Annotated in this window: 59 protein-coding genes, 1 other RNA gene and 1 riboswitch (1 of these 61 running past the window's edge); of the genes, 51 read left to right on the top strand and 9 right to left on the bottom strand. The window is 50.5% G+C overall.

The annotated features are described in order from the left end of the window. The 7 genes from RTV33_RS01765 to RTV33_RS01735 form a co-directional block, all read left to right on the top strand. Positions 1-309: the end of a serine hydrolase gene (locus RTV33_RS01765; RefSeq protein WP_312640902.1), read on the top strand. It extends 951 nt beyond the left edge of the window; only the last 309 of its 1,260 coding nucleotides appear in the window; the start codon falls outside the window, past its left edge; it ends in the stop codon at positions 307-309. Between the two features lie 16 nt (positions 310-325). After that, positions 326-1,510 (top strand): CapA family protein, encoded by a 1,185-nt coding sequence (locus RTV33_RS01760; protein ID WP_312640900.1) that lies wholly within the window; start codon positions 326-328, stop codon positions 1,508-1,510. Positions 1,511-1,526: 16 nt separating this feature from the next. Further along, the gene (locus RTV33_RS01755) at positions 1,527-2,894 is read left to right on the top strand and encodes a PIG-L family deacetylase (RefSeq protein ID WP_312640898.1); all 1,368 of its coding nucleotides are present in this window, start codon (positions 1,527-1,529) and stop codon (positions 2,892-2,894) included. 40 nt (positions 2,895-2,934) lie between these two features. Further along, positions 2,935-3,987: a bifunctional glycosyltransferase family 2/GtrA family protein gene (locus RTV33_RS01750; RefSeq protein WP_312640896.1), complete on the top strand. Its 1,053-nt coding sequence runs from the start codon at positions 2,935-2,937 to the stop codon at positions 3,985-3,987. 13 nt (positions 3,988-4,000) lie between these two features. Then, complete coding sequence (locus RTV33_RS01745; RefSeq protein ID WP_312640894.1) at positions 4,001-5,050, top strand: phosphodiester glycosidase family protein; 1,050 nt, start codon at positions 4,001-4,003, stop codon at positions 5,048-5,050. 11 nt (positions 5,051-5,061) lie between these two features. Then, positions 5,062-6,132 carry a hypothetical protein gene (locus RTV33_RS01740; protein WP_312640892.1) on the top strand — a complete coding sequence of 357 codons (1,071 nt, stop codon included), beginning with the start codon at positions 5,062-5,064 and terminating at the stop codon, positions 6,130-6,132. A 166-nt stretch (positions 6,133-6,298) separates the two neighbouring features. Continuing rightward, positions 6,299-7,333 (top strand): 2-hydroxyacid dehydrogenase, encoded by a 1,035-nt coding sequence (locus RTV33_RS01735; RefSeq protein ID WP_312640884.1) that lies wholly within the window; start codon positions 6,299-6,301, stop codon positions 7,331-7,333. 78 nt (positions 7,334-7,411) lie between these two features. Here the strand turns inward: RTV33_RS01735 and RTV33_RS01730 are convergent, their stop codons facing one another. Both RTV33_RS01730 and RTV33_RS01725 read right to left on the bottom strand, forming a co-directional pair. Further along, positions 7,412-7,759 carry a GIY-YIG nuclease family protein gene (locus RTV33_RS01730; RefSeq protein ID WP_312640882.1) on the bottom strand — a complete coding sequence of 116 codons (348 nt, stop codon included), beginning with the start codon at positions 7,757-7,759 and terminating at the stop codon, positions 7,412-7,414. 2 nt (positions 7,760-7,761) lie between these two features. Then, entirely contained in the window at positions 7,762-8,241 is a 480-nt protein-coding gene (locus RTV33_RS01725; RefSeq protein WP_312640880.1) for a DUF6530 family protein, read from the bottom strand. A gap of 169 nt (positions 8,242-8,410) precedes the next feature. On the opposite strand from RTV33_RS01725, the gene RTV33_RS01720 reads away from it, so the two are divergent. Together RTV33_RS01720 and RTV33_RS01715 are read left to right on the top strand one after the other, a co-directional pair. Further along, positions 8,411-8,728: a hypothetical protein gene (locus RTV33_RS01720; protein WP_312640878.1), complete on the top strand. Its 318-nt coding sequence runs from the start codon at positions 8,411-8,413 to the stop codon at positions 8,726-8,728. 112 nt (positions 8,729-8,840) lie between these two features. Next, positions 8,841-9,680: a phosphoenolpyruvate-utilizing N-terminal domain-containing protein gene (locus RTV33_RS01715; RefSeq protein WP_312640967.1), complete on the top strand. Its 840-nt coding sequence runs from the start codon at positions 8,841-8,843 to the stop codon at positions 9,678-9,680. 58 nt (positions 9,681-9,738) lie between these two features. Here the strand turns inward: RTV33_RS01715 and RTV33_RS01710 are convergent, their stop codons facing one another. Further along, complete coding sequence (locus tag RTV33_RS01710; protein ID WP_312640876.1) at positions 9,739-10,257, bottom strand: peptidylprolyl isomerase; 519 nt, start codon at positions 10,255-10,257, stop codon at positions 9,739-9,741. Positions 10,258-10,710: 453 nt separating this feature from the next. Between RTV33_RS01710 and RTV33_RS01705 the strand changes: the two genes are divergently transcribed. Then, a complete protein-coding gene (locus tag RTV33_RS01705) occupies positions 10,711-12,105 on the top strand; it encodes a serine hydrolase (RefSeq protein WP_312640853.1) in 1,395 nt (464 codons plus the stop codon). Positions 12,106-12,280: 175 nt separating this feature from the next. On the opposite strand, the gene RTV33_RS01700 is transcribed toward RTV33_RS01705, so the two are convergent. Next, positions 12,281-13,582 carry a patatin-like phospholipase family protein gene (locus RTV33_RS01700; RefSeq protein WP_312640852.1) on the bottom strand — a complete coding sequence of 434 codons (1,302 nt, stop codon included), beginning with the start codon at positions 13,580-13,582 and terminating at the stop codon, positions 12,281-12,283. A gap of 175 nt (positions 13,583-13,757) precedes the next feature. Continuing rightward, positions 13,758-13,953: riboswitch (cobalamin riboswitch) on the top strand. A gap of 139 nt (positions 13,954-14,092) precedes the next feature. On the opposite strand from RTV33_RS01700, the gene RTV33_RS01695 reads away from it, so the two are divergent. From RTV33_RS01695 to RTV33_RS01565, 27 genes are all read left to right on the top strand, one after another. Next, complete coding sequence (locus RTV33_RS01695; protein ID WP_396327197.1) at positions 14,093-14,839, top strand: energy-coupling factor ABC transporter permease; 747 nt, start codon at positions 14,093-14,095, stop codon at positions 14,837-14,839. A gap of 12 nt (positions 14,840-14,851) precedes the next feature. Beyond that, entirely contained in the window at positions 14,852-15,157 is a 306-nt protein-coding gene (locus RTV33_RS01690) for an energy-coupling factor ABC transporter substrate-binding protein (RefSeq protein ID WP_312640851.1), read from the top strand. A 3-nt stretch (positions 15,158-15,160) separates the two neighbouring features. Beyond that, positions 15,161-15,940, top strand: coding sequence for a cobalt ECF transporter T component CbiQ (gene cbiQ / locus RTV33_RS01685; RefSeq protein WP_312640850.1), 780 nt, complete (start codon positions 15,161-15,163; stop codon positions 15,938-15,940). 4 nt (positions 15,941-15,944) lie between these two features. Beyond that, positions 15,945-16,769 (top strand): ATP-binding cassette domain-containing protein, encoded by an 825-nt coding sequence (locus RTV33_RS01680; protein ID WP_312640849.1) that lies wholly within the window; start codon positions 15,945-15,947, stop codon positions 16,767-16,769. 54 nt (positions 16,770-16,823) lie between these two features. Next, positions 16,824-17,978 carry a cobalt-precorrin-5B (C(1))-methyltransferase CbiD gene (cbiD, locus tag RTV33_RS01675; protein WP_312640848.1) on the top strand — a complete coding sequence of 385 codons (1,155 nt, stop codon included), beginning with the start codon at positions 16,824-16,826 and terminating at the stop codon, positions 17,976-17,978. Continuing rightward, on the top strand, positions 17,975-18,679 hold the full coding sequence (gene cobI / locus RTV33_RS01670) for a precorrin-2 C(20)-methyltransferase (RefSeq protein WP_312640847.1): 705 nt from the start codon (positions 17,975-17,977) through the stop codon (positions 18,677-18,679). The genes cbiD and cobI overlap by 4 nt, the downstream gene beginning before the upstream one ends. Then, a complete protein-coding gene (gene cobM / locus RTV33_RS01665) occupies positions 18,676-19,431 on the top strand; it encodes a precorrin-4 C(11)-methyltransferase (protein ID WP_312640846.1) in 756 nt (251 codons plus the stop codon). Before cobI ends, cobM begins: the two co-directional genes overlap by 4 nt. A 48-nt stretch (positions 19,432-19,479) precedes the next feature. After that, entirely contained in the window at positions 19,480-20,514 is a 1,035-nt protein-coding gene (locus tag RTV33_RS01660) for a cobalt-precorrin 5A hydrolase (RefSeq protein WP_312640845.1), read from the top strand. Then, positions 20,511-21,743 (top strand): glutamyl-tRNA reductase, encoded by a 1,233-nt coding sequence (gene hemA / locus RTV33_RS01655; RefSeq protein ID WP_312640844.1) that lies wholly within the window; start codon positions 20,511-20,513, stop codon positions 21,741-21,743. Before RTV33_RS01660 ends, hemA begins: the two co-directional genes overlap by 4 nt. Next, the gene (gene cobJ, locus RTV33_RS01650; RefSeq protein ID WP_396327196.1) at positions 21,740-22,465 is read left to right on the top strand and encodes a precorrin-3B C(17)-methyltransferase; all 726 of its coding nucleotides are present in this window, start codon (positions 21,740-21,742) and stop codon (positions 22,463-22,465) included. Before hemA ends, cobJ begins: the two co-directional genes overlap by 4 nt. Positions 22,466-22,519: 54 nt before the next feature. Further along, on the top strand, positions 22,520-23,764 hold the full coding sequence (cobK, locus tag RTV33_RS01645) for a precorrin-6A reductase (protein ID WP_312640843.1): 1,245 nt from the start codon (positions 22,520-22,522) through the stop codon (positions 23,762-23,764). A 54-nt stretch (positions 23,765-23,818) separates the two neighbouring features. Beyond that, positions 23,819-24,709 (top strand): hydroxymethylbilane synthase, encoded by an 891-nt coding sequence (gene hemC, locus RTV33_RS01640; RefSeq protein ID WP_312640842.1) that lies wholly within the window; start codon positions 23,819-23,821, stop codon positions 24,707-24,709. After that, complete coding sequence (gene cobA / locus RTV33_RS01635) at positions 24,706-26,205, top strand: uroporphyrinogen-III C-methyltransferase (protein WP_312640841.1); 1,500 nt, start codon at positions 24,706-24,708, stop codon at positions 26,203-26,205. Before hemC ends, cobA begins: the two co-directional genes overlap by 4 nt. A 13-nt stretch (positions 26,206-26,218) precedes the next feature. Next, positions 26,219-27,202, top strand: coding sequence for a porphobilinogen synthase (hemB, locus tag RTV33_RS01630; protein ID WP_312640839.1), 984 nt, complete (start codon positions 26,219-26,221; stop codon positions 27,200-27,202). Continuing rightward, entirely contained in the window at positions 27,202-28,512 is a 1,311-nt protein-coding gene (gene hemL, locus RTV33_RS01625; RefSeq protein WP_312640961.1) for a glutamate-1-semialdehyde 2,1-aminomutase, read from the top strand. Before hemB ends, hemL begins: the two co-directional genes overlap by 1 nt. Positions 28,513-28,535: 23 nt before the next feature. Continuing rightward, positions 28,536-29,777, top strand: coding sequence for a precorrin-6y C5,15-methyltransferase (decarboxylating) subunit CbiE (gene cbiE, locus RTV33_RS01620; RefSeq protein ID WP_312640837.1), 1,242 nt, complete (start codon positions 28,536-28,538; stop codon positions 29,775-29,777). Beyond that, the gene (locus RTV33_RS01615) at positions 29,767-31,152 is read left to right on the top strand and encodes a cobyrinate a,c-diamide synthase (RefSeq protein WP_312640835.1); all 1,386 of its coding nucleotides are present in this window, start codon (positions 29,767-29,769) and stop codon (positions 31,150-31,152) included. The genes cbiE and RTV33_RS01615 overlap by 11 nt, the downstream gene beginning before the upstream one ends. Beyond that, the gene (gene cobT / locus RTV33_RS01610) at positions 31,149-32,207 is read left to right on the top strand and encodes a nicotinate-nucleotide--dimethylbenzimidazole phosphoribosyltransferase (protein ID WP_312640833.1); all 1,059 of its coding nucleotides are present in this window, start codon (positions 31,149-31,151) and stop codon (positions 32,205-32,207) included. The genes RTV33_RS01615 and cobT overlap by 4 nt, the downstream gene beginning before the upstream one ends. 13 nt (positions 32,208-32,220) lie before the next feature. Next, complete coding sequence (locus RTV33_RS01605; RefSeq protein WP_312640831.1) at positions 32,221-32,760, top strand: bifunctional adenosylcobinamide kinase/adenosylcobinamide-phosphate guanylyltransferase; 540 nt, start codon at positions 32,221-32,223, stop codon at positions 32,758-32,760. After that, the gene (locus RTV33_RS01600; RefSeq protein WP_312640829.1) at positions 32,757-33,527 is read left to right on the top strand and encodes an adenosylcobinamide-GDP ribazoletransferase; all 771 of its coding nucleotides are present in this window, start codon (positions 32,757-32,759) and stop codon (positions 33,525-33,527) included. The genes RTV33_RS01605 and RTV33_RS01600 overlap by 4 nt, the downstream gene beginning before the upstream one ends. Next, positions 33,524-33,916 carry a bifunctional adenosylcobinamide kinase/adenosylcobinamide-phosphate guanylyltransferase gene (locus tag RTV33_RS01595; protein WP_312640827.1) on the top strand — a complete coding sequence of 131 codons (393 nt, stop codon included), beginning with the start codon at positions 33,524-33,526 and terminating at the stop codon, positions 33,914-33,916. The genes RTV33_RS01600 and RTV33_RS01595 overlap by 4 nt, the downstream gene beginning before the upstream one ends. Further along, complete coding sequence (locus RTV33_RS01590) at positions 33,913-34,503, top strand: histidine phosphatase family protein (protein ID WP_312640825.1); 591 nt, start codon at positions 33,913-33,915, stop codon at positions 34,501-34,503. Before RTV33_RS01595 ends, RTV33_RS01590 begins: the two co-directional genes overlap by 4 nt. Before the next feature lie 132 nt (positions 34,504-34,635). Continuing rightward, positions 34,636-35,604, top strand: coding sequence for an adenosylcobinamide-phosphate synthase CbiB (gene cbiB / locus RTV33_RS01585; protein ID WP_312640823.1), 969 nt, complete (start codon positions 34,636-34,638; stop codon positions 35,602-35,604). 16 nt (positions 35,605-35,620) lie between these two features. Next, positions 35,621-36,685 carry a histidinol-phosphate transaminase gene (locus RTV33_RS01580; protein ID WP_312640821.1) on the top strand — a complete coding sequence of 355 codons (1,065 nt, stop codon included), beginning with the start codon at positions 35,621-35,623 and terminating at the stop codon, positions 36,683-36,685. Continuing rightward, positions 36,676-37,875 carry a phosphoglycerate mutase gene (locus RTV33_RS01575; RefSeq protein WP_312640819.1) on the top strand — a complete coding sequence of 400 codons (1,200 nt, stop codon included), beginning with the start codon at positions 36,676-36,678 and terminating at the stop codon, positions 37,873-37,875. Before RTV33_RS01580 ends, RTV33_RS01575 begins: the two co-directional genes overlap by 10 nt. After that, positions 37,793-39,310: a cobyric acid synthase gene (locus tag RTV33_RS01570; RefSeq protein ID WP_312640817.1), complete on the top strand. Its 1,518-nt coding sequence runs from the start codon at positions 37,793-37,795 to the stop codon at positions 39,308-39,310. The genes RTV33_RS01575 and RTV33_RS01570 overlap by 83 nt, the downstream gene beginning before the upstream one ends. 25 nt (positions 39,311-39,335) lie before the next feature. Beyond that, positions 39,336-39,968: a precorrin-8X methylmutase gene (locus tag RTV33_RS01565; RefSeq protein ID WP_312640815.1), complete on the top strand. Its 633-nt coding sequence runs from the start codon at positions 39,336-39,338 to the stop codon at positions 39,966-39,968. A 38-nt stretch (positions 39,969-40,006) separates the two neighbouring features. Here the strand turns inward: RTV33_RS01565 and RTV33_RS01560 are convergent, their stop codons facing one another. Then, on the bottom strand, positions 40,007-41,353 hold the full coding sequence (locus RTV33_RS01560) for an MATE family efflux transporter (RefSeq protein WP_312640813.1): 1,347 nt from the start codon (positions 41,351-41,353) through the stop codon (positions 40,007-40,009). A 184-nt stretch (positions 41,354-41,537) separates the two neighbouring features. On the opposite strand from RTV33_RS01560, the gene RTV33_RS01555 reads away from it, so the two are divergent. After that, on the top strand, positions 41,538-42,578 hold the full coding sequence (locus tag RTV33_RS01555; RefSeq protein ID WP_312640811.1) for a DNA adenine methylase: 1,041 nt from the start codon (positions 41,538-41,540) through the stop codon (positions 42,576-42,578). Positions 42,579-42,617: 39 nt separating this feature from the next. On the opposite strand, the gene RTV33_RS01550 is transcribed toward RTV33_RS01555, so the two are convergent. Next, a complete protein-coding gene (locus RTV33_RS01550) occupies positions 42,618-43,511 on the bottom strand; it encodes a radical SAM protein (RefSeq protein WP_312640809.1) in 894 nt (297 codons plus the stop codon). A 154-nt stretch (positions 43,512-43,665) separates the two neighbouring features. Here RTV33_RS01550 and ybaK point away from each other — a divergent pair, with 154 nt between their 5' ends. The 5 genes from ybaK (at position 43,666) to RTV33_RS01525 (ending at position 47,951) form a co-directional block, all read left to right on the top strand. Next, positions 43,666-44,142 (top strand): Cys-tRNA(Pro) deacylase, encoded by a 477-nt coding sequence (ybaK, locus tag RTV33_RS01545; protein ID WP_312640807.1) that lies wholly within the window; start codon positions 43,666-43,668, stop codon positions 44,140-44,142. A 185-nt stretch (positions 44,143-44,327) separates the two neighbouring features. Further along, positions 44,328-45,623 (top strand): hypothetical protein, encoded by a 1,296-nt coding sequence (locus RTV33_RS01540; protein ID WP_312640805.1) that lies wholly within the window; start codon positions 44,328-44,330, stop codon positions 45,621-45,623. Next, positions 45,610-46,272, top strand: a complete 663-nt coding sequence (locus tag RTV33_RS01535; RefSeq protein ID WP_312640803.1) for a DUF6320 domain-containing protein — start codon at positions 45,610-45,612, stop codon at positions 46,270-46,272. The genes RTV33_RS01540 and RTV33_RS01535 overlap by 14 nt, the downstream gene beginning before the upstream one ends. 49 nt (positions 46,273-46,321) lie before the next feature. Then, a complete protein-coding gene (nagA, locus tag RTV33_RS01530; RefSeq protein ID WP_312640801.1) occupies positions 46,322-47,473 on the top strand; it encodes an N-acetylglucosamine-6-phosphate deacetylase in 1,152 nt (383 codons plus the stop codon). Positions 47,474-47,501: 28 nt separating this feature from the next. Further along, positions 47,502-47,951, top strand: coding sequence for a PTS sugar transporter subunit IIA (locus RTV33_RS01525; RefSeq protein WP_312640799.1), 450 nt, complete (start codon positions 47,502-47,504; stop codon positions 47,949-47,951). A 50-nt stretch (positions 47,952-48,001) separates the two neighbouring features. On the opposite strand, the gene RTV33_RS01520 is transcribed toward RTV33_RS01525, so the two are convergent. Then, complete coding sequence (locus RTV33_RS01520) at positions 48,002-48,169, bottom strand: hypothetical protein (protein WP_312640797.1); 168 nt, start codon at positions 48,167-48,169, stop codon at positions 48,002-48,004. A gap of 168 nt (positions 48,170-48,337) precedes the next feature. Between RTV33_RS01520 and RTV33_RS01515 the strand changes: the two genes are divergently transcribed. From RTV33_RS01515 to RTV33_RS01505, 3 genes are all read left to right on the top strand, one after another. After that, a complete protein-coding gene (locus RTV33_RS01515; protein ID WP_312640795.1) occupies positions 48,338-48,595 on the top strand; it encodes a DUF2508 family protein in 258 nt (85 codons plus the stop codon). 91 nt (positions 48,596-48,686) lie between these two features. Beyond that, positions 48,687-48,953 (top strand): pro-sigmaK processing inhibitor BofA family protein, encoded by a 267-nt coding sequence (locus RTV33_RS01510; protein ID WP_312640793.1) that lies wholly within the window; start codon positions 48,687-48,689, stop codon positions 48,951-48,953. A gap of 142 nt (positions 48,954-49,095) precedes the next feature. Further along, positions 49,096-49,947 carry a YitT family protein gene (locus RTV33_RS01505; protein ID WP_312640792.1) on the top strand — a complete coding sequence of 284 codons (852 nt, stop codon included), beginning with the start codon at positions 49,096-49,098 and terminating at the stop codon, positions 49,945-49,947. A gap of 76 nt (positions 49,948-50,023) precedes the next feature. Here the strand turns inward: RTV33_RS01505 and rnpB are convergent. Continuing rightward, positions 50,024-50,370: RNase P RNA component class A (gene rnpB / locus RTV33_RS01500), an RNA gene on the bottom strand. Positions 50,371-50,395: 25 nt separating this feature from the next. Next, positions 50,396-50,833 (bottom strand): zinc ribbon domain-containing protein, encoded by a 438-nt coding sequence (locus RTV33_RS01495; protein ID WP_312640790.1) that lies wholly within the window; start codon positions 50,831-50,833, stop codon positions 50,396-50,398. Between the two features lie 283 nt (positions 50,834-51,116). Here RTV33_RS01495 and gdhA point away from each other — a divergent pair, with 283 nt between their 5' ends. The 5 genes from gdhA to RTV33_RS01470 all read left to right on the top strand — a co-directional run. After that, positions 51,117-52,469, top strand: a complete 1,353-nt coding sequence (gdhA, locus tag RTV33_RS01490) for an NADP-specific glutamate dehydrogenase (protein WP_312640788.1) — start codon at positions 51,117-51,119, stop codon at positions 52,467-52,469. Positions 52,470-52,625: 156 nt separating this feature from the next. Continuing rightward, positions 52,626-53,702, top strand: a complete 1,077-nt coding sequence (locus RTV33_RS01485; protein WP_312640786.1) for a branched-chain amino acid aminotransferase — start codon at positions 52,626-52,628, stop codon at positions 53,700-53,702. A gap of 97 nt (positions 53,703-53,799) precedes the next feature. Next, positions 53,800-54,693: an RluA family pseudouridine synthase gene (locus RTV33_RS01480; protein WP_312640784.1), complete on the top strand. Its 894-nt coding sequence runs from the start codon at positions 53,800-53,802 to the stop codon at positions 54,691-54,693. Positions 54,694-54,814: 121 nt separating this feature from the next. Beyond that, the gene (locus RTV33_RS01475; RefSeq protein ID WP_312640782.1) at positions 54,815-55,645 is read left to right on the top strand and encodes an ABC transporter substrate-binding protein; all 831 of its coding nucleotides are present in this window, start codon (positions 54,815-54,817) and stop codon (positions 55,643-55,645) included. 82 nt (positions 55,646-55,727) lie between these two features. Further along, a partial coding sequence (locus tag RTV33_RS01470; RefSeq protein ID WP_312640780.1) for an amino acid ABC transporter permease occupies positions 55,728-56,427 on the top strand: 700 nt, incomplete at its 3' end.

The following is a 56,427-nucleotide window of genomic DNA, read 5'->3' as shown; positions in this document are numbered from 1 at the left end:
GGCACCTATGAGGGAAAACGCTATCTAAAGCAAGAAACGCTTAAAAATATCCACACCCCCCGTGTTTACGATTCTGTAACCAATGTAACACGCGGGCTGGCTGTGCAAATATCCCCCGATATTATCGAGGGTGTAACTCTTTATGGGCACCAGGGCAATGCCTATGGTGCAATCTCATGCCTTTTTTACGACCCCGTCACCAAACGCGGCGCGGTGTTTCTTACCAACGGCGCCAGCGCAAAACGTGCAGAAAGCCAGATTTATGCGGTGAATGACGCAATTGTAAAACAGATATGGCAATACCTTTGATTGGAGAATTTAACCGATGAAACGACGGATATTGGCAATATTACTCGCCTGCATGCTGCTTTCGAGCTGTACCGGGGGAATGCTTACAGGCAGCTCGTCCCAGCAGGGATCCTCCGGAGCGGCTACCTCCGGCGATGCAGAGCTTGAGCTGCCCAAGGAGGATACGATACATACCGCAACCTTACTCGCTGTGGGTGATAACCTCATTCACGATGTAATCTATCAGCAGGCGGCACGCCGTACACAAAATAAAAGCTACGATTTTCTACCCGCATATGAAAATTTAAAAACGCAAATTGCCGCGGCAGATATTTCTTTTATCAATCAAGAGACACCCATTGCAAAAAGTTTTCCTCCATCGAGCTATCCGTTGTTTAACGCCCCCGAGCAGCTTGCGGGCGACCTAAAAACCCTTGGCTTTGATGTAGTGAACATCGCCAACAACCATATGCTCGACAAGGGCAAAAAAGGCCTGATTGAGACGATGGATGCGTTGGACGCCGAAGAAATGCTGACGATGATTGGGGCATACCGCTCAGAGAAGGAATACGACACGATACCGCTGGTAACAAAAAACAAGATAAAATTTGCGTTTGTAGGCTTTACCCAGCATACAAACGGGCTGCGCCTGCCCGATGAGGATGCCGGCATGATTGTATATACCGATGAGCTCGAGGCAATGGAGCGGCAGATTACGGCTGCGCGCAGGGTTGCCGACGTGGTGGTGGTTTCGGTTCACTGGGGCGAAGAGGGAACAACCAAAACGACGCTGTATCAGCAGAATATTGCAAAGCATCTGGCAAAATACGGTGCAGATATCGTGCTTGGTACTCACCCGCATGTGCTGCAGCCGGTCGAGTATGTCGACGGAGAAAACGGGCATAAGGCACTGGTGTTTTATTCCCTGGGCAATTTTGTTTCGGCTCAGGTAGAGCCTGAAAATTTGGTTGGCGGCATGGCGAATATTACGGTGCAGAAGAACGAAACCACCGGAAAAATAAGCATTGTTGACCCAAAGCTTTCGCTCGTAATCACTCATTTCGGCACGGGCTTTCGTGATTTAAGGCTCTATCCGCTTTCGGATTATACCGATAAACTTGCAGCAGAGCACGGAATTGTGTTAGAATATGGAAAACAGTTCAACCTAGAATTTATCAACCAATTTGCAGAAGAAGTGGTTGATGAGCAGTTTATGAATTAAATTAAGGAGCGATAGCTTGAAGCGAATTCGGTTACAGTTTTACATATTGCTGCTTGTGTTTGGCAGTTTGTTCAGCAGCACAGCATTTGCCGCTGAACAAGCCGCCGAGCTCACAGCCGATTGCGTTTTTACTCCGTCGCAAAACACGGGCGACGCATGGGCGCTGCAAGATGGCAACCGTACCACGCGGTATCGCAGCAGCGGTAAAACCAGTGTTGCAATCACGAGCGGGCAGCCGTTTTCATATCTTTATATCGTATGGGAGACCCCGCCAAAGCCATGGAAGATGACTACGGCACAAGGGGATGTTACATACGGCGCCCATGGCTTTATTCACGAAGCAGTAGAACTGCCCGCACCACAGGCCGAGGTTACACTTACATTGGAGAGCGACCAGAATACCATTTGCGATATTTATGTATTTGCCGCAGGTGAGCTGCCCCCATGGGTGCAGCGCTGGCAGACGCCTTACGATGATGCCGATATGCTGTTGCTGCCCACCCATGCAGATGATGAGCACCTGTTTTTTGGCGGTACAATGCCCTATTACGCGGGTGAGCGAGGGTTAAAAGTGCAGGTTGCCTACCTCACCAACCACTGGGCAGAGCCATACCGCCCGCACGAATTGTTGGATGGTTTGTGGCAGGTTGGTGTTAGTGCATACCCCGTCCTCTCCGATTTTGTGGATGTATACGCTAGCAGCCTGGAGCAGGCAAAGGGGTTGTACCCAGAAGAGGCTGTTACTGCCTTTCAGGTGGAACAGCTGCGCCGCTTTAAGCCCGAGGTGGTGGTTGGGCACGATGTAAACGGTGAGTATGGGCATGGGGTACATATCTACAACACCTACACGCTGCAAAAGGCAATCGAAATCAGTAACGATCCTGCACAATACCCTCAAAGTGCAGAGCAGTACGGAATCTGGGACGTACCCAAAACATACCTGCATCTTTTTAATGAGAATGCAGTACTTATGGATTGGAACATCCCCCTTGAACGCTTTGGCGGAAAAACTGCGATTGATATAGCGAAAGAGGGGTTTGCAAAGCATGTGTCGCAGCAGAAATATTTTCAGGTAGAGGATTACGGGCCATACGATTGCAGAAAATTCGGGCTTTACCGCAGCACGGTAGGCCCGGATGTGGTCGGAGGAGACTTTTGCGAGAACATTGATTTTTCACCGCCTGCACCACAGCAGCCGGCAGAGGAACCCCCAAAAGTCAGTGAGCACCAGCCAGCCCCCCAGCCGGAGGAGCAGCACCCGACGGCAGAGCAGGGAAACGGCAGGGCTGTTTTAGCAGCAATCATTGCCTGCGCGGTAGTAGCGGCACTAATGGCAGCAGCGGTAATTTTCACCCTAAAAAAGGGCAAAAAGGCAAAGCACTAGGGCTTTTGAAAGGGCCTTTTGTAAAAATGAGGAGTAAACAGTGAGAGTAAGTATCATCGTGCCGTCACTCAACCCCGATGAAAAATTCTTAGCGGTGGTGAGCGGGCTTGTGAAAGCCGGCTTTCAAAGAATTATTTTGGTTGACGACGGCAGCGCACAAGAAAATAAGCATTATTTCAGCACTGCTGTAGCAGAAAACAGTCAGTGTGTTTTGTTGCGTCATCATAAAAATCTTGGTAAAGGCACGGCGCTGAAGACGGCGTTCAATTATTTTCTCAACCACCAAAATGGTGATATCGGTGTAGTGACGGCGGATGGCGACAATCAGCACCGCATAGAAGACGTTCTTGCCTGTGCCGCTGCATTGGAGGAGCATCCAGACAGCCTTGTACTGGGCTGCCGCGATTTTTCTGCACCTGACGTACCCCCGCGCAATGCCTTTGGCAACAAAGCCACAGCATGGTGCTTTAAAAAGCTTTGCGGCATCGCCGTATCGGATACACAGACGGGACTTCGCGGGATTTCCGCCGCTTTTGTGCATGATATCCTTGACCTTACAGGCGAACGCTTTGAGTATGAAACCAATATGCTGTTAGAGACCAAGCGCCGCGGCATACCTATTTTGGAGGTGCCCATCAGCACGGTTTATATCGACGACAATGCTACCTCGCATTTTAACCCCTTGCGCGATTCCATCAGTATTTATCGTCTCATCTTCAAGTTTTTATGGTCGGGTATTGCATCCGCTGGGTGCGATTTCTTATTGTTTTTATTGCTGGAGCGGCTGTTTGCGTGGCTGCCGCTGCGAGATCAGCTTTTGATTGCAACGGTGGGGGCACGCTTATGCTCTTCCGCCGTAAACTATACACTCAATAAGAATTACGTATTTGGCAGCAAAGCACCGATTAAGTCGACAATGATCAAGTACTATACTTTATGTGCGCTGCAGATGGCGGCAAGCTACGGCGGAGTGTTTTTGCTGACGTCACTGCTGAAGCTGCCGGCTGCTTTGTCTAAGTTAATTGTAGATTCGATTTTGTTTCTCATCAGCTTTCAAATTCAGCGCGAATTAATTTTTAATAAAACGAATTAAGGGGCAAACGATTTTGACTACGGAAAAAATGCAGCGGAGAAATGAGCGGTTTATTGAAATCCGCGAAAAAAAGCAGGGCAGGGGCTCGCGTATAAAACGTATTGTCGGGCGCTGCTCCGCGGTATTTGGCACCTTGATTTTCTCATTGCTGCTTTTGCTGTTTGGTGCGGTCACAATCATCTGCCGCGGGCCTTCGCCCTCGGTACGTGACTTGTTTGTCACCACAGTAATGGAAACCAGTGCCGCTAAGTTTTTGGCACAGATGTATTTTTCCGATGCCGAAATTAAAGCAATTCAACGGAAAAACGCAGTGGTTGAAGTGCAGGAGGTAACCGACGCAAGTGCTGAGTTTGTTGAGGGCGATAAATCGATTCCGAAAGAGACCATTGAGCTTTTGGATGTGAGCGGCCCCACCTTTAAAGGCAAGATGCTCATTATCCATGACCCATCGCGTGTAAAGGTTGCGGTGGCGCCTGTTTTTGGTATGAATTTAGACGGTGTGCGCGTAGAGGATTTTGTAAAAAACACAGGTGCGGTTGCAGGCATCAATGGCGGAGGCTTTTTTGATGAAAACGGTGTTGGCAGGGGCGGCATGCCGCTCGGTGTTGTCATCAAAGATTCTAAACTGATCAACGGCTCGCTTACCTATGCAGATTTTGTCGTAGGTTTTGACCAAAACAACAAGCTGATTGTTGGTAAAATGACGGGGCAGCAGGCGCTCGACCTCGGCATGCGCGATGCAGTCAGTTTTGGGCCTGTATTTATCGTTAACGGCAAGCCGGTTGAGGTAGCCGGCTCAGGCGGCGGACTGAACCCACGCACGGTAATCGGCCAACGCGCCGACGGTGCAGTGCTGATGCTTGTGATTGACGGCAGGCAGACGCACAGTATCGGTGCATCTTATAAGGATTGCATTGACGTGATGATGCAGTTTGAAGCGATCAATGCCGCAAATCTTGATGGCGGTTCGTCCAGCCTGATGGTATACAATGGGGAAGTGGTTAATGTTTGCGCATCGCTGTATGGCTCGCGCAAGCTTCCGACAGCTTTTATAGTGAAGTAGGGAATAGTAATATGCAAGCAACTTACATACCAGTAAAAAAGAAAAAATATCGCTTTCTCATTGGGCTTGGAATATTCTTTGCGGTACTGCTGATCGCCATTGCCGGCGGGCTGTTTTATCTGTGGGGTTATCTGGAACGCTATGAGGCCAATACACCCAATGCAGCCCTGCAGCGCTATGTGGATTTGCTCAAAGCAGGGGATTACGAGACAATTTATGCCACGTCGGGCTTTGAAGAAACGCGATTTGCCGGCAAAGAGGAATACATCAACTACATCAAGACCTTATATAAAGGCAAGCTGGATAACGCTTCTTTTATTAAAAAAGCATCGAAAACACCCGATACGCAGCTTTATGATCTGTATCTTGATAAAAAGCGGGCGGGCAGCCTTGAAGTCGTTCCGTCCGCGGTGGGCAGTGCCCATCGGTGGGCAGCACGTGCACCGCTCAACTACTTCGGCAGCGTTACCATTGATGCGCCCTCGCATGTTAAGGTGTTGGTGAACGGAAAAGAGCTTACCGGAAGCGAAATTATCTCACGCGATAGGGCTGTGGAGTATTATAAGGGTGTGCACCAGCAGGAGCTTGCACCCAAGCAGATGCGCTATGAGGTGAAAGGGTTGTTGCTACCACCCACTGTTACCGCGCAGAAAAACAGCGGAGAACCCTGTATGGTTGCCGAAACCAGTAAAACAAATTATTATGTACTGGCGCCCGTGAACACAGCTAAGCAAAAACAACACCAAGAACTGCTCGAAAAGGCAGCAAAAACCTACGCCGCATTTATTACTCAGGATGCAAGCTTTTCGGAGCTTTGGCAATATCTCAACGTTCAAACAGAATTTTACAATGCCATTAAAGATTTCTACAACGGTTGGTACATTCCTCATGACTCGTATGAGTGCCGCAATATTAAGATTTCCGAGCTTACCGAGTTCTCTGAAAATGACTTTACGGGGAACATCTCTTTCGATTATGTTATAAAAAAAGGCACTCAAGAGTACGTTTACCCCTCTAGCTATCAGCTCTCTTTCATAAAGCTTGAGGAGCAGTGGAAGCTGGTCAATATTGTGACATTGTAAATACGATAACAGCAATGTGCAGAGTTACGAGGAATCTGTTTTTGCTGAAAACAGAGCAGGGTTTATTGAGTACACATAAAAATTTTTCTTTTCAGAATGATTGTAATCGGGTGCGGGAAACCTTATACTAAGTGTAAGAATTGCCTGAAGCGAGAGGATGAACAAAATGAAAAGAATCGCTTTTTTTGACACCAAGCCCTATGATAAGATTTGGTTCGACCGGCTAAAAGCGGAATACGATTTTGAACTTGTCTATTTTGAAGAGAAGCTCAGCAGCAACACCGCATCGATGACACGGGGCTGTGAGGGTGCAATCGCTTTTGTCAACGATACCATTGACCGATCCGTTATTGAAACAATGGGCAAAAATGGCGTTGGCGTGCTCGCCATGCGCTGTGCGGGCTACAACAATATCGATTTTAAAGCGGCTTTTCAAAAGCTGCATGTGGTTCGTGTGCCTGCTTATTCCCCCTACGCGGTTGCTGAGTACGCTATGTCGCTGCTGCTTTGCCTCAACCGCAAGCTGCACCGCGCGTTTAACCGCACCCGCGAATACAATTTTAGCCTCAATGGTCTGACCGGCTTTGACTTGCACGGTAAAACGGCAGGCGTGATTGGCACCGGTAAAATAGGCCGCGTATTTATCGATATCTGCCGCGGATTCGGTATGAACGTTATCGCGTACGACCCTTACCCGGTAAAGGACAGCGGCATCGAATATGTGGGGCTGGAGGAATTGTGCCGCCGCGCGGATGTGATTTCGCTGCACTGTCCGCTCACCAAGGAGACTCACCATATTATTTGCGAGCAAATGCTGGCACAGATGAAAGACGGCGTGTATATCATCAATACCTCCCGCGGTGCGCTCATTGACAGTGAGGCGCTGCTCGAAGCCATTAAGTCAGGCAAGGTGGGTGGCGCGGCACTTGATGTGTACGAAGAGGAATCTGATTTATTCTACGAAGACTTTTCCAACACCAACATCAGCGATGATGTACTGGCCCGCCTGATTTCGATGCACAATGTCCTTATCACCTCTCATCAGGCGTTCCTTACCGACGAGGCACTGCAAAATATTGCCGAAACCACACTGCAAAACCTAAAGGCATATTTTGAAGGAGCGCCATTGCAAAACGAAATTTGTTACCAATGCGACAAGCTGGGTAACTGTGAAAAGCAGCCCAACGGACGCTGCTTCTAACCATATCAACTATTTTAAATAAAATTGTAAAAAATGGCACCGCTGATCATATCCGATCGGCGGTGCCGTTTTTGTGGTTTAATATAGCTTATCTTCGCCCAATTTTTCACGCCACAGTTCTTCCAGTACTTTTAAATCCTCCTGAAATTCAGGCAAGGTCTGCGTTTCCTTCATTTCCAATTCTTCCAGTATGGTAAAGGTGAATGATTGCGGGCCAAACTCGTTCCAATCCTTTTGAAGTTTGCTGTTGATGCAGGTACCCATCATCGACATAAAATTGAAGCGGTTTTGAGAACCTTTCAGATCGGTTTCGCAAAGCAAGAGCATTTTTCCGTTTGCCTTATTGGTAATAACGTAGGCTCCCCCGGTTATCTTGCGTTCCTTATACTGCTGCAAAATTTCTTTTTTTCGGCTTTTTGCGTCCAAAATCAATACCCCATTTCCTTTAGGATACGCGACAAAACTGCCAGACGCTCACCCAGCATCTCGTCATCAGCCGCCAAAGCGTCTCGAAACAGGGCAATGTCCTCATCAATATGCTCGTTATCGGTGCATACGGCAACCGTCATAGCGTCCCCCTGAATACCCACACGGTCAATAACCGGCTGCTCATTATCGTACAGCTTGGGGTAGCGGTAAGCGTCGCGGAAGTGCTGTTTGGAGCGGCACACCAAAATTGCAAGGTCGATTACCCGGTGCAGCGGCAGCTCTTCCGATTGGCGCGACCATTTCTCACCGGTGTAGCGCCACACCTTTGCCGAAATATCCACCTTACCGCGGTCATTCCACTGTGCAAGCCCGAGCGACAGCCCCTTGGCATCCGAGTCGTAGGCGTATCTGCCATCAACATTCTCATAGTTTTCTGAAACAATCACGGGTTTATGTTTTAATGTGGTTGGAATTTTCATATCGATCACTCACTTTATATTTAGTAATTTAGTAAATTAGTAACCTAGTAAATTATAACGCTGATGTTGTAATTTGTCAATATCCTTTTAATACCTTAGTATTTTATAAATAAGCTTTTTTCGCAGGTATAAAGATGCTACAATAGCAATAAGAATAGGAGTGTTGGGTTTGACGGCAAAGCAGATGGAGAATAGCTATGTGGTGGTTGCAGACAGAGTTTATCAGCCTGAGGTAGTGCCCGTAGATTACGTGGGTTTGATGGTGTACAGCGTGGGTATTACGCTGCAGGACAGAACCTATCTGCAAAAATCGAGTTTAGAGTTTGACGATAGGCAAAATTTTACGCAGGAGCTTTGTGAGCGTGTTCTTACTTTGCTCACCGCGGCCTGTCAAGAGCATTACGAAAAAACAGGGGTGCTGCCATGCGAAAGCTACAACAGGCCCCAAATTACCGAGCGCTATCTGGGCTTAAAGTATTCGCAGTAAGATGAAAACTTTGTTGCTACCGCCTGATGCAAAGCTGCAAGCTGGTTAAATTGATATAAATGTATTCTACAGCAGCTTATAACAATCCATTAAGGAAGTGATGGCATTGAAGATGATTAGGGGAATCGGTTCAACAAGCGGCTGTGCTGTGGGCAAAGCAGTTGTGCGTGCACCTACGCGGCATGAAATCCGGCGCAGAATAATTACTGCCCCCTTGGTAGAGCTGGAGCGTCTGAAAAAAGCACGCGAGGAATACGGCGCTGAGCTTGCTGTCCTGTACAGTCAAACCCTTCAAGAAATAGATCAATCTTCTGCCGACATTTTCATGATGTACAGCATGATTGTGGAGGATTGCGAGATCTTTAATAATATTGAGCGGATGGTACGGGCAGAGCATGTCAATGCCGATTATGCTCTTGATTACGAGATGAAGCGGTTGTGCAAGGTTTTTTCTGAAATGGAAGATGAGTATATGCGGGAGCGCAGCTCGGACATTGCCAATGTTGCGGCCGAGTTGCTGCTACGTTTGGCGGGGATGCAAACCACAGCCATAACGGGAAGCTACGAAGGAACCGATGATTTGATATTGGTGGCAGAGTCGCTCAGCCCTGCCGATATCGTGAAGCTCGACCGAAAACTGGTCAAGGGTGTGGTGACCGAGCGTGGCAACATCCATTCGCATTCCGCCATTCTTTGCCGCGCAATGGGTCTGCCGCTGGTGGTGGAGGCAAAAGAGGCAATTGCCGAGATTACAGGCGGCGTGGTAGTTGCAATCAGCGGCGATACAGGTGAGGTTTTTATTGAACCGGATGAAGCAACGCTCAAACACTGCAGGGTACAGATTTGTACGCAAGATCGGGAGCGAAACCATTACGAAAAGGCAGTGCACCACCATGCGATCACGTTAGACGGGCAGGAGATGCAGGCAATTGTGGCATTGCCGGTGTCGTAAATCCAATAAAAAAAGACTTCTCAAAACGAGAAGTCTTTTTTTATTGGATTTTTCCAATTTATAGAGTTTCGGGCTCGTCAAAAGTTTCGCCAAATGTATCCACCGTTACCTTTTTCATGCCCTGATCCTCATAGGGCTTATCGCTGCGGTCACGCGAGACAGATACAATGCGGTCAGCCTCTTCAATGCCCTCGATCACCTTGCCGAAAGCAGCGTATTGTCCATCCAAAAACGGGGCATCATCTACCATAATAAAAAATTGCGACCCCGCACTGTTGGGGTTTTGTGCACGTGCCATTGAAAGCACACCCTTGGTGTGGGCAAGGTCGTTTTTAAATCCGTTTCCGCTGAATTCGCCTTTAATCGAATAACCGGGGCCGCCAATGCCGATTCCCTGCGGGTCGCCGCCCTGAATCATAAAGCCGGGAATGACACGGTGAAAGATAACGCCATCATAGAAGCCGCGGCTTACAAGCGAAACAAAATTTTTCACCGTATTGGGCGCAATTTCGGGGTAAAGCTCCGCCTTAATGACGCCGCCGCTCTCCATTTCAATTGTAACAATTGGGTTTTTCATAATAAAAGCCTCTTTTCACTGTAAAATAAATTATAGACGCTAGTTATTATACCACAAACGCGCTGCGTTTGCGGTATAATTGCCCCTCTTCAGCGGTTGCCGCGTAAGCGGCGAGCCGAAGGGGATTAGAACGGGTATAATAAACGCTTTTGCGTTTATTATACCATAAATCGGTCTTAAAACACAGTTTTACACTTGCGCATGGCGCAAGTTTGCATGCTAAGGCTCGCAAAGACCGTTTCCGATGTAATAGAACATATTTGCCAAAGGCAAATGTTGCAAGCCACCTTCTTTTCCCGTAGGCAAAATATTTATTTTATTATACCACAGGTATTAATATTTTAAAATCTTTAACTTTTTTTCTTTAGCTATTTTCTTTTGTGGTAAACATTGCTATAATAAAAATTGTTTGATTGTCGATTCGCGACGAATAAACTGTACAGGAGATTTAAAATGATCAAAAAAGTGATTGCTTTGTTGCTTTCTGCCGCAATTGCGGCATCTTATACAATAACCGCCTTTGCCGCCGAGGCATCGGTGCCACCGTCCGCTGCTTCCGATGCATACGTGGTAATGGACGCCGAAACGGGACAGGTTCTGATTGAGAAGAACATGGAGAAAAAGGAGTTTCCTGCAAGTATTACCAAGGTGCTTACGGTAGCCTTGGGGCTTGAGAACGGCAAGCTGGAGGACAGCGTAAACGTTACGCAGGATGCGGTGTTTGCCATTGAGCCGAACAGCTCGCACATTGCGCTGCAACCGGATGAAATTGTGACGCTCAAAGACCTTGTCTATGCTACGATGCTGCCCTCGGCAAACGATGCGGCAAATGTGATAGCCGAGCACATCGGTGGTACAATGAAGGACTTTGCGGAGCTGATGAACAAAAAGGCGGAGGAGCTCGGCTGTGCAGACACCCACTTTGTCAATGCCAGCGGGCTGCCCGACGATGACCACTACACCACAGCCTACGACATGGCGCTGATTACAAAATATGCCATTGGTGTACCCGGCTTTATGGATGTATTCGGCATGCAGGATACCTACACCCTCCAGCCTACGAATAAACAACCGAAACAGCGTAAATTCGCTACCGAGCATATGATGCTGGTACAGTCGAAATATTACTACGAGGGAACCCTTGGCGGCAAGCTGGGCTGGACGCAGGAAGCGAAGCACACTAGTGTAACGCTTGCCGAAAAAAACGGAATGAAGCTGATTTGCGTGGTGATGAAGGCCGCGCAGAAGTACGATAAATTTACCGATTCCATCGCTCTTTTTGACTACTGCTTTGATAATTTTAAGCGAATGACCATAACCAAAGATCAGCTTAAAACATTCAATGTGTCGCATTACCGCTCGGGCGGTTCGGCCGAAAACGTGAACATCTTCGGCGAGGATGAATACAGCTTTCTTGTACACAAAAACATGTCGCAGGGCGATATCAGCATCGACTACGATGTGCCGGAATATTTCTCAGATGAAAACATTAACCCGACTGTTATGTTTAAAACCAAGAGCAAAAGCATGTACGGTGAAATTGGCAGTTACCCAATGAGCTTCCGCACACTTGCGCTGGATACCGACATTGATTCCACAGACGCAGTGGTGCCTGCGAAAACGCCGCTTCGTACACAGCTGATGAACGTGCTGAAGATAATCGGGATTGTACTGCTCTCGATTCTCGGGCTGATTGTACTGCTGTTTCTGGTGATGCTGCTCATCCGTGGTTTCAACCGGTTCCGCAAATGGCGCCGCCGCCAAAACCGTATGAAACGTATCCGTGAGTATGATGACTCCGATATCATTACAAGGCCGCCGCCCCCGACTGTAAGGCGCAGAAAATAAAAGAAACGCCATCCGCTGTAACACGCAGCAGGTGGCGTTTGTTTTATACAATTTTATAATAATTAAGCGCGGCTTGGTAACATAGCTTCTGCGCTAATACCCTTCTTCGGCGGTTGCCGCGTAAGCAGCGAGCCGAAGGGGATTAGAACGAGTATAATAAACGCTTTTGCGTTTATTATACCAGATGATTGAGTGCCAAATAAGCGCCGCCCAAAAACGCATCGGGCATAATGGTAACGTTGGTAAGCAGCTTTTGAATATCCTGCAGCTCCAAAATTTCTTTGATGGCCAAGGCTGCATATTTGGTGCGCACACGTTTGTTCAGCAGTGTGGTGGTTTCGCGCAGTGTTTCCAGTATGCGGCGTTTCCCCTCGGTGCTGCTGCCTGTCAGAGCTTCGGGCACCTCCACGCTGTCAACCTCTGCCTTCAAGCGCCTCAGCCACACCTCTTTGGAGTAAATCTTTTCGTTGCTCAGCCCAAAGGTTTCGCCCGCAACCTCAGCACATACCAAGGCAATATCGCGCGGGGCAGGCTCGGTGATGCCGCGCTCCTCCAAGAATTTAGATATCCGCCCCCAGAACAACTTATCCAGCATCGAGGACTTATCTGCCACATCGCCCCTGAATAATCCATCCAGATACAATTGTTCGGTAAAGAGTGTGGCCAATTCATCAGCAAAGCCGGTGATAAACGTAAACGCATGCCCATCGTAAGCACCATATGCCTTAAGGGCATCCAGGTATCCCAGCCGAATGTTGCGCCGCATTGTAGTGCGGTCAAACACCAGCGTCGGGCCCAGGTCCCAATACGAACGGATATATTTCACCTGCCGCGCCAGACGCAGCTCTTCTTTTTTTACCACGCCGAATGCTTCCAGATCTACCGCGATGATGCTTGTTGCACCGCGTGCAAGTGCCATTTTTACCGGCAGATTGTCGTAATATGCACCGTCAACATAACGTACACCGTCGATTACATAGGGTTTGATGGCGGGGTAGATGGAGGCACTTGCAAGAATATAATCGATCATCTTGCCCTTCGGCATCTCATTTTTAAAAAGCTCGTGCGACTTGCGTGAATCCATCTCCATGGTCACCACGCCGAAATCAATAGGGGAGGAGCGGATACGGTCTTCATCAAAATAGGCGCTCAGTGTTTCTTTTAAAGGGTTGCTGTCGGTGCCACCACTTTTAATAAAGTTGCGCACAAAGGCTCGGTAGGTTTGCACTACTTTCTGCCGTACACTCTGCTGTTCGTCTACCTGCACATCGAATACATGGCTGGTTTCAATTTTATCCCACAGTGCAACCGCTGTTTCATAGTCACCCTGTGCAATCAGCGAACCGTTAATGGCGCCTATGGAGGTACCGGTTACAATGTCAATCGTAATGTCCATTTCGCGCAGTGCCTGCCATACGCCCAGCTCATACGACCCGCGCGAGCCTCCGCCGGCCAGGACCAGTGCGGTTTTTCCCATATCACATCACCCCTTTGCCGTTTATTTTAATTCCTTTTTAGTTTACCACATTTTTACAAAATACACAATGTGGTGATTTGGGTATTATCTTGTGAGAAATAGCAATATATTGTGGTTATTCGTAAGATATTCCCTTGACAGTTTGCACTTAATTGAGTACAATTTTAATGATAAAATATATAATATGACTGCAGGTCACAGATTGCTTTTGGGCAATTTGTTGAAATGGGAAGTCGGGTGAAAATCCCGCGCAGGGCCGCTGCTGTAAGTGTGGAGTACCGATCAAAATGTCACTGGAGAAACTCTCTGGGAAGGCGAATCGGTGTGTTGATGCACAAGCCAGAATATCTGCCTGCAGTTAGTAAACGCGTACAGTACTGCGGAAACCAGCGTACGTTTTGAGAATTCTTTTTTATTCTCACGACACCGCTTTGGCATTGATGCATGCTGGGGCGGTGTTTTATCATGTCTGCGACCGAATCCTCAAAAAACAAAAAGGAGAATGACGAAATGAACAAGTCGCAAAAAAACATTATGAAAGCATCTATCCTCGTGTCCATGATGATGCTGAGCGTTGTGCCTGCCTATGGTATGCACATTGCAGAGGGCATGCTGCCCGCAGGGTGGTGCCTCGTTTGGGGCGCACTTTTCTTGCCTTTTTTTGTGTGGGGCTTTCTTTCCATCAAAAAGCAGTGTGCGGGTAACAACCGCATTAAAATGCTGCTGGCAATGTCGGGTGCATACTGCTTTGTACTCTCTGCATTAAAAATGCCTTCCATGGTAACGGCAAGCTCGTCTCACCCCACCGGTACGGGGCTTGGAGCTATTCTGTTCGGCCCTGCCGTTATGGCTGTGCTGGGCTTTATCGTGCTGCTGTTTCAGGCAATTCTGCTCGCGCATGGCGGTCTTACTACTTTGGGCGCAAATGCTTTTTCCATGGCAGTAGCAGGCCCGTTTGTGGGCTATGGTGTTTACTTGCTTGCAAAAAAATGTAAGCTTCCTAAAAATATCCAAGTGTTCTTAGCGGCGTTTGTCGCCGACCTGTTTACCTACGCGGTTACGGCAACCCAGCTTGCCCTTGCATTTAACAACGAGACGGTCAGCTTTATGCAGTCGTGGGGCAAGTTTATGGGCATCTTTGCTATGACCCAAATTCCCCTTGCTATCGTTGAGGGTATCTTAACTGTATTGGTCTTCAACGCGATTGCGTCACTTTGCTCCGACGAGCTGAACACGCTTTGCGTTACCGTGAAATAGGAGGGGAACAGAATGAATACAAAAACGAAAAAAGTACTTGGCGTTGTTTTGGCACTCGCCGTTTGTGTGGGCATCGTGGTTTATCCGCTGCTCACCATAAAAGATTCCGAGTTTGGCGGCGCAGACGGCGCTGCGGATGAAATTATCACCTCGATCAACACTGAATACGAGCCGTGGTTCGAGCCCATGTGGGCGCCTCCCGGGGGCGAAACCGAAAGCCTCCTGTTCTGTTTGCAGGCGGCACTCGGCTCAGGCATATTTTTCTTTTGCATCGGCTACCTTGCAGCCAGCAAGAAGTACAAAAAGAAGGAACAATAAACAATGGTAACCATGGATCGGCTCGCATACGGCTCTAAGATCAAAGACGTGAGCCCTGCTTTTAAGGCGGGGCTTGCGGTCTCTACACTGCTGTGCACCTTGCTGGTGAGTGAGAACCTGTTTTCGGCCGGTGTGCTTGCACTGATGACGCTGCTCTGCATCGTTATTTCGGGGCTGCCGCTGCGCCGCTACCTGAGGATGTGCGCTATTCCGTTCTGGTTCTTACTCCTCGGCGTGGTCACTATCTCGGTCAGCTTTTCCGCTGAGCCTGCCGGATTTGTAAATCTGCCTGTATTTGGCAGCTATCTGGTTGTCACAAGGGCGGGGGTAGAACAGGCACTGAACGTCTTCTTAAAATCGATGGCGGGTGTTTCGTGCCTATACTTTTTATACGTATCTACCCCGATGAGCGATTTGCTTGGGTTACTCGACCGCATGCACACCCCTAAGCTGCTCACCGAGCTCATGATGATGATCTATCGCTTTATCTTTATCCTTCTGGGTATGGCGGAGCAGATGGCGGTTGCGCAAAAGGCAAGGCTGGGGAATATGGGGTACCGTGCGTCCTTTCGTTCACTGTCGGTGCTGGCATCCTCGGTGTTTGTAGGGGCGTTTCAGAAGTCATCTCGGCTGTACGATGCCATGGAATCGCGCGGGTATGACGGCGATTTTGCCTTTACCGGTGAGCTGATACGCACCACCGGCCGCCAAAAAGCGATGCTGGCAGTGTATGAGCTAGCACTCATTTCTGCGGCGATTTTCACCAAACTGATTGCGGGGTAACACAGTGGAGACAATACTATCCATACGAGATTTAAAATATACCTATCCCGACGGAACCGAAGCACTTAAGGGCGTGAACCTTGATGTTAAGCGCGGCGAACGCATTGCGGTGCTCGGCTCAAACGGCTCGGGCAAGAGCACGCTGTTTCTGTGCCTTAACGGTGTTCACAAGGCATTATCCGGCAGCATTTTGTTTGATGGCGAACCCTTGGGCTACGACAAAAAGGGGCTTATCAAAATGCGTAAGAATGTCGGCATTGTCTTTCAAGACCCTGAAACACAGCTGTTCTGCGTAGATGTTTATCAAGAGGTTGCGTTCGGCCCACACAACCTCGGATACAGCAAAGAGCAGGTTCACAGCTGTGTGACGCAAAGCCTTGCTGCAATGAACTTGACCGAGCTAAAGGACAAGCCTCCTCATTTCTTGAGCGGCGGGCAAAAAAAGCGTGTCTCGGTTGCATCGGTACTATCGATGAGCCCGCAGGTACTGCTGTTTGACGAACCAACCTCGGCGCTCGACCCCGTTCATGCGCGCCGCCTGATGGAGGAAATCGATAAACTCAGTGCCGATGGAATCACCATACTAATGGCAACCCATGATGTTAATACTGCTTATGCATGGGCAGACCGGATTGTCGTACTGGGTAATGGCGAGGTGCAGGCGGCCGGTACGCCACAAGAGGTATTCAGTGACCTGCCACTGCTTGAAAAAACAGGCTTGCAGCCCCCTTTTGTACTGCGCATGTACAGCAGGCTTTGTGCAGGCGGTGTGCTTGCCAATAAAGGGGCTCCCCCGAGAACCATAGAAGAACTGGAAAGCCTGCTGTAATACAAGTGAATCTATTTTGCAAATGGGACTGCTATAAAAAGGATGGTGCATGGCGTGGAAGAATACCGGTATGTTGACAATAAAAAATTGCGCTTCGGCTACACCACCGGCTCCTGTGCTGCGGCGGCAGCAAAGGCGGCGACGCTGATGCTGCTGTCGGGGCAGGAGGTTTCGCATATCAACCTATTGACTCCCAAAGGCTTTTCGCTCGCGCTCGACGTACAAAATCCATCGTGGGGCGAGGACTTTGCCATGTGCGCCATCCGAAAGGACAGTGGGGATGACCCCGATATCACAAACGGAATCCTGGTTTATGCAAAGGTCTCCTACGCCGTAAAAGGCGTCACCATCGACGGCGGCGTGGGTGTTGGCAGGGTAACGCGCGCGGGGTTGGAGTGCCCTGTGGGCACTGCCGCTATCAATCAAGTGCCGCGCCGTATGATTGAGGAAGCGGTACTCGAAAGCTGTGAGGAATGCGGCTATCGAGGCGGTATTGTTGTGGAGGTTTCCATTCCCGATGGCGTCGAGATTGCAAAGAAAACCTACAACCCCCGCTTGGGCATTACAGGCGGCATTTCGGTGCTTGGCACCAGCGGCATTGTAGAGCCGATGAGCGAACAGGCACTGGTCGATTCCATTAAAGTTGAAATGAATATGCTCAAAGCGAGCGGTGCGCGGTATATCGCCGTTACGCCCGGCAACTATGGCGAGGTATACGCGCAAAACACACTGCACCTCAACCTGCACGACGCGGTAAAATGCAGTAATTTTGTTGGTGATGTGCTCGACTACGCAGTACAGCTCAAATTCCAAGGGGTACTGCTGGTGGGGCACCTCGGTAAATTTGTTAAGCTCGCGGGCGGTGTGTTCAATACCCACTCCCGTTATGCCGACTGCCGTATGGAGATTTTAGCGGCACACAGCGCGCTTGCGGGTGCGCAGCGGCCGCTGCTCGAACAGATTATGGGCTGCATCACCACCGATGAAGCCATCGAGCTGATTGAGGCGGCACAGCTGAAAGAGAAAGTAATGCAGAGCATTCTGCAAAAGATAGATGACCATATTAAGGCGCGAACCTACGGAGAACTGGAAATTGGCGCGGTGGTGTTTTCCAACCGCTATGGCACGCTGGGGATGACCCCCGATGCGCCAAAGCTGATGCGGCAGTTTACCGTCGACATAAATTTGCATTCGGAGGATGGACAATGAACGGAACTCTATACGGCGTTGGGGTGGGCCCCGGCGACCCAGAACTGATTACGATACAGGCGGTACGTATTATTGAGCGCTGCGAGGTGGTGGCGGTACCAAAAACCGGTGATGGTGAGGGCGTTGCCCTGCAAATTGCGCGCGGTGCGGTGCCAAACCTTGCCGATAAGCAGCTTATAGAGCTGTTTATACCCATGACGCGCGACAAGGCGCTGCTGAACCGCAACTATGACGAAGCAGCGGGGGAGCTCGCAGAGCTGCTGCGGCAGGGAAAGAACATCGCGTTTTTAACCCTCGGCGATTCCACCATCTATTCTACCTACACCTATGTGCATAAGCGCATTGTCGCTATGGGGCTGTCCGCACAGTTTGTGGCGGGTGTGCCGTCGTTTTGTGCGGTTGCAGCACGGCTCAATATTCCGCTTACCGAGGGCGCGCAGCCACTGCATGTGCTGCCGGCATCTTACAAAGGGGCAGACTCGGGGCTCGATATGAGCGGCACCAAAATACTAATGAAAACCGGAAAAGCCTTTGATACGGTAAAACAGCAGTTGAAAGACCGGGGAATGCTAAAGAGTGCGCAGATGGTGCAGAAATGCGGCATGGAGGGCGAGCGGGTGTTCCACGATATTGATGCCGCAGATGACGGCGCGAGCTATTTCTCTGTGATTGTGGTGAAGGAAGAAGAGGTGCAGCTATGATACATTTTGTCGGTGCGGGCAGCGGTGCCCCCGATTTGATTACCGTGCGTGGTCAGCGGCTGCTGCAGCAGGCAGACGTTATCATCTATGCGGGCTCACTGGTGAACCCCGCCCTGCTTGACAATGCGAAAGAGGGCTGTGAAATACACGACAGCGCAAAAATGACGCTGGAACAGGTAATTTCCGTGATAAGCGCGGCAGAGGCACAGGGCAAAACCACGGTGCGCCTGCACACGGGCGACCCTTCCATCTACGGCGCAATTCGCGAGCAGATGGATTTGCTGGATGCGGCGGGCTTTCATTACGATGTTACGCCCGGTGTCAGCTCGTTTTGCGGTGCGGCGGCGGCTCTCAAAGCCGAGTACACCTTACCTGATGTCTCACAAACCGTTATCATCACGCGCATGGCGGGCAGAACCCCTGTACCAGAGAAAGAAGAGATATCGCTGCTTGCGGCCCACGGAGCAACCATGGCAATCTTTCTTTCTACCGGTATGCTTGAGGAGCTGCGTGAACGGCTGCTGAAGGGCGGCTATACCGAGGATACTCCCGCAGCCATTGTATACAAGGCGACATGGCCCGATGAAAAGCAGGTGATTGGTACGATTGGCACCCTGCCGCAGATGGCAACGAGCAACGGTATTACAAAAACCGCACTCATTCTCGTCGGTGGCTTTCTCGGAGACCAATACGAGCGCAGCAAGCTTTACGACCCTGCATTTACTACCGAATTCCGAGAAGCATCCGTTTAAATAACAGTTCGAAACGTCGATTTAGTGTATTATTAAGGGGGGCGCCGCATGCGTATATCACTCATATCGTTTACCGCGAATGGTTCTACGCTGTGCGCTCGTCTTGCCGAGGGCTTACGTGCGCAGGGGCACAGCTGTAAGGCGTATGCCATGCCCCGCCATGCGGCAGGCACGGGCTTGGTTCCCGTCGCCTCCACCTTGGGAGAGTGGGCAAAAGATGCGTTTGCTACCGCCGACGGGTTGGTTTTTGTATCGGCCGCGGGCATTGCGGTGCGCGCTATCGCCCCTTATGTGAACGATAAAACCACCGACCCCGCCGTTATCGTCATTGATGAGCAAGGGGATTTTGCGGTGTCGTTGCTTTCGGGGCATATCGGCGGCGCGAATAACCTTACGCTGCAGGTGGCAGCCATAGCAGGCGCACAGCCTGTTATCTCCACCGCAACCGACCGCAACAACCTTTTTTCGGTGGATAGTTGGGCGGTACAAAACAATCTTACCATTGCGAACCTGTCTGCCGCAAAGCGTATTTCAGCGGCATTGCTCGATGGCATCTCCATCGGCTTTGCAAGCGATTTTGCTGTAGAGGGTGCGCTTCCGGCGGGAGTAACACCGCAAGCAAGCGGCAAACTCGGCATTGTAATCTCTTTGGATGAAAACAAACGCCCCTTTGACTGCACCCTCAACCTCATACCGCGTATCATAACAGCGGGCATCGGGTGCAGGCGCGGCATTAAGCAGAATGCAATTGAAGAGCATTTGCGAAAGGTGCTTTGGCAGCATCATATCTCATTTTTTGCGCTGAGGCAGGTTTGTTCCATTGCTTTAAAAGCAAATGAGCAGGGGCTTACAGGCCTTTGCTCTGCCCATAAACTGCCCTTTGTCACCTTTACGGCACAACAGCTAGCGCAGGTACAGGGTGAATTTACCCCGTCACAGTTTGTTAGCAGTGTCACAGGTGTGGATAATGTCTGTGAGCGAGCGGCGGTGCTTGGTTCGGGCGGGGAACTGATTGTAAAAAAAAGCGGCGCAAACGGTGTAACAGCGGCGCTTGCGTGTGAGGATTGGAGAATACGGTTTTGATCAATATCAAGATGGTGGGCATTGACCACAGCAAGGCGACAATTGAATACCGCGAGCTGTTTTCGTTCACAAAAGCCACGGCAGTGGCAGCGATGCAGCGCATCCGGGCGGAATTTGGCGCAGCAGGCTGTGTCCTTCTTTCCACCTGTAACCGTACCGAGCTGTGGCTCAGCTATGACACCGAGCCTGCAAAAACTCCCTACGAAATTTTGTGCGCAGTAAAGGGTGCAAGCCCATGCGATTACGAAAGCTACTTTGTAGAGCGAAGCGGCAGAGATGCACTTTGCCATTTGCTGCATACCTCCTGCGGGATGAAGAGCAAGGTGTTTGGCGAAGATCAGATTATTACACAGGTGGGTGAAGCGCTGGCACTTTCGCACGGCTGCGGCTGTGCCGACAGTGTGCTTCAGCGGCTGTTCCGTACGGCGGTTACCGCGGCAAAGCGTGTTAAAACAACAGTGCATCTCACCGCACTCGATACCTCGGTTGCCACTCGTACCGTCGAGCTGCTGGCAAGCGAGCTTGTCAGCCTTGAGGGTGTGCACTGCCTCGTCATTGGCAATGGTGAAATGGGCAGGCTTACCGCCAAGGCTTTGGTAGAGCAGGGTTGTGATGTAAAAATGACGCTGCGCCGATACAAAACAGGCGACGTCATCATCCCGCAAGGGTGCAGCGTTGTCCCCTATGACGACCGCTTGAAGGAGCTGGCAAGCTGCCGTGTGGTGGTGAGCGCAACAACCAGCCCACACCATACCATCCAATACGATGAGGCTTTGCCGTATCTCGACGGTTCGCCCAAGCTGCTTGTTGACCTTGCGGTTCCGCGTGATATCTCTGCGCGCCTTTCGGATGTGCAGGGGGTTCAGCTTTACGATATCGACAGCCTTGGCGGTGCGTCGGTTACCGAAGCCGAAAATGCGGGCGTGGCGCTTGCAAACGGTATTCTTGAGGAGTACCGAGACGATTTTGAAAATTGGTATTATTTCCGTGAGTTGGTGCCGAAAATCAATGACATCAGCGCGCTTGCGGCCTTAGATATTACAGGGCGCATCTATAAATCGATTCAGCGGCTGGATATTGATGCCAGAGAGCAGGAGCAGCTGCGACGGCTTGTCGAAAATGCTTCGGTTAAGGTGGTGGGCAAGCTAATGTTTGGTTTGCGTGAAAACCTCGACCGCGACAAATGGCAAGACTGCATTCAAGGATTAGAAAAGGCGGTACAATCATGAAATTATATGTTGTTGGCTTGGGCCCCGGTAACTTTGACCAAATTACCCCGCGCGCCCTGGCGGCGATAGAGGAAAGCGACGTAATTGCGGGCTACACCGTGTATGTCGACCTTATTAAAGAGAATTTTCCGGGCAAAGAACTGCTCTCCACACCCATGAAGCAGGAGGTTGACCGCTGCAAGCTGGCGATTGAGGAGGCACTGAAAGGGCGCACCGTAGCAATGGTATGCAGCGGGGACGCCGGTGTTTACGGCATGGCGGGGCTTATTTACGAGCTTTCACAGGCATACCCGCCCATCGAAATTGAGGTGGTTGCAGGTATTACCGCGGCGTGCAGCGGTGCGGCGGTGCTGGGCGCACCCCTGATACACGATTTTGCCGTTATTTCGCTGAGCGACCTGCTTACCCCCTATGAACAGATTGAAAAAAGGCTCGACCTTGCTGCACAGGGCGATTTTGTACTCTGCCTTTACAATCCATCCAGCAAAAAACGCAGCGACTACCTGCAAAAAGCATGCGATATCGTGTTGAAAAGCCGAGGCGGTGATATCGTCTGCGGTATTGTGCAGAACATTGGGCGTGAGGGTGAATGCGGGCAGGTAATGCCGCTTTCGCAGCTGCGTAACACGCAGGTGGATATGTTCACCACAGTGTTTATCGGTAACTCCAATACCAGAAACATTGGTGGAAAAATGGTGACGCCGCGCGGCTACCGAATGTAAGAGTAATCCATCAAAGTACATAAAAAGTGAAGGCAAAGGGGGGGGGAGAGCCGCATGTACCATTTTTTGATTTTTGCAGGTACAACCGAGGGCAAGCAGCTGCTTGAGCTGTTGGCACCTCACCGGTGTATGCTCACCGCTTGTGTTGCAACTGAATATGGCGAAGAGGTGTTACCGGAGCACCCCAACCTCACCGTGCTTGCCGGCAGGCGCGATAGCCCTCAAATTGCACAGCTGCTGGGTGAGCAGCATTTTGACTGCGTATTTGACGCAACCCACCCTTATGCAACTGCGGTTACCGAAAACATCCGCACTGCCTGTGCCGCCACCGGTACCCCCTATCTGCGAGTGCTGCGCGAACAGAGCACTGTGCAAAACTGCACCTATGTGCAAAGCGCGGCAGAGGCCGCCGCATATCTTAGCCAGGTTGATGGCAATGTGCTGCTTACAACGGGCAGCAAAGAGCTCGATTGCTTTACAGCAGTTCCCGGTTACGCGGCGCGGCTTTTTCCGCGTGTGTTACCCACACCCGATTCGCTTGCGCGGTGTATTGACCTTGGCTTTGCCGCAAAAAATATCATCTGTATGCAAGGGCCGTTCAACACCGAACTCAACGTTGCAACTCTAAAGCAAATTGGTGCAACTTGCCTTGTTACCAAAGATTCAGGTGGGGCAGGCGGCTTTCTTGAAAAATGTGAGGCGGCACGCATTGAGGGTGCACAGCTCCTCGTAATCGGCCGTCCGCTGCAAATTCAGGGCGTTTCGCTGCTTGAACTACCGCTGGTACTTGAACAGCGCTACGGCTTTGTGCAAAGCAAAAGCCCGGCCCAACAACCCGATGTTTCGTTCCCTTTGTTCATCTCACTGCGGGGTAAAACAGTCACAGTGGTGGGGGCAGGCAATATCGCGGCGCGCAGAATCAATACATTGCTGCACTTTGGTTGTGAGGTAAAGGTGATTTCGCCCTCGGCGAACGGGCAGGTACAGGCGCTTGCCGATGCAAAGCAAATTACGCTGCTGTTACGCGAATATAAATACGGCGACTGTACGGGTTCTGCACTGGCGGTTGCCGCCACCGATAACCGCACTGCCAACCACATGGTTTACGAAGAATGCACTGCCGAACAGATCCCTGTAAGCGTGGCAGACTGCAAAGCGGAATGCAGCTTTTATTTCCCCGGTATTGTACAGAGCGGCAGTGCTGTAATCGGTGTTACGGCAAGCGGAACCGACCATCGTTTGGCAAAGAAAATTACGGAGAATATCCGAAACCATATCGACAATATGATAAACGGTTAATCTTCCAATCAAACCTGCCACAAGCGTTTACCGTTTGGCAGAAAGGGGATATCAATGGAAAAACGTAAGATTATCGTCGGCAGCCGCGAAAGCAGGCTTGCCGTAGCGCAAACACAGCTGGTGATGGATGCTATCGCTGCTGCTCACCCCGATTTGGAGCTGCAACTCGTGACAATGAAAACCACAGGCGATATTATTTTGGACAAGAGCCTTGATAAAATTGGCGGTAAGGGGCTGTTTGTCAAAGAGCTTGACCGCGCTCTGCGTGAACACAAGGTGGATATTACGGTGCACAGCCTTAAGGATATGCCCATGGATACCCCCGATGACTTGCCCATTGTGGCGTTTTCAAAACGCGGCGACCCGAGCGATGCGTTTATTTTGCCCTACGGCACTGAAAAGTTGGATGAGACCAAGCCCATTGGGTGTGGCAGTGCACGCCGTGTGCTGCAGCTGAAAAAGCTATACCCCAATATGCAAACCAAGCTGATTCGCGGCAATATCCTCACTCGTTTGGCAAAGCTTGATGCGGGTGAATATTCTGCATTGGTGCTCGCCTGTTCTGGGCTTAACCGTGTTGATTTGGGTTATCGTATCAGCCGTATTTTTTCGAATAAAGAAATGCTCCCCGCCGCAGGGCAGGGCATTTTGGCTGTGCAAGGTAGAGCAGGCGAAAACTACGATTTTCTGGATTGTGTTAACGATAAACAGGCACAGCGCGCTGCGCTTGCCGAACGCGCGTTTGTGCGTGTTTTGGATGGCGGGTGCAGCTCACCCATTGCGGCGCACGCCGAGCTTACCGGCGAGAGCATGAAGCTCACCGGGCTTTATTACGAAGAACAGACAGGCCGGCATATCATTGGCTCTGTTACCGGGCATGCGGATAACGGTGAACAACTGGGTGCTGACCTTGCAAATAGACTAAAAGAGGAGATACTCCGATGAACGGTAAGGTGATTTTAGTGGGGGCGGGCCCCGGCGACGTGGGGCTGCTCACGCTCAAAGGCAAAGCCGTGCTGCAGCAAGCGGATGTTGTGGTATACGATAAGCTGGTGGGGCAGGGTGTTCTGGCACTGATTCCGCCTACTGCCCGCCGCATTGATGTGGGCAAGCGTGCAAGCCATCATCCCATACCGCAGCACCAAATCAATCAAATTTTGCTCGAGGAAGCTTTGGCGGGCAATCTTGTTGTACGCCTCAAGGGCGGCGACCCGTTTTTGTTCGGGCGCGGCGGCGAGGAGCTTGAGCTGCTGGTACAGCACGGCATCGATTTTGAAATTGTACCGGGGGTTACCTCTGCGCTTTCGGTACCTGCCTACGCGGGCATTCCCGTAACCCACCGCGATTGCACCTCCTCACTGCATATTATTACGGGGCACACCAAAACCGCACCAGAAGCACAAATCGATTTTGCCTCACTGGTCAAGCTCAAGGGTACTCTTGTATTTTTGATGGGCGTCAGCGCGATGGAGAGCATCTGTACAGGGCTGCTTGCAGGCGGTATGTCGCCTGATATGCCTGCTGCGGTGTTGGAGCGCGGCACCACGGCGCACCAGCGCAGGGTGGTTTCTACGGTACAAAACCTTGTACACGACGCGCAGGCAGCCAACATTAAAACACCAGCAATTATTGTGGTGGGCAAGGTTTGTGCACTGGCAGAGCAGTTCCATTGGGCGGAGGAGCGTCCCCTCGGCGGTGTTCGTATTGTCGTAACCCGCCCGCGCGAGCTGGCTTCCACCCTTACCGAAAAATTGCGTGCTCTTGGTGCTGAGGTGGTAGAGCTGCCTTCTATCCAGACTGCCGCAATTGAAAACAACGCTGCTCTTGCCTTTGCACTTACCAATTTGGGGCGTTATGGCTGGATTACCTTTACGAGTCCTAGTGGGGTACGTATCTTTTTTGAAGAGCTGCGCGCCAGAGGGCAGGATATCCGCAGCCTTGCAGGGCTTAAAATAGCGGCGATTGGCTCTGCAACCGCACATGAACTGGAGAAGCGAGGCTTGCTGGTAGACCTGAAGCCGAGCGCCTACAACGCGGGGCAGCTTGGTGCCGCACTGGGGGTTGCCGCAAAAGGTACGCGCATACTTATTACCCGTGCGCGTGTCGGCTCGCCCGACCTTACCGCCGCACTTGACGCCGCGGGCATACCTTACGATGACGTGCCGTTGTATGATACACTCTATACCTATGAGCAGGCCGACAGTGTGCGTGAACAGCTTGCTTGCGGTGAAATCGATTATGTCGCATTCACCAGCGCATCCACCGTCAGGGGGTTTGTCGGTGCAATCGGTGACTTTGATTTTTCACAAGTCAATGCCATCTGCATTGGTGAGCAAACCGCTTTAGAAGCACAAAAGCATCGGATAAAAACAGTGATCGCGCAGGCGGCAACCATCGATAGTATGGTGGCTCTGCTCACAGATCTGCACCGCCAAAAGTAAGGAGAACAATGCAATGGAACTTTTAAACAGACCCCGCAGATTACGCGGTAACCCAATGATACGCGGCATGGTGCGTGAAACACGTATTTCGAAAAGTGCGCTTGTTTACCCGCTTTTTGTGCGTGAGGGCAGCGGTATTTTGGAGGATATCCCCTCACTCGACGGGCAGAAGCGCTACAGCCCCGACTGCCTTTCGGGCATTCTTACCGAGCTTACCAAGGCGGGGATAAACAGCGTGCTGCTGTTTGGCATCCCCGAGCACAAGGATGAGACCGGAAGTGGCGCATGGGACGAAAACGGCGCGGTGCAGCGGGCAATTCGGTACATTAAGCAGAGCTTTCCGCAGCTTTACGTCATTACCGATGTATGTATGTGCGAATATACCAGCCACGGGCACTGCGGCATTTTATGCGGGCAGCAGGTGGATAACGATAAAACCCTAGAGGTGCTTGCAAAAACTGCTCTTTCTCACGTTCAGGCAGGTGCCGATATGGTCGCCCCATCCGATATGATGGACGGTAGAATCCTTGCCATCCGTACTGTTTTGGATCAAAACGGCTACAGCGATGTTCCTATTATGTCTTATGCCGTCAAGTATTCTTCGGCATTTTATGGCCCGTTCCGCGAGGCGGCGGGCTCTGCACCGTCGTTTGGCGACCGCAAGGGCTACCAGATGGATTACCACAACCGCCGCGAAGGTATCAAGGAAGCGGCGCTCGATGTAGAGCAGGGTGCAGACATCATTATGGTAAAGCCGGCGCTTTCGTACCTCGATGTCATTTACGAGGTATCGCAGAGCTTCCCTGTACCGATGGCGGCATACAGCGTCAGCGGCGAATACGCAATGATCAAAACCGCGGCAAAAGCGGGGCTGATAGACGAGGCTGCGATCGTCTGTGAAACCGCAGTAAGCATCTTCCGCGCAGGTGCGGATATCCTCATCACTTACTTCGCCATTGATTTGGCACATTACATCGACGAAGGGAGAATTGGATGATGGAACACAGAAGAACCAGACATGAAAAATCGCGCGAACTGTTTCGTGAGGCACAGCAGTACATCCCCGGCGGGGTGAACAGCCCTGTGCGCGCATTTCGGTCGGTAGGGGGTACGCCACGTTTTATGGAAAGCGCAAACGGTGCACGTATCACCGATGCGGATGGAAGAACCTACCTCGACTACATCTGTTCATGGGGGCCGATGGTTCTTGGGCACAACCACCCTGCGGTAAAGGCTGCGGTGCTAAAAGCAGTCGAAAACGGGCTGAGCTTTGGCGCTGCAACCGAGGCGGAGGTTACCATGGCGCATCTCATCTGCGATTTGGTGCCGTCTATCGACATGGTGCGCATGGTCAACTCGGGCACCGAGGCGGTCATGAGCGCTATCCGCGCGGCGCGCGGCTATACGGGCAGGGCAAAGATTATCAAGTTTGAGGGCTGCTACCATGGGCATTTTGATGCACTGCTTGTTAAGGCAGGCAGCGGCGTGATGACAGCAGGCGTACCCGACAGTGCAGGGGTTCCCAAAGGCACAGCGGAGGATACCCTTACCGCGGTTTACAACGACATCAACAGTGTGCAAAAACTGTTTGAAGACAATAAAGACGAGGTTGCCGCGGTTATTATAGAGCCTGTGGCGGCAAATATGGGTGTTGTACTGCCAAAGGATGGCTTTTTAGCACAGCTTCGTGAGCTTTGCACCGCAAATAAGACACTGCTCATCTTCGACGAAGTTATCACCGGTTTCCGTTTGGGTATCGATGGTGCACAGGGTTGGTTTGGCGTAAAACCTGACCTCACAACCTTCGGTAAGATCATCGGCGGTGGCATGCCGGTTGGCGCATACGGCGGCAGGCACGACGTCATGCAGATGATTGCCCCCATAGGTAATGTGTACCAGGCAGGTACGCTTTCGGGCAACCCGGTTGCTATGGCGGCGGGCATTGCACAGCTGAAAATCCTGCGCGATAACCCCGAAATCTATCGTCACATCAACACCCTCGGCGACCGGTTATATGGCGAGCTGGAAAAGACAGCGCAGCAGCACGGCTGCACCGTTAACCACATTGGTTCACTTGGCTGTGTGTTCTTTACCGAACAAACGGTTACCGACTATACAACCGCAAAGCAGGCAGATACTGTGCGTTTCGGGCGCTACTTTAAGAAGATGCTCGGCGATGGCATTTACCTCGCGCCCTCTCAGTTCGAGGCGATGTTCCTATCTTACGCGCATACCGATGCGGATATTGACTTTACTGTAGAATGTGCAAAGGTTTTTTTAAAACATGAGTATGATGGAAACCGATGAAACCTCCACAGAGGGAGGCTATTATGAACGATAAAGCAGGTGTAGGGCCGATGAAAATCTATATTGTCGGTATCGGCATGGGCAACCCCGCAACTCTCACACAGCAGGCGATACAGATAATAGCAGACAGCGACTGCCTAATCGGTGCACAGCGCATGCTCGACAGCTTTTGTGATGTGAACGCCGCACGTTTTACCTCCTGCTCGGCAGAAAAAATAGCGGTTTATCTTGCAAAGCACCCCGATTACCGCACCGTTTCGGTGCTGATGAGCGGAGACGTAGGGTTTTACAGCGGCGCAAAACGCTTATGCGAATTGCTCGCGGGCTACGATGTGGAATGCATTGCAGGTATCAGCAGTGTACAGTACCTCTGTGCGAAGGCAAAAACCTCGTGGGATGATGCGAAGCTCATCAGCATGCACGGCAGAGAGCAAAGCTTGGTTACGGCGGTGCGTCATCACGCCAAAGTGTTTGCGCTTACGGGCGGCAAATACCAAAGCGTTACCGAGCTATGCGCAGAGTTTTATGCGGCAGGCCTTGGCGAGGTACACGTTTGTGTGGGTGAGCGGCTTTCGTACCCCGATGAGCAGCTTACCTATGCCACAGCGCAGGAGTGTGCCAAGCGGGAGTTTGCCCCGCTTTCTGTAATGCTGGTTTTCAACGACAATCCCATTCCGCTACCCCTCACCCACGGCCTGCCTGACGAATGCTTTTTGCGCGGTGACGCACCTATGACTAAATTGGAGGTACGCACGGTGTCTATTTCAGCACTAAAGCTATGCCATGGCGATACTGTTTGGGATGTCGGTGCGGGCACCGGTTCGGTTTGTGTTGAAATTGCACGCATTTTGCCTGATGGCAAGGTGTTCGCGGTGGAGAAGAACCCCGCTGCACTTGGGCTGCTGCACCAAAATAAGGCAAGCTTTGGCGCTTGCAACCTGCATATTGTTGAGGGTACAGCCCCCGCCGCACTTGCCAATCTCCCTGCGCCCGACGCAGTGTTTATCGGTGGGTCATCGGGTGGGCTTTCCGACATCATTGCAGCCGCCATGCAAAAGAACCCGCAGGTACGCATCGTAGCAACTGCAATCACGCTTGAAACTGCCTCAGCGGCAATGGAAAGCTTCAAACGTTTTCAGCTTTCCGATACCAATATCGTGCAGCTTTCGGTCGCCCGCTCTAAGGCGGTTGGCGGCCTTCATATGATGATGGGGCAGAACCCTGTTACTATTTTTAGCGGAGGAGGGCGCAGCAATGGGCAATAATGTACCGCGCATGATGCTTGCAGCGGCAAACAGCGGGGCGGGTAAAACCACCGTTACATGCGCTGTTTTGCAGGCATTTGTCAACCGCGGGCTAAAGCTGGCGTCGTTCAAATGCGGGCCCGATTACATCGACCCAATGTTCCACAGCGAGGTCATCGGTGCCAAAAGCCGTAACCTCGACCTGTTCTTTTACAATGAAGATACCACAAACTATCTGCTTGCCAAAAACGCGGCAGACTGTGACCTTTCTGTTCTGGAGGGTGTGATGGGCTTTTACGACGGGGTGGGCGGCTTTACCACACAGGCGAGCAGCTATCATTTGGCAAAAGCCACCGCCACCCCTGTGGTACTTGTGCTCAATGTACATGGGATGTCGCTTTCGGCAGCGGCGCAGGTAAAGGGCTTTGTCGCCCTAAGGGAGGACAGCAACATCAAAGCGGTGCTGCTCAATCGCTGCAACCCCATGACATATCCCACCCTCAAGCAGGCAATCGAGGCCGAAACAGGTATTCCCGTGGCGGGTTTTCTGCCCAAGCTGGACGATTGCTCGCTCGAGAGCCGCCACCTGGGTTTGGTGACTGTGGCAGAGGCGCAAAATTTAAAGCAGAAGCTGCAGCTCCTTGCCGAACAGGCGGAGCAAACCATAGACCTCGCTTTTTTATGGGAACTGGCGCAGTCCGCGCCAAAGCCCGCGTTTACACCGCCTGCACTGCCAAAGCCCTTGCAAAACGCCCCTTTGCGTATCGCCATACCCCGGGATAACGCCTTTTGCTTTTGCTATGAGGATTCCCTTACCCTGCTGTGTGAGCTGGGGGCAGAACTTGTAGAGTTCAGCCCCATTGCAGACAGCGCCTTGCCTGCCGATATTGACGGATTGTTTCTTGTTGGCGGCTACCCTGAGGTGTATGCGCAACAGCTTTCGCAAAACAAAACCATGCTGCAGAGCGTGTATACCGCGCTGCAAAAAGGGCTGCCCTGCATTGCCGAGTGTGGGGGCTTTATGTACCTGCATAAAACAATCGAGGGCGTTGACGGCGGCAGCTACCCTATGGTAGGTGTAATTGACGCTACAAGCTTTAACACGCATAAGCTGTGCCGTTTCGGCTACACAACACTCACCGCGCAGTGTGACAGCATGCTGTTCAGGGCAGGGGAAACCACTCCCGCGCACGAGTTCCATTATTGGGACAGCACCGATAACGGAAACTGTGAGCATGCAAAAAAGCCTACAGGAAACCGCAATTGGCAATGCGTACATGCGAACGAAAACCTATACGCCGGGTACCCACACTTACATTTTTACTCTGACCCTATGCTTGCATACCGTTTTTTGCAGCAATGTGCCAACCATAGAAAGAAGCGTGACCATGAATGACCCTGAAAGAAGCACTCTCTCAAATTCAGCCAACCGACCAAACTGCGCAAATGCTTGCGCAGCGGCGCTGGAACAGCATTGCAAAGCCCCTGCAAAGCCTTGGGCTTTTGGAGGACACAGTGACCATGCTTGCCGGTATGAAGCACGGCAGAAATGTTAAAATCACCAAACCCTGTGTTGTGGTGATGTGTGCCGATAACGGCGTGGTTGCCGAGGGCGTAACCCAAACCTCGCAGGAGGTAACTGCTGTCGTCACCAAAAACTTTACGACGGGTGCTACCAGTGTATGCCGTATGGCACAGGTGGCGGGGGCTAAGGTTGTACCTGTCGATATTGGAGTTGCGCGTGATGTGGATGCGCAGGGACTGTTGGTTAAAAAAATAGCTTACGGCACCAAAAATATGGCGTTGGAGCCTGCCATGACCCGTGAGCAGGCGGTTGCTGCAATCGAGGTGGGAATCAACACCGTCATCCAACTGGCAGAGCAAGGCTTTGACCTGTTTGCAACCGGTGAGATGGGCATTGGCAACACCACCACCAGCAGTGCCGTTACGGCTGTTCTGTTACATAAAAGCGTCAGCGACGTTACCGGCCGCGGCGCAGGGCTTTCCAGCGAAGGGGTAAAGCGTAAAATAGCGGTCATCCGGCGCGCCATTGCAACGAACAACCCCGATCCCGACGATGTACTGGATACCGTTTCCAAGGTAGGCGGTTTTGATATCGCGGGCCTGATCGGCGTATTTCTAGGCGGTGCGGTGATGCAGCTTCCGGTGCTCATCGACGGCTTTATTTCGTCGGTTGCGGCATTGTGTGCAATACGCCTTTGCCCCCATGCGGCGGGCTATATGCTACCCTCGCATGTCTCAAACGAGCCGGCTGGCAAGCTGCTGATGCATGAGCTTAACCTGCAGCCGTTTCTTACCTGCAATATGTGCCTTGGCGAGGGAACAGGTGCGGTTGCGGCTATACCCATTTTAAACATGGCATGCCAGGTGTACAACGATATGAGCACCTTTTCTGAAATAGAAATTGAGGATTATCAGCCTCTGGAGTAAAGGCGGTGGATTTATGCTTACGCTGGTGACAGGCGGCTCTGCAAGCGGAAAAAGTGAATATGCCGAGGGGCTGGCAATAGCCGGTGGGGGCAAACGCTATTACATCGCCACCATGCAGCCTATGGGTACAGGCGATGCCGAGTTTGAAGCCCGTGTTGCGCGCCACCGCGAAATGCGTGCCCACAAAGGTTTTGAAACCATTGAATGCTACACCAACCTCTCAGCAGTTGTGGTAGAGCCGGGTGCAACAGTGCTGCTTGAGTGCCTGTCGAACCTTGCCGCTAACGAGTTTTACAGCGAGGCGGGCGCGGGGGCGCAGGCTCAGCAAGCCATACTTGCGGGTGTTCGGCACCTGTGCAGGCAGGCAGAGCATGTCATTGTTGTATCGAACGAGGTGTTCGGCGACGGTGTGTGCTACGACGAGAGCACACAGCAATATCTACAGCTGCTCGGCTGCCTCAACCGCTGCTTGGCGCAGCATGCCCAGCGTGTGATTGAGGTTGTTTACACCATCCAAGTGCACCATAAAAATGAAGGGGGCGAAGGCAGATGAAGCTGTTGCAGCCGTGTATTATCGCCTTTGCGATGTACTCAAAAATTCCAATGCCGTGTATCGACTGGAATAAAGAGAATATGAAATACGCCATGTGCTTTTTTCCGCTGGTCGGTGCGGTTTTGGGTGCTTTGCTTTACCTGTGGGCAATGCTTACAGGGTTGTTGCACACAGGGGTTATTTTGCGCGCTGCCATTTGCACACTGTTGCCGCTGCTCATCACAGGGGGTATCCATCTGGATGGTTTTTGCGATACGGTAGATGCATTATCCTCCCGCCAGAGCACCGAGCGCAAGCTGGAAATACTCAGCGACCCGCACATCGGTGCATTCGGTGTAATGGGCTGCACCGCCTATCTGCTGCTCAGTTTTGCTCTTTGGGCAGAGCTTACCTTTACCCCGAAAGTGCTATTGATTCTCGCAATCGGCTCTGTGCTATCGCGCTCTCTCAGCGGGCTTTCTGTGGTCAGCTTTCGCTGCGCAAAGGGTAGCGGGCTGCTTGCCGCGTTTTCAGACGGCGCGCAGAAAAAGAACGTCCGCATCGTAATGCTTATTTTTATTTCCATGTGCATTGCGGCAATGGCAGCAATTTCCCCTATCGTCGGAGGTACCACGGCTGCTGCCGCATTATTGGTATTTCTTTATTATCGTGTGGTTTCATACCGTGTGTTCGGCGGAATTACAGGTGACCTTGCAGGCTGGTTTTTATGCCTGTGTGAGCTTGCAATGTTGGCTGCAACGGTTGCTACAGGGGGGCTTATGCTATGAGGCTGATTATCGGCGGGGCTCATCAGGGCAAGTTGGATTATGCCCTGATGCAAACGCACATACCCAAAGAGCAGGTGACGCAGGGTGGCTCTTGTGACCTTTCGGATACAAAAAACATAATCATACTCAACAGTTTGCACCTTGTGATAAAGCGACTGCTTAGGCAAGGGAGCGACCCACAGGCCTATGTGGATGCACTGCTTGCAGATAACCCCAATGTGGTTATCATCACCGATGAAATTGGCTGTGGTATAGTACCTATCGACCGTTTCGAGCGCGAATGGCGCGAAGTCACGGGTAGGGTTTGCTGTAAGCTTGTCGGCCAGGCAGCACTTGTGGAGCGTGTGTTTTGCGGAATTGCCACCGTTTTGAAAGGGGAGAGCGTGTGAATATCGCGTTTATCCGCCATGGCAAAACCATAGGTAACGTTCAGCGCCGTTATGTCGGCTCCACCGACGGTCCGCTGTGTACCAACGGCATTGAGGAGCTGCTCGGCCTCAAGCAGCAAGGTATCTATCCGCAGGTGCAGCATGTTTATGTCAGCCCCATGCTGCGCTGCCTGCAAACGGGCGATATGATCTACCACGCTGTGCCGCATACCATTGTAACGGATTTGCGCGAGCAGTATTACGGCAACTTTGAAAACAAAACCTATGATGAGCTTCAGCACATCCCCGCATTTCGCCGCTGGATTGACACTGCCGGTGCAAGCAACGTTCCAAATGGGGAGCCGCAAAAAGACTTTTTCATCCGTTGCCGCGCCGCGCTGGGGCAGGTTTTAAAAGATGCAAAAGAAAACGGCTTCGATCAAATTGCCGTTGTAGCGCATGGCGGCGTACTAATGGCACTTTTGAGTGCTTATGCCGAGCCACACCGCAGCTTTTACGAGTGGCATGCGGCGAACGGGCGCGGTTACTTATTCAGCGCCGATAGCTGGTATATGCGAAAAACTCTTACCCTTCTTTCTGAAATATAGCTTTCTGCTTTAATCGAAACTAGCCCCATCTGTCGCACAGCCGACATTCCAGACCATTTCATAAATCGTGCCCTTTGGGCAAACAGGCAACTTTGTTTTAGACAAAATTGCACAGATTGCGAGGAACTGCAAATGACTCTTTCTCTCATAGCACTTTGTTTTGGCTTTGTGCTCGATCTTATTTTTGGCGACCCGCACTGGCTGCCGCACCCTGTCCGATGGATTGGTATTTTAATTGAAAAGACAGAGGGCTTTATCCGCCGCCGCATCGGTAGCAATGAAAGCTCGCTGCGCCGCGGCGGTACCACCACCGTTTTAACTGTACTTGTTGTTACCACTCTTGTGCCGCTGGGAATTTTAGCAGCGGCGAATGCCATCAGCCCTTACCTGCGCCTTGCGCTGGAGACGCTGATGTGCTACCAAATACTCGCCACCAAGTCGCTCAAAACCGAAAGCATGAAGGTTTATGCCGAGCTGAAAAAAGGCGATCTTGCCGCTGCGCGTACTGCGGTTTCCATGATAGTGGGGCGAGACACAGCCGAGCTCACCGGCATTCAGGTGGCAAAAGCCACGGTGGAAACCGTTGCCGAAAACACCTCGGACGGCATTGTAGCACCGCTGCTGTTTTTGGCCATCGGGGGTGCTCCGCTCGGCTTCTTTTACAAGGGCATCAACACGATGGATTCGATGCTCGGCTACAAAAACGAAAGATACCTGCATTTCGGGTGGTTTGCTGCCCGGCTTGACGATGCAGTTAACTATATTCCCGCGCGTCTGTCGGCATGTTTTATGATAGCGGCGGCGTTTGTGCTGCGTTTTGATACTAAAAATGCCGTTAAAGTTTTTCAGCGCGACCGCTACAACCACGCAAGCCCCAACAGCGCCCAAACCGAAAGCGTTTGCGCGGGCGCGTTGCGCATACAGCTTGCAGGTGACGCGTACTACTTCGGTAAGCTCTGCCACAAACCCACCATCGGTGATGCCCTGCGCCCTGTCTCGTACGAAGATATTCCCGCTGCCAACCGTTTGATGTACGGTGCGGCTGTTATTGCCCTCGCGGTATGTACCGCATTAAAGCTTGCTGCTATCTGCTTACTGTAATTTGGGAGGTATCGTTATGACTAAGCTCATCCACGGCGGTGACATCTATTCCCATCAGGAAAAACACCCGGGTGGCGTGGTGGATTTTTCGGCTAATATCAACCCACAGGGGCTGCCCGCAGGTGTAAAAGATGCGGTGATTGCCGCGTTGGATGGCTGTGCAAACTACCCCGACCCACTCTGCCGTGAGCTCACCGAAGCCATTGCACAAAGCGAAAAGCTGCCGCGAGAGTACATTCTCTGTGGCAACGGCGCTTCCGATCTCATCTACCGTCTGGTCTATGCGGTGCGCCCCAAAACCGCCGTCGTCACCGCCCCGGCCTTTGAGGAATACGAGCAGGCGCTTACCGCGGCGGGCTGTGAGGTGCGGCACCATCTGCTTTGTGAAGAGGAGGATTTTCTACTCACCGAGCGCATTCTTGATGACCTCACCGATGATGTACAGCTTTTATTCCTCTGCAACCCCAACAACCCGACTGGGCAGCCTGTTCAGCGCGCTTTACTCACTAGAATTTTGCAGCACTGCAGGGAACATAATATCTTGCTTGCCCTTGATGAATGTTTTTGTGACTTCCTAGATGAACCTGAGAACCACGTAATGAATGAATTTCTGCCGGAATATAGCAACCTTATTTTGCTGCGGGCATTTACAAAGATGTATGCGATGGCAGGGCTGCGCCTTGGATACTGCCTATGCGGAAACCGTTCTCTGCTTGACGCTATGTACCTTTGCGGTTCGACATGGGCAGTATCAAACCTTGCACAGGCAGCAGGCGTTCAGGCGCTGCGTGAGCGGGAATATCTGGCCCGCACCAAACTGATTGTTGCAGAAGAGCGCGCGTACCTAAAGGCCAGGCTTGCAGCGCTGGGCTGCAAGGTTTACGGCTCGCACGCCAACTACATCTTTTTTCGCCCGCATGTCAGCCGCCTGCGTGAACGTCTGGAGGTAAAAGGCTATCTCATCCGAAACTGTGAGAATTTCAAGGGGCTTTCGGGCGAGTTTTGCCGCATTGCAGTAAAATCGCACGAGGATAACACCGCTCTTTTGCACGCAATGGAGGAAGTTGCTTTATGCCCATGATACTGTTGATTCTGGATGGGCTTACCGATGCGCCATCGAAGGCACTTGGCGGAAAAACACCCTATGAGGCGGCGGATTGCCCATACCTGCGGCAGATGAAGCGCGACGGGGCTTACGGTGCATTTCTCACCGCGCCGCAGGGCTTTTCGGTAGACAGCCTCACCTGTATAGCAACGCTGTTAGGGGTTCCGCCTAACAAGTTGCCTGCCGGTAGGGCTTATATGGAGGCACTTTCCGCAGGTGTTTCGGTGGAGCAAGATGACGCGGTTTGCCGCTGCAATTTGGTTTCGGTCGATTCGAATGGCATACTGCAAAGCTCCTGTGCTACAGGGCTCTCGGCTATACAAATGAAAGAATATTGCCAACAGGCAGCAGAGCAAAACTTTCGCCTGCACCCCATGTGCGGGTATAAAAATCTGCTTGTGCTGGGGGGAGGGGCACAGCAGCTGATGGGCATTCATACCTACCCGCCACATGAACACCTGGGTAAGCCGGTTGACAGTCTGTTGCCTACGGGCAACCAGTTTGCCCAAAGCTTACGTGAATTTGCGTGGCAAACCCGCCGGAAAGATACCCACACCGAATGTACGCAGATGCTGCTGCCGTGGGATGTGGCGGTAAGGCAGGAGCTGCCTGAATTCAGCAGCCTGCATGGCATTTCGGCTGCTGCTGTATGCGCCACCGAAATTGTACGGGGCATTGCATTGGCTATGGGGCTGCCGGTAGAAACACCGCAGGGTGCTACTGCCGATGCAGATACCGACCTCGGTGCAAAGGCGCAGGCAGCACTTTCGCTCTTAGAAAGACACGATCTTGTACTGGTGCATATCAATGGTACCGATGAGCTTTCCCACCGGCGTGATGCGCAGGGCAAGGCCGAATTTCTTTCTCGCATTGACGCACAGCTGATTGCGCCTTTGCTTACACATGCACCGCAGAATACCGCATTTCTGGTCTGCTCCGACCATTCTACGCTCTCATCAACTGGGCAGCACCACGGTGATCCGCAGCCGTTTATCCTATACAGCAATACCGGTGCTATGCACGCAAATCTCGGCACATACAATGGTTTAGAGGCAATTTCGCTCCTGAAAGGATTGATTTACTATGGCAAAGGCAATCATGGTACAAGGGACGACTTCAAACGCGGGCAAAAGCCTGCTGACAGCGGCACTCTGCCGCATTTTTAAGCAGGATGGCTATACCGTTGCGCCCTTTAAATCGCAGAACATGGCGCTCAACTCGTTTATCACCGCCGATGGGCTGGAGATGGGCAGGGCGCAGGTGATGCAGGCGGAGGCAGCGGGCATTGAGCCAAATGTAAGGATGAACCCCATTCTGCTCAAACCCACAAACGATACCGGCTCGCAGGTGATTGTAAATGGCGAGGTGTGGGGAAATATGAGTGCGGTAGAGTACTACCGCCGCAAGCTTGAGCTTATCCCGCACATTAAGAAGGCGTACGATGAGCTCGCGGCGCAGCATGATATTATCGTGCTGGAGGGTGCCGGCAGCCCCGCCGAAATCAACTTAAAAGAGAATGATATTGTCAACATGGGTATGGCAAAGTTGGCAAAGGCACCTGTGCTGCTTTGCGGGGATATTGACCGCGGTGGCGTGTTTGCAGCACTGGCAGGTACTTTGCTGCTGCTAGACGATGACGAGCGAGCCATGGTAAAGGGCACCATCATCAATAAGTTTCGCGGTGATAAAGAGATTTTGCGCCCGGGGCTTAAAATGCTTGAAGATATTACCTACACCCCGGTGCTGGGCGTAGTGCCTTACATGCATCTTGATATCGACGATGAGGACAGCCTTTCCGATCGCTTTTTGCGTAGTAATGTTGCAGGCGAGGTGGAAATCGCGGTCATCCGTCTGCCGCGTATCTCTAACGCCACCGATTTTAACGCGCTCGAATATATACCGGGTGTTTCGCTGCGCTATGTCACCACGGTGGCACAGCTTGGCAAGCCCGACCTTATTCTGCTGCCGGGCACCAAAAATACGATGGAGGATTTGCTCTGGCTGCGCCAAAACGGGCTGGAGGCCGAAATCAAAAAGCACGCGGCAAGCGGCGGTGCGGTGTTTGGCATCTGCGGCGGCTACCAAATGCTTGGTGAAGAGCTGCACGACCCGCACAGCGTTGAGTATGGCGGCAGTATGGCGGGCATTGGTCTGCTGCCTGTCACCACCGTTTTTGAGCTGCAAAAGGCACGCACACGGGCTTCGGGTACGGTGAACCGCGTAGGGGGTATATTGGGTGACCTTTCGGGTGCTGCATTTGAGGGCTATGAAATCCACATGGGCAGAACCGTACCAAGCGAAGGGAAAACCTATTCTGCGCTAAACACTGTCACCACAGTGGGTGGTACAACAGTAGAACTTACCGATGGCGCATGTTGCGGGAATATCTACGGCAGCTACATGCATGGTTTCTTTGATAGCGAAGAGGTTGCGAAAGCGGTGGTGTCATCGCTGTACAAAGCCAAAGGGCTCGATTACAGCAAGGTGACGGCGGTTGACCTCGCCGGCTACAAGCAAAAGCAATACGACCTGCTTGCCGACGGTGTGCGCAAAGCCTTTGATATGAAACAGATTTACGAAATTTTAGACCGTGGTATTTAGATGAGGAAGAAGAAAGGGGAAGCCTATGAAAGTTCAACTGCAAAAGGTGCTGCCCGCTGAGATAGAAAACCGCAGCTTCGAAATGATCGGTGAGGAGCTGGGCAACATCCGGCTCGACCCTGTGAACGAGCCTGTCATCAAGCGAGTAATACACACCACCGCCGATTTTGACTACGCCCGTACCTTATGCTTTTCAGAGAATGCGGTAGAAAAGGGAATCGCCGCGCTCAAAGCGGGCGCGTGTATCGTAACCGATACTCAAATGGCACGTTCGGGCATTAATAAAGGTGTACTTTCGGGTTTTGGCGGTGAAGCGCTGTGCTTTATGTCGGACGAGGATATTGCTCAAACTGCGAAAGAAAACGGAACCACCCGCGCTGCCGCAAGCATGGATAAGGCAGCTGCTCTGCAAAAACCGTTGATTTTTGCCATCGGCAATGCACCAACCGCATTGGTTCGCTTGTACGAAATGATTATGGACGGGCAGATTCAGCCTGAGCTAATCATCGGTGTGCCGGTGGGGTTTGTAAACGTGGTGGAATCCAAAGAGCTCCTTATGCAGACGAACATCCCCTATATTGTGGCGCGCGGGCGCAAGGGTGGCAGCAACGTGGCGGCTGCCGTCTGCAACGCGCTGCTCTACAAGGCGAAAGAATAACAAAAACCCCTCTGTTATTTTAAAACAGAGGGGTTTTTCTATCTGGTTACAGAGCGTATCCAATTGGTACCGCGCAGGCGCAGCAGGCAAAACAAGGTTTTTAGCGGGTAATCCATTTTAAGGCAAGCGAATACAATCAGCGGCGGCAGGTGGAACACAAATGCCGCAATAGCGCCGATGGGAATCACAAACCACAGGCAGCCGATATCCACCACTGCCGCAAACCGCGTGTCGCCCGCGCCGCGAAAAATTCCAGTAATCAGCGGACAGGTGTATGCCATAAAGAAGATGGCAAACGCGTATGCCACCATCAGTTGATTCGCAAAATCCAATGTTTGAGGCTCAACGCTGTAAATAGAAAGCACAGGTTTTTTGAGTAGAATCAGCAGCAGTGCCGAGGCAAGTCCCAAAAAAAAGTAAATTTTCTTAAACTTTTTGACACAGCTTTGCAGATAGGGGATGTCCCCCGAGCCGATGATATTGCCGGTAATTACCGCTGTTGCGCTGCCCACACCAAAAATAAAGGATGTTGCAAGCTGATATACCACGTTGCAGATACTGTTCGCAGCCACTACCGATGCGCTGATGTGCCCGAGAATGACCGAGTGCATCGAAACGCCAACTGCCCACAAAAACTCGTTTATCATAACCGGCATGCCGTAGCGGATGAGATCCTGCATCAAAACTTTATCGTGTGAAAACAGCGTGCGCAGCTTATAGCAAATTTTTTTCTCAAAAAATTTTAAGTAAAAAACAAGGATAATACATTCGGATACACGCGCAATTACGGTGCCTACCGCTGCACCGGTAACGCCCAATTCCGGCGCACCGAATTTACCGAAGATAAAGATATAGTTGAAGAACACATTGACACAAAACGAAACAGAATAGATGAGAACAGAGATTTTAACCGTCTCTACACTGCGCAGCACCATTAAAATAGTTGCGCTGATGCCGCCCGTGGTATACGAAAACGCCACCACACGCAAATACCTTGCGCCGGCCTCAACCACCTCGCGGTCGGGCGAAAAAATGCTCATAATCTGCGTGGGGAACAATACAACAATCAAGGTGAACAACAGTGAAAAGCCTATGATAATCTTTACTGCCAGCCCTGTAATTTTTTGTATTGCAACGGTATCCTGTTTGCCCCAATACTGGCTGGCCAAAACAATTGCACCGCTTGCCACGCCAAAACAAACTACGTTAAAGATAAAGAACATCTGGTTTGCCAGGGCAGAGGCTGAAAGCGCCACCTCACCCAGCTTGCCCAGCATCACTGTATCCATCAGGTTTACGCTGAACGAAATAATGTTTTGCAGTGCGATTGGCATGGCGATTGTGTAGATGGAAGAATAAAACTTTTTATCGATGGTGGCGGTCATACAATCGAAACTCCTTTTATAACAGCGGCGGTAATTCTAATTTTTGTGCCTGTAAAAGGCACAACAGTCACTTATTATAACACCCGTAAAGTGGCTTTTCAATAGGCATTGGCTTTTTATCGTGCTTTGTTGTATAATAGGCTTTACAAAACCTGCAGACAATGACGTTAAATGAGGAGTTTTTATGAATTATATTGGCTCCAAGCTTACTCTGATAGATTTCTTAAAAACAAGCATACGTGAAACGCTGACAGCCAACGGTGACAACCGTCCACCGCAGCAGCTGCATTTTGCCGACCTGTTTGCAGGTACCGGCATAGTGGCGGCGGCGGCAAAGGAGTTGGGCTGTAACGTCACCGCCAACGATTTGCAGTATTACAGCTATGTATTGTGCCGTCATCTTATTGCAGGCGGAAACGGGATTACGCACGAGCGTGCTATACGGCTTTGCGAACGGCTCAGTGCATCAGAGTGCACCGAAGGCTTTATCTATCGCAATTATTCTCTCGGCGGCACCCGGCTGCACGACCAGCCCCGCTGTTATTTTTCTGATTACAATGCAGCAAAGTGCGACGGTATGCGCATGGAGCTGGAACGGAAGTGGCAGATGGGTAAAATTACGTTGGATGAATATTTCTTTTTGCTTGCAAGCCTGCTCACATCCATTGATAAATATGCCAATACTGCGTCGGTATACGGTTCGTTTCTCAAACGCCTTAAAAAAACCGCACAGCGTGAGGTTGTACTTACCCCAATGCCCATTGTAACAGGAAATGGTAAATATCAGGTTTATAATTGTGACGCAGAAAGCCTTGTTAATATGCTTTCGGGGGATATTTTATACCTTGACCCGCCCTACAATGCACGCCAGTACAGCTCAAACTACCATATGCTTGAAACCATTGCGCGTGGTGACAGCCCCATTATTCGGGGGAAAACAGGCGTACGCACCGACCAGCACAAAAGCAGGTTCTGTTCTTCACGCCACGTATTTACCGCATTCGAAAACCTGATTGCCGCTGCCAATTTTCGCTATATATTTTTGAGTTACAACAACGAGGGGCTTATGCCACTTGATAAAATTAAGGATATTATGAGCCGCTACGGCAGCTACAGCGTGCGTATGCAGAGCTACCGCCGCTTTAAGGCGGACAGCGATGAGAACCGCCCGCACAAAGACAAAGTTACTACCGAGTATCTGCATATCCTTGTAAAAAACATTTAAAAAACCCGAAGTGAGGCACCTGCCCACTTCGGGTTTTTATCATACTCCACTTAAATCAAAATCGGGGATAAACTCGCTGCTTGCCGCCTCCTGCTCCTGCAAAAAACCGTCCTCAATCCCGCTGTAAAACAGGTAGCTCTCCACTCGCTCGTATTCTTCCGGCGTGAGCACTCGGTTAATCTCAGGGTAATCTGCCGCTTTTCCGCAGGGAACATACTGGCACATCAGGCTAAACAGCACCTCGCCCTTTTTAAAGTTGTCCGCCACCCAGTCGATAACACCCAGCGTATTATCAATGTTGTTTGGTAAAACCATGTGGCGTATCATTACACCGCTTTGCAGTATGCCATTGCTGTTTATATAGTAATTTCCAACCTGACGGTGCATTTCGCGAATTGCTGCGGTTGCGGTTTCGTAATAGCCAGGGGTCTTCGAGTATCGCAGAGCGCAGGTGTTGTCGGAGTACTTTAGGTCGGGCAGGTAAATCTGCACTTTGCCCTCCAGCAGCTTCAGTGCATTTACACTCTCGTAGCCGCTGCTGTTGTACACCACCGGTACGGGCAGCGGCTCACTCAGGCTTTCTGATACCGCCTCGATAAAATGCGACGGCGTTACCAAATTGATGTTGTGCACACCTTGCTCAATCAGTTCTTGATAGATTTCGCGCAGGCGCGCGATGGGAACCTCTTTGCCATGCCCCTGTGTGCTGATGCTGTAATTCTGGCAAAAACAGCATTTCAGGCTACATCCGCTGAAAAATACGGTTCCGCTGCCGCGAGTACCGCTGATGCACGGCTCCTCCCAGTTATGAATACCGGCGCGTGCCACTACAGGCAGCTGCCCCATACCGCAAATACCAAGCTGCCCATTGCTGTTTTGTGTTTCTCGTCGCTGTATGTTACATGCGCGGGGGCAAAGATTACAAAGGCTCATAGCGGAATTTCCTCAATTCTATTAGAATAATATTTGCTTTTAAATTTAAAAATATTACCACCGAATTGCCAGCTTGTCAATAGAACTTATGCAGTATTTGGGTGGATATACCGCACGAATCGTGCTATAATCTTTTTATATTGGAGGAATCAAAATGGCAGAGTTTAAAACAAATGTTATGCGCATTTTAGATAAAGAAAAAATTCCTTACATCGCTCATAGCTACGATCACAGCGACGGCTGCATTGACGGAGAAAGCGTTGCAAAAAAACTGGGGCAAAACCCCGATACGGTATTTAAAACTCTAGTAACAAAGGGCACGGGCAGAGATTTCTATGTATTTGTTATCCCTGTTGCCAAAGAGCTGAATCTCAAAAAGTGTGCCAAATCGGTGGGAGAAAAATCGGTTGAGATGGTTCAAGTCAGTGACATCAATAAAATCACGGGTTACATTCGCGGTGGTTGTTCCCCAATCGGGATGAAAAAACAGTTTACGACGGTATTTGATTCTTCTGCGCTGAGCCAGCAAAACATTGTTGTGAGTGCGGGCAAAATCGGTTATCAGGTGGAGCTTGCACCGCAGGCGCTCGCTGCCCTCATCGGTGGTAAATTTGATCAACTGACGGACTGACTGTACCGTACGGTGGCTAATGGTAGCAGCACTGCCTATCGCGCTGATATAGAGGTACTCACCCATGCCATGCTCTGGCAAGCAAAATGCGGCGAAGAGCCATAATATAAAACTTGACTTTTAAGCGGATACAAAGTGTAGTATAATAAGCAGTAGAAAACACGGCAGAGGAGCACGAACACGCAATGAGCAAACAAAAGGAAGAATATTACTGGCACAGGCTGGATAACGCTGCAAAGGTTTTCCCCGCAGTGCGAAGTTCCAGCAACTCCAGTGTGTTTCGCATCACCGCCAAGCTAGTCGATGAAATCGCCCCCTCCATCCTCACTGCAGCCGTAGAAAAGGCGCTTGCAGAATTGCCAACCTTTCACGTTAAGCTGCGCAAGGGCCTGTTCTGGTATTACTGGGAGAGAAACTTTCAGTCGCCCATCATCGTGGAAGATAGCACCTATCCTCTGCGACGTATCGATAAGCGGCAAAGCAACGGTTTTATGTTCCGCGTCACCTATTATGGCAGAAAAATTAACCTTGAGATATTTCATGCGCTTACCGACGGTGCAGGTGCGATGGTGCTGCTCAAAAGTATCGTTTACTTTTACCTCAAGCAGTGCCACCCCGATGTTATAACCGTGAATGAGCTGATTGCAGAAACCGGTTTTTCGCAGCATGCGCTGGATGAAGACAGCTTTTTGCGCCTGCGTAAGGGCAGCAAGCGCTCCAAATCCCCTAAGGTGGTGCCTGCGTACCAGATGAAGGGGACACGCTATTTTGGTGAGCGTGTGGATGTAACGCAGGGGATTTTGCCCACAATGGGTGTTGTTGCGCTTGCCAAGGCGGCGGGGGTTACCGTCACGGTGTACCTCACTTCGCTGCTGATGTATTCGATTTATCAAAACAATTATAAATATTATGCCGAGGATAAACCCATTGTATTTTCGGTACCGGTCAATCTGCGCGGCTTTTTTCAATCCAACACCATCCGCAACTTTTTCTCGTTTGTAACGGTATCGCTTAATTTTTACGAGCAAGATTATACCTTTGAACAGGTGCTGGAAAGCATCTCACATCAGATGAAGGATGCGCTTAAGGTAGAGAACCTCACAGAAAGAATTGCCTATAACGTAAATGCCGAGCGCAATCTCGCTATTCGCTTTATCCCGTTGTTTCTTAAAAACATTCTTCTGCGCGCCATTTACAGCAGGGGGGAGAAGGGCTACACCAGCACTATCTCCAACCTGGGGCAGATTAAGCTGCCTCAGGAGCAGCTGCCGTTTGTGGAGCGCTTTGAGTCGCTCAACAACCTCACAAAGCACCAGTGCTTTAAGGTATGCCTGTGCTCGCTTCGCGATTACATGACAGTGTCGTTTGTATCGGGGATGGAGGACAAGGACGTGGAGCGGTATTTCTTCCGTTTCCTCGCGGAAAAAGGGCTGGATGTACAGATTGCTGGCAACAAGGGGGACGAAGATGAAATATTGTGAAAACTGCAAGGTGACGATTCAGAATGATTTGCGCTGCTGCCCGCTTTGTGACAGCGAATTAAGCCCTCGTGACGAGCGTTTTGAGCGGGACTTCCCAACGGCTCCCGCTACACCGGAGGCCAAAAAGTTTACCAAGCTGCTGATTTTTTTATCCGTAGTGGTGGTGACTGCCTGTGTTATCATAGACATTTTTACTTCAAAGACGATGCACTGGTCGGTGATTGTAGCGGTAGGGCTGCTCTATTTGTGGCTGAGCATACGCTTTATTAAAAAGTCACGCCGAAACATCGGCTTGCTCGCGCTGATTCAAATTTTCGGCATTTCGTTTCTTTCCTTTGCCATCGATTCGGCGACGGGCTATTACCAGTGGAGCACCAACTACGTGATCCCCTTTGTGTTAATCTCTGCCGCCGGGCTAATGAGTGTCGTACTGCTGTTCCGTCCTAAGCGCTTTCGCGACTATATTCTGTACCAGCTTGGCATTTCGGTGCTTGGCATTGTGGTATCGTTGGTGTCTCTATTCAGCAAAAGCACCGTTGCATGGACCAGCATTGTAGGGGCTGCTTACTCGGGGCTTACCATTTTAGGCATCATCTTTTTCACTGCACGCAAAACACGTCACGAGCTGAAAAAGCGCTTCCATTTCTAGTGTGTGTAAATTGCATTAAAACGGCTTTTGCCGTCAGGGAGGTTAAGAAATGTCCTATATTATCAAAAGTGACCAAATTTATTATGACCGCAAGCTGCGTCCGGCCGCGATTCAGGTCAAAGGAACTGCAATTGAAAATGTACTTCTCAGCGGTATCCCCGCCGACGGCGAAGTGATCGACCTTACCGGCTACCGCGTATTGCCCGGTTTGATTGATACCCATATGCATGGCGGCAACGGCTTTGACACCATGGATTGCAAAGAGGAATCGATCGAGGGTATGTCTGATTACCTTGCAACCGTCGGTGTCACCACATTCTTCCCAACCACCGTCACCTCATCGCTCGAACGTACGAAAAAAGCGGTAGAAACGGTTGCTAATTGCAAAGACCGCGGAGTTGGCGGTGCTAAGATTGCGGGTATTTTCCTGGAAGGGCCATACATCAATAAACAGATGAAGGGCGCACACCCCGAGGAGTTTATTGTTGACATCAGCCTTGAGCACATCAAAGAGGTGATGGAAGCGGCGAGAGGTAACGTGCGCACAGTTGCGATCGCCCCCGAAAAGCCGGGTGCGGTTGAGACAATCGAGTACCTCAAAGAGCATGGTGTCACCGTGGCAATTGGCCACTCCAACGCTACCTATGATGAAACACAGGCGGCCATCAAGGCCGGTGCGCGCGCATGCATCCACATCTACAATGCAATGCGTCCGCTGCACCACCGCGAACCGGGAATTTTAGGTGCATCGCTTACCACAGATGGCTTTGCCACAGAGCTGATCTGCGACGGTATCCATGTTCACCCGCGCTCAATGGAAATTGTCACCCGTTGCAAACACCCCGAGGATGTCATCCTCATCACCGATTGCATGTGTGCGGGCGGTATGCCCGATGGCAAATACTACCTCGGTGAGCTGCCCACCGTTGTTGAAAACGGTGTTGCCCGCACCGAAGAAGGCGCGCTTGCAGGCAGCACGCTTAAATTAATTCAAGGTGTAAAAAACACAGTTGATTTGATAGGCGTTCCGTTTGAAACAGCCATTCGTTATGCCACCGAAAACCCCGCCCGCCAGCTGGACGTATTTGAAAAGACGGGCAGCCTTGATACAGGAAAAGCTGCGGATATTATTGCAATTGACGATGATTATCATGTAGTGTTTACCATGATCGACGGGAAAATTGTAATGGACAAACGCTGAGCATCGCCGCTATAAAAGGAGAGACAAGATGATTTCTGACTTGCTTCATCCTCAGCAGATACAACTTGGTGCAGAGGCTGCCGATTGGCAGCAGGCGGCGCGGTTGGCTGGTGAGGTGCTTGTCCGCTGCGGTGCAGTAGAGCCGCGCTATGTAGATGCGATGATCGAAACGGTAAAGACGGAGGGTGCCTATATTGTGCTCACAAAAGGGTTTGCACTGCTACATGCCCGCCCCGAGTGCGGTATCGGCCGCGAGTGCGTCGGTGTGATTACACTCAAAACACCGGTTGAGTTTGGCGCGGGGGACAAAGACCCTGTTGACGTGGCTGTTGCGTTTGCATGCCCCGAACAGGACGGACATGTGCTGCTGATACAGCAGATTGCTATGCTTTTGATACAGGATGGATTTTTAAATGCTTTGCGTGCCTGTACCACACCGGAAGAGCTGATTGCCGTGGTCAAACACTTTGAACGGTAGCCTTACATAAAAAGAGCGCTGTCTTATAAAAAAGACAGCGCTCTTTTTGCCTAGTTTTCCTGGTTGAAGCCTGAGCAGGCTCCCAGCTCCTGCAGACACAAATGCTTGCGCAAGCAGCTTTCGCATCTTGTTCCCGTTTTTTGATAGGAGATTTCTACAGGCACATTTTTCTCCACAACAGGGCAATATCGCTCGATGATGGATTGAAATTCGCCCAAAGACAATCGCCTCCTTTTACTGTTCTTGCATTTCTCACAGCACTATTATATGCCGAAGCAGCAAGAAATAAACCGTTCCTTTTTGCAAAACAAATTACCTAAACCGTATAAATCAGGTTATAACTGCCAATCATTTCCGCATACAATAAAACGAAAGGCGGATATAATATGACAGAGTTAATGGCCAAACTGAAAACCCTAGGAAAAGTAAAGCCTGACAAAACTCGTACAGAGCTGCAGGATGAGCTGATTGAGCTTCGCCGACAGTTGGATAGCATCGATTCCTGTTTTAATATGATTGGTGATAGCGATATGATTGATAGTCTCATCTACCAGCGTATTGGCTTGATGGCACGCTACGAGTTCCTAATTAAAAAAGCAAAGGAACAAAACATTACCAGTGATAGGATTCGCATTTCGCTTTAAGGGCAGTTTACTGTGGATGCCCGCGGCGAGGCAATGCTGAAAATAAAATGACAATTTAAGTGCGGTACTTCCGCCGGAACGGAGTGACAACATGAGTTCAACACAAGCAATTTTTTTGGTGTGCGGCATCATACTTGCAATACTGATGCTCGCGATTTATGCACGAACCGGAAAACCGTTTCGTTGTTTGCTTGGCACCGCCGTGCCGGGCGTGCTGTCGCTCGCGGTTATTAATTATGCGTCGTTTTTTACGGGTGTAGGGCTGTTAGTGAACGTTGGCACACTTTTTACTGCCGTATTTCTGGGGCTTCCCGGGGTAATTTCAATTTTTGTATTAAAGCTACTTTGGGCGTTGTAAGCCGGATACCACACAACATTTGCCGCAATGCCGATTCTTTGGCTTGCGGCAAACAGTATAACTGGGTATAATGGGGAATGGATTTTTATGAATCCATTTCCTGTTTTTTTATAGGCTGATTAAAAGGAGCGGTAATACGGACATGAATCAGGCAAAATTAAAGGATTTTGGAACGCTGAATCTGGGTGTACTTATAGTAGCGGCAGGAGTTTATTTTTTTAAGTTCCCCAACAATTTTTCCATTGGTGGGGTCAGCGGTATTTCGGTCATTCTTGGATCTATGCTAAAGGATTTTTCCCCGGGTACATTGGTTTTTATTCTGAATATGGTGCTGATGCTGCTTGGCTTTGCGGTATTCGGCAAGGGTTTTGGATTGAAAACAGCCTATGCCAGCTTTATGCTTTCGGCTGAAATTTGGGTGTTCGAGCGGCTGTTTCCAATGTCTCACCCGTTTACCGACGAGCCTGTGCTCGAGCTTGTGTTTGCGGTAATGCTGCCTGCAATCGGATCGGCAATTTTATTTAATATCGATGCTTCTACCGGCGGAACCGATGTAATCGCCATGATTCTCAAAAAATACAGCAATGTCAATATCGGGCGGGCGTTGCTGCTCAGCGATTTTCTCATCACCATTGCAGCAGGTGCCGTGTTTGGGGTGAAAACCGGGTTGTTTTCAATCCTTGGTCTTGCGGCAAAGGCGCTGGTGGTTGATTCCGTTATCGAGAGCATCAACCTGTGCAAGTATTTTACGATTATTACCTCAAGGCCAGATGAAGTCATCAACTTTATTGTGAAAAACCTTCACCGAGGCGCCACCAGCATGGATGCAAACGGAGTATTTACGCATGAGAATAAGACGGTCATTCTCTGCGCGGTACATCGTGCACAGGCAGTTCAGCTTCGCAACTACATTCGTTCGGTCGACGCCAAAGCGTTTATTCTCATAACAAACACCAGTGAAATTATCGGCAAAGGTTTTCGCGGTGTTGCGTAGAGAGCAAAAAATAAAGTACAATCAGCAAACAAAAAAGCTGCTCCGCAAAACGGAACAGCTTTTCTTCTTTTATAAAAATGCGACCAAGCATGTAAGCCGGGTTCTGTATTTGACAGCAATCTATCTACGATGGTCGTCGCCAACCACCTCCAGCCACCTCTATCGAGGGCGCGCAGGGCTACGTATTCGTCCTCTTTACACGGTGTTGCTCCGAATAGGGTTTACATGGCCGCACAGTCGCCTGTGCGCCGGTGAGCTCTTACCTCGCCTTTCCACCCTTACCGCTTACGCGGCGGTATCTCTCTGTTGCACTATCCCTAGAGTCGCCTCCGGCTGCCGTTAGCAGCTATTCTTGCCCTGAGGAGCCCGGACTTTCCTCGTACGCCACCTTTCGGTAACGCACGCTGCCATCTTGCTTGCTCGCAGTTTTAACAATTTTAGCGGCGAATCAATCGCCAAGGGGAACGCCGTTTGCATCCATATTAATGGTGCCGGTCAATATCTGAATGCCCTCAACCAACCCCCAAACGGCCGATACCATCGGGCCGACGCCGCAGGCAAGGCTGCCCACTGTGCCCAGCAAAAGCTGTGCGACTGCGCGGTTGGTGTAGCCAAGGTAGAAGTTGTGTATGCCAAGCGCACCCAACAAAATGCCGAGAAGGCCTGCCGCCAACTTCGATTTTTTTTGCACCGGAACACCGTTAACGGTGTAGGTGTTATAAGGCTGGTTCAGCGAGTAACCGCATTTTATGCAAACTGCTGCCAGCTCATCGGTTGGCGCGTCACAGTTAGGGCAAAAATGCTTGCCCTGCCCTGCAGGCACACCGCACTGTGTACAAACATTGGCATTGGGTAAAAGTGCCGCACTACAATTTCTGCAAAACATTTCTGAATTCCCCCAGTTGAATAATATTCTTGACCAGAAGTTTATTATACCATATCGGTTTGTTGTTGTCTAATACTTCTCAAAAATTTACTTTTACTGTAAAACACTGTCAAATATGAAATAAATCTATACAAATCCTGCAAAAGAAAACGTGTATTGGTCAAACATATCAGTAAAAAGGATAAAATTTGAATTGTAGAGAATGAAAAACTGCAACTTCTTATTGCATTTTTTATTAAGAAGGACTATAATTGAAAGCAGATGTTAGATAGGAGGAATTTTCATGCAGTTTAGAAGTGCGTATCTTCAGGGTGTATATGACAGTGTTTGCAAAAGAAACCCCCATGAACCAGAATTCTTACAGGCGGTTTTCGAGGTTCTCGAAAGCTTTGAGCCAGTGGTTGAAAAACGTCCCGATATCGTTGAAAAAGGTGTAATCGACAGGCTTGTTGAGCCTGAAAGAATGATTATGTTCCGTGTATCGTGGATGGATGACAACGGCAAGGTACAGGTAAACCGGGGTTACCGTGTGCAGTTTAACTCTGCAATCGGTCCCTACAAAGGCGGCTGCCGTTTTCACCCCTCAGTTAACCTTTCTATTATAAAGTTTCTTGGCTTTGAGCAAACCTTTAAAAACAGCCTTACAACACTGCCCATGGGCGGCGGTAAGGGCGGTTCCGATTTTGACCCCAAGGGCAAATCGGATCATGAGATTATGCGCTTTTGCCAGAGCTTTATGACAGAGCTTTCCAAACATATTGGCCCGGATACCGACGTCCCCGCGGGTGACATTGGTGTTGGTGCGCGTGAGATTGGTTATATGTTCGGCCAATACAAACGCCTGCGCAATGAGTTTACCGGTGTCCTCACCGGAAAAGGGCTTACCTTTGGCGGTTCTCTCGCAAGAACCGAGGCTACCGGTTACGGCTTGCTGTACTTCACCGAAGAAATGCTCAGCTGCATGAAAAACGATAGCGTAAAGGGTAAAACCATTGTCGTTTCCGGTTCGGGCAACGTTGCAATTTATGCAACACAAAAAGCGACCGAGCTTGGCGGAAAAGTGGTTGCAATGTGCGATTCGGGCGGTTATGTTTATGATGCAAACGGCATTAACCTTGATGTGATGAAACAGATTAAAGAGGTGGAGAGAGCCCGTATCAGCGAATACGCAAAACGTGTTGAGGGTGCTGAGTATCATGAGGGCTGCTCCGATATCTGGGGTGTAAAATGCGATATTGCGCTGCCTTGTGCAACTCAGAATGAGCTGGATGCAGACTCTGCCAAGAAGCTGATTGCAAACGGTGTTATGGCGGTTGCAGAGGGTGCTAATATGCCCTGTACCCCTGAGGCAATCGCCGCATTCCAGCAGAATGGCGTTCTGTATGCACCGGGCAAAGCCTCTAATGCAGGTGGCGTTGCGGTTTCCGGCTTGGAGATGAGCCAGAACTCTTTGCGTTACTCCTGGAGTTTCGAAGAGGTTGACGAAAAACTGAAGGGCATTATGAAAAATATCTTCCATGCCGCATATGATGCATCCAAAGAGTTTGGTTTAGAGGGCAACATTATGGCAGGTGCTAACATTGCAGGCTTCTTAAAGGTTGCAGCTGCTATGATTGCACAGGGCGTAGCTTACTAAACAGCAATACTAGAATCAACTACAATTTGTTGCAAAGGGGCGCGAATAGCGCCCCTTTCTTGTTACCTGCGCTTGACGGTCACACAGTAAAGTGCTAAAATGTTGAGTAATGAGTTAATAATATAAATGAAATATAAATATAAGGTTGTGACTAAAATGAGCAATATCAAATTAGAACTTGCTAAAACGTTAAAAGCAAAACCAACCGATGAAGGAAAGCTTGGTTTTGGTGAAATTTTTACCGACCATATGTTCCTTATGAATTACACCGAGGGCAAAGGCTGGCATGATGCGCGCATTGTTCCGTATGGTCCCATTCCGATGGACCCTTCCGCCATGTGCCTGCACTATGGTCAAACCGTGTTCGAGGGCATGAAGGCTTACCGCACAGACGATAATCGTATCCTTATGTTCCGCCCCGAAGAAAACTTCAAGCGCCTAAACCAGTCCAATGACCGTCTGCAGATTCCTGCAGTTGATGAGGCGCTGCTGCTTGAGGGCTTGGAGAAGCTGGTTGAAATTGAAAAGGATTGGGTGCCTCACACCAACGGCGCATCGCTCTATATCCGTCCGTTTATTGTTGCAACCGAGCCAAAGCTGGGTGTAAAGCCTTCAGCAAGCTACCTCTACATGGTAGTGCTTTCTCCGTCGGGCCCTTACTACAAGAGCGGGCTCAACCCTGTTAGAATCTATATCGAAACCGAGTTTGTGCGCGCTGTTAAGGGCGGCACCGGTGCTGCAAAATGCGGTGGTAACTATGCGTCGGGCTTGAAGGCACAGGAGATTGCGCACGAGCAGGGCTATTCGCAGGTTCTGTGGACAGACGGTATTGAGCACAAATACATTGAAGAAGTCGGCGCTATGAACGTGTTTTTTGTTATTGGTGACGAAATTGTTACCCCCGAGCTGGTCGGCTCCATCTTGCCCGGCATCACCAGAAAATCCTCCATCGAAATGCTCAGAGGCTGGGGCTACAAGGTTACAGAGCGCAGGCTGTCGGTAGAAGAGTTGGAGAATGCTTATCGCGAAGGAAAAGTGAAGGAGGCATTCGGCACCGGCACCGCTGCTGTTATCTCTCCCATCGGAGAGCTTAAGGTAGGGGAGGACGTTATGATCTTTAACGAGGGCAAAATTGGTGCCATCTCCCAGAAGCTGTATGACAATCTCACCGGAATCCAGTATGGCAAGCTGCCCGACACCCACAATTGGATGGACGAGGTATGCAAAGGGTAACCCATCATTGCAAAGCACTGAAATTTTGCTATAATAAAAGCGACGGAAATTCCGTCGCTTTTTTCAGTCTATCAGCATAAAATAAAGGTTGTGAACCATGTCAAGAACGATATCTTTTTCGATTAAGCCGCAGTTTGACGGGATGAAAATCTACGATTATCTGCGCAAGGAACAGCACCTCAGCTATCGCCTCATCACTTCGCTCAAGCACATCCCCGAGGGCATTGAGCTTAATGGTGTGCACGCACGGACGATCGATCATGTCAAAACGGGGGATATCCTCTCGGTTACGATGCCGCCCAGTGAAAACGACAGTGCAATATCAGATATTTGTGTGCCCATAGTATACGACGACGAGGATGTGCTCATCTACAACAAGCCTGCCGATATGAACTGCCACCAGTCACGCCGTGTGCAGAACGATACCCTTGCCAATGTATTTGCGGGATACTGCCAACGGCAGAACCTTGAGCTTACCTTTCGCTGCATTAACCGCCTTGACAAAAACACCTCGGGGCTGGTGATGCTGGCCAAAAACCAGCATGCGGCGGCGCTGCTGAAAAATGCCGCGCAAAAGGAGTACCTTGCGCTGGTGCATGGTGTGCCTGCAAAACGAAGCGGCACCATTGATGCACCCATCAGCCGCATCAATGATGTTTACACAAAGCGCCAGGTGGATGAAAACGGGCAGCCTGCTGTTACGCATTACGAGGTGCTGGCAGTTGGAGAGGGCTTCAGTCTCATCCAACTGCGGCTGGAAACAGGGCGCACTCATCAGATACGGGTGCACATGGCGTCCATTGGGCATCCGCTTGCCGGTGATGATATGTATGGGGGAGATCACTCGGTTATTTCGCGTCAGGCACTGCACTGTGCCCGTATGACTTTTATAAGCCCTATCAGCCGCAGGCCGGTTAATGCGACCGCACCTTTGGCAGAAGATATAAAACTTGCCCTCACAGCTGCAAGAATATACAGTGATTATGAATAAAAACAAAAAAATAATGAATAAGTTTGCAAAAAACACTTGCTTTTATGTAATTTGCGTGTATAATAAGAAACAGTTCAAGTAATAAATGCGATTGATACATGATTTTTTGGAGGGTATAATAATGAAAAAGATAATTGCATTGGTGCTCGTGGCAATGATGACAGCTACCGCATTTGCAGGCTGTGCATCAAAACCCGCAGAGTCCTCTTCTGCTCCGGCAGGTTCTTCTGAAGCTTCCACAGGGTCCTCATCCGACGCTGCTTCTTCCGCAGCTGCTACCACCGTTGAGGAAGGCAAATTGATTATGGTAACCGAGGCTGGCTTTGCCCCTTACGAATACTACGATGGCCAAAACGTTGTAGGTGTTGATGTTGACATTGCAAAGGAAATTGCCGCCGCTATGGGCAAAGAGCTTGTCGTCAAAGACATCGCGTTCGATTCTATCATCCCCGAGATCAACGCAGGTAAGGCCGATTTCGGTGTAGCTGGTATGTCCATTACCCCTGAGCGTCTCGAAACAGTTGACTTTACCATTGAGTATGCAACTTCCAAGCAGGTTGTGGTAGTGAAAAAAGACAACACCGCCATCAAAACCCCTGAGGATATCAAGGGCAAAAAAGTAGCGGTTCAGCTTGGCACGGTTGCCGACATCGTGGTCAGCGAGGATTACCCCGATTGTACACTCATTCAGCAGAAAAAATACCTTGCTGCAGCGGAAGATGTAAAATCCGGCAAAGCAGACTGCATTGTTATGGATGCACTGCCCGCAGAAGAACTGGTTAAGGAAAACCCCGAGCTGGTTATTCTCGAGCAGGAACTGTTCACAGATAAATATGGCATGGCTGTGAAAAAAGGCAATGCGGCGCTTCTTGAGCAGATTAACGCAGTTTTGCAGAAGCTGATGGATGAAGGAAAAATTGCAGAGTTCACTCTCAACCACACATCCAAATAGGTTCTTAATACACCTACAAAGGCAGCAGGGCGTTTGAAACGCTTTGCTGTCTTGTGCAGGTTTTACGGAAGGAAGCGAAACATTGGAATTTTTACAGAACATAGCGCAGGATTTCTATAAGAATATCATTGCGCAGCAGCGGTATCTGTTTTTTTTAAACGGCTTAAAAGCAACCATTGCAATGGCACTCATCGCTACTGTCATCGGTGTTACCATCGGTGTAGTGATTGCTCTTGTAAAAAACAGTGCAAAAGTAAACAAAAGGCTGCGTTGGGCCGAAATCATCTGCAATCTCTATGTCAACGTAATCCGCGGTACTCCTGTTGTGCTACAGCTGATGATCATCTATTACATCATCTTCCGCTCCACCAACATTTCCAGCATTCTGGTTGGCGGCTTGGCATTTGGAATCAACTCGGGCGCCTATGTCTCAGAGATTGTTCGCGGTGGTATCGAGTCGATTGATAAGGGACAGATGGAGGCAGGACGCTCGCTGGGGCTCAGCCGTGCCCAGACAATGCGGATGATTATTTTACCGCAGGCAATCAAAAACATTCTTCCGTCTTTGGGCAACGAGTTCGTCATGCTCATCAAAGAGACCTCGGTTGCAGGCTACATCGGTATTCTTGATATTACCAAGGCGTCCGACATCGTTGCATCCAGAACCTACAACTATTTCTTCCCCCTTATGTTTGCCGCCTGTATTTATTTGGTGCTGACATTGGGGCTCAGCAAGCTGATCAGTATTCTTGAAAGGAGGATGGAGCAGAGTGATAACCGTT

The organism is Hydrogenoanaerobacterium sp., assembly GCF_032017025.1.
Classification (GTDB): domain Bacteria; phylum Bacillota; class Clostridia; order Oscillospirales; family Ruminococcaceae; genus Hydrogenoanaerobacterium.
Note: the sequence above shows the minus strand (reverse complement) of the source record. Positions and strands in the feature narration are given on the sequence as shown.

What these genes read in the sequence shown, in the direction of transcription:
- RTV33_RS01760 (WP_312640900.1), top strand. Translation starts at nt 326, where the DNA reads ATGAAACGACGGATATTGGCAATATTACTCGCCTGCATGCTGCTTTCG.
- RTV33_RS01740 (WP_312640892.1), top strand. Translation starts at nt 5,062, where the DNA reads ATGCAAGCAACTTACATACCAGTAAAAAAGAAAAAATATCGCTTTCTC.
- RTV33_RS01735 (WP_312640884.1), top strand. Translation starts at nt 6,299, where the DNA reads ATGAAAAGAATCGCTTTTTTTGACACCAAGCCCTATGATAAGATTTGG.
- RTV33_RS01725 (WP_312640880.1), bottom strand. Translation starts at nt 8,241, where the DNA reads ATGAAAATTCCAACCACATTAAAACATAAACCCGTGATTGTTTCAGAA.
- RTV33_RS01715 (WP_312640967.1), top strand. Translation starts at nt 8,841, where the DNA reads ATGATTAGGGGAATCGGTTCAACAAGCGGCTGTGCTGTGGGCAAAGCA.
- RTV33_RS01710 (WP_312640876.1), bottom strand. Translation starts at nt 10,257, where the DNA reads ATGAAAAACCCAATTGTTACAATTGAAATGGAGAGCGGCGGCGTCATT.
- RTV33_RS01705 (WP_312640853.1), top strand. Translation starts at nt 10,711, where the DNA reads ATGATCAAAAAAGTGATTGCTTTGTTGCTTTCTGCCGCAATTGCGGCA.
- RTV33_RS01700 (WP_312640852.1), bottom strand. Translation starts at nt 13,582, where the DNA reads ATGGGAAAAACCGCACTGGTCCTGGCCGGCGGAGGCTCGCGCGGGTCG.
- RTV33_RS01695 (WP_396327197.1), top strand. Translation starts at nt 14,093, where the DNA reads ATGAACAAGTCGCAAAAAAACATTATGAAAGCATCTATCCTCGTGTCC.
- RTV33_RS01690 (WP_312640851.1), top strand. Translation starts at nt 14,852, where the DNA reads ATGAATACAAAAACGAAAAAAGTACTTGGCGTTGTTTTGGCACTCGCC.
- cbiQ (WP_312640850.1), top strand. Translation starts at nt 15,161, where the DNA reads ATGGTAACCATGGATCGGCTCGCATACGGCTCTAAGATCAAAGACGTG.
- cobI (WP_312640847.1), top strand. Translation starts at nt 17,975, where the DNA reads ATGAACGGAACTCTATACGGCGTTGGGGTGGGCCCCGGCGACCCAGAA.
- cobM (WP_312640846.1), top strand. Translation starts at nt 18,676, where the DNA reads ATGATACATTTTGTCGGTGCGGGCAGCGGTGCCCCCGATTTGATTACC.
- RTV33_RS01660 (WP_312640845.1), top strand. Translation starts at nt 19,480, where the DNA reads ATGCGTATATCACTCATATCGTTTACCGCGAATGGTTCTACGCTGTGC.
- cobJ (WP_396327196.1), top strand. Translation starts at nt 21,740, where the DNA reads ATGAAATTATATGTTGTTGGCTTGGGCCCCGGTAACTTTGACCAAATT.
- cobK (WP_312640843.1), top strand. Translation starts at nt 22,520, where the DNA reads ATGTACCATTTTTTGATTTTTGCAGGTACAACCGAGGGCAAGCAGCTG.
- hemC (WP_312640842.1), top strand. Translation starts at nt 23,819, where the DNA reads ATGGAAAAACGTAAGATTATCGTCGGCAGCCGCGAAAGCAGGCTTGCC.
- cobA (WP_312640841.1), top strand. Translation starts at nt 24,706, where the DNA reads ATGAACGGTAAGGTGATTTTAGTGGGGGCGGGCCCCGGCGACGTGGGG.
- hemB (WP_312640839.1), top strand. Translation starts at nt 26,219, where the DNA reads ATGGAACTTTTAAACAGACCCCGCAGATTACGCGGTAACCCAATGATA.
- hemL (WP_312640961.1), top strand. Translation starts at nt 27,202, where the DNA reads ATGGAACACAGAAGAACCAGACATGAAAAATCGCGCGAACTGTTTCGT.
- cbiE (WP_312640837.1), top strand. Translation starts at nt 28,536, where the DNA reads ATGAACGATAAAGCAGGTGTAGGGCCGATGAAAATCTATATTGTCGGT.
- RTV33_RS01615 (WP_312640835.1), top strand. Translation starts at nt 29,767, where the DNA reads ATGGGCAATAATGTACCGCGCATGATGCTTGCAGCGGCAAACAGCGGG.
- cobT (WP_312640833.1), top strand. Translation starts at nt 31,149, where the DNA reads ATGACCCTGAAAGAAGCACTCTCTCAAATTCAGCCAACCGACCAAACT.
- RTV33_RS01605 (WP_312640831.1), top strand. Translation starts at nt 32,221, where the DNA reads ATGCTTACGCTGGTGACAGGCGGCTCTGCAAGCGGAAAAAGTGAATAT.
- RTV33_RS01600 (WP_312640829.1), top strand. Translation starts at nt 32,757, where the DNA reads ATGAAGCTGTTGCAGCCGTGTATTATCGCCTTTGCGATGTACTCAAAA.
- RTV33_RS01595 (WP_312640827.1), top strand. Translation starts at nt 33,524, where the DNA reads ATGAGGCTGATTATCGGCGGGGCTCATCAGGGCAAGTTGGATTATGCC.
- cbiB (WP_312640823.1), top strand. Translation starts at nt 34,636, where the DNA reads ATGACTCTTTCTCTCATAGCACTTTGTTTTGGCTTTGTGCTCGATCTT.
- RTV33_RS01580 (WP_312640821.1), top strand. Translation starts at nt 35,621, where the DNA reads ATGACTAAGCTCATCCACGGCGGTGACATCTATTCCCATCAGGAAAAA.
- RTV33_RS01575 (WP_312640819.1), top strand. Translation starts at nt 36,676, where the DNA reads ATGCCCATGATACTGTTGATTCTGGATGGGCTTACCGATGCGCCATCG.
- RTV33_RS01570 (WP_312640817.1), top strand. Translation starts at nt 37,793, where the DNA reads ATGGCAAAGGCAATCATGGTACAAGGGACGACTTCAAACGCGGGCAAA.
- RTV33_RS01565 (WP_312640815.1), top strand. Translation starts at nt 39,336, where the DNA reads ATGAAAGTTCAACTGCAAAAGGTGCTGCCCGCTGAGATAGAAAACCGC.
- RTV33_RS01560 (WP_312640813.1), bottom strand. Translation starts at nt 41,353, where the DNA reads ATGACCGCCACCATCGATAAAAAGTTTTATTCTTCCATCTACACAATC.
- RTV33_RS01555 (WP_312640811.1), top strand. Translation starts at nt 41,538, where the DNA reads ATGAATTATATTGGCTCCAAGCTTACTCTGATAGATTTCTTAAAAACA.
- RTV33_RS01550 (WP_312640809.1), bottom strand. Translation starts at nt 43,511, where the DNA reads ATGAGCCTTTGTAATCTTTGCCCCCGCGCATGTAACATACAGCGACGA.
- ybaK (WP_312640807.1), top strand. Translation starts at nt 43,666, where the DNA reads ATGGCAGAGTTTAAAACAAATGTTATGCGCATTTTAGATAAAGAAAAA.
- RTV33_RS01540 (WP_312640805.1), top strand. Translation starts at nt 44,328, where the DNA reads ATGAGCAAACAAAAGGAAGAATATTACTGGCACAGGCTGGATAACGCT.
- RTV33_RS01535 (WP_312640803.1), top strand. Translation starts at nt 45,610, where the DNA reads ATGAAATATTGTGAAAACTGCAAGGTGACGATTCAGAATGATTTGCGC.
- nagA (WP_312640801.1), top strand. Translation starts at nt 46,322, where the DNA reads ATGTCCTATATTATCAAAAGTGACCAAATTTATTATGACCGCAAGCTG.
- RTV33_RS01525 (WP_312640799.1), top strand. Translation starts at nt 47,502, where the DNA reads ATGATTTCTGACTTGCTTCATCCTCAGCAGATACAACTTGGTGCAGAG.
- RTV33_RS01515 (WP_312640795.1), top strand. Translation starts at nt 48,338, where the DNA reads ATGACAGAGTTAATGGCCAAACTGAAAACCCTAGGAAAAGTAAAGCCT.
- RTV33_RS01510 (WP_312640793.1), top strand. Translation starts at nt 48,687, where the DNA reads ATGAGTTCAACACAAGCAATTTTTTTGGTGTGCGGCATCATACTTGCA.
- RTV33_RS01505 (WP_312640792.1), top strand. Translation starts at nt 49,096, where the DNA reads ATGAATCAGGCAAAATTAAAGGATTTTGGAACGCTGAATCTGGGTGTA.
- RTV33_RS01495 (WP_312640790.1), bottom strand. Translation starts at nt 50,833, where the DNA reads ATGTTTTGCAGAAATTGTAGTGCGGCACTTTTACCCAATGCCAATGTT.
- gdhA (WP_312640788.1), top strand. Translation starts at nt 51,117, where the DNA reads ATGCAGTTTAGAAGTGCGTATCTTCAGGGTGTATATGACAGTGTTTGC.
- RTV33_RS01485 (WP_312640786.1), top strand. Translation starts at nt 52,626, where the DNA reads ATGAGCAATATCAAATTAGAACTTGCTAAAACGTTAAAAGCAAAACCA.
- RTV33_RS01480 (WP_312640784.1), top strand. Translation starts at nt 53,800, where the DNA reads ATGTCAAGAACGATATCTTTTTCGATTAAGCCGCAGTTTGACGGGATG.
- RTV33_RS01475 (WP_312640782.1), top strand. Translation starts at nt 54,815, where the DNA reads ATGAAAAAGATAATTGCATTGGTGCTCGTGGCAATGATGACAGCTACC.